Source organism: Rhodococcus kronopolitis (genome assembly GCF_042654025.1).
Taxonomy (GTDB): domain Bacteria; phylum Actinomycetota; class Actinomycetes; order Mycobacteriales; family Mycobacteriaceae; genus Rhodococcus_G; species Rhodococcus_G kronopolitis.
The window spans coordinates 170468-226439 of sequence record NZ_JBHSFO010000002.1 but is presented as its reverse complement, the minus strand read 5'-3'; the positions used below and the strand labels follow the sequence as shown (position 1 = coordinate 226439).

The window sequence follows — 55972 nt, the reverse complement described above, 5'->3', positions numbered from 1 at the left end:
GCGTCCTGGTGGTCGGCGACGGCGCCACCACGCTCACCGCCAAGGCGCCCGGCGCGTTCGACGACCGCGCGCCCGAGGTGCAGCGCGAACTGGATGCGGCGCTGACCGCGGGCAACCTCGAGTTCCTCCGGCAGCTGGACCCGGTGGCCTGCGCGGACCTCGGCATCGAGGGCCGCGCCGCCTGGCAGGTGCTCGCCGGGCTGTTCGGCGACGACGCCCCGCGCTGCCGCACCGACTACCAGGGCGCGCCCTACGGCGTCGGCTACCACGTCGGGACGTGGGAGCTGTGACGGTGCGTCCGATCGCGGTGGTCGGGCCGACCGCCACCGGCAAGTCCGACCTCGGCCTCGACCTGGCCGAGCGGCTCGGCGGCGAGATCGTCAACATCGACGCCATGCAGCAGTACCGCGGCATGGACATCGGCACCGCGAAGCTGCCGGTCGAGGAGCGTCGCGGCATCGTGCACCACCAGCTCGACGTGCTGGAGGTGACCGAGACGGCGACGGTGGCCAACTACCAGCGCGCCGCCCGCGCGGACGTCGAGGCCATCGCCGCCCGCGGCGCGGTGCCCGTCATCGTCGGCGGTTCGATGATGTACGTCCAGTCGCTGCTCGACGACTGGTCCTTCCCGGCCACCGATCCGCGGGTGCGGGCCAAGTGGGAGACGGTGCTCGCCGAACGCGGCGTCGCCGCGCTCCACGCCGAACTGACCCGCGCCGACCCGCAGGCCGCCGCGACGATCCTGCCGACCGACGGGCGCCGGATGGTGCGGGCGCTCGAGGTGGTCGAGCTGACCGGGCTGCCGTTCGCCGCGTCCGCACCCACCATCGGGGAGCCGCGCTGGGGCACGGTGATCCTGGGCGTCGACCGGGACACCGCCGAGCTCGACGAGCGGATCGCCCGCCGCACCAGGGCGATGTTCGACGGCGGCCTCGTCGAGGAGGTCCGCGCGCTGCTCGACGTCGGCCTGCGGGAGGGCGTCACCGCCTCCCGGGCCATCGGCTACGCGCAGGTGCTCGCGGCGCTGGACGGCGAGTACGACCTGGACGAGGCGCACGAGCGGACACTCATCGGCACCCGCCGGTACGTGCGCCGGCAGCGGTCCTGGTTCCGGCGCGACTCGCGGGTGCACTGGCTCGACGCCGCCGACGACAACCTGACCTCGCTGGCCCTGACGATTGTGGAGAACCCGTGACCAAGAAGACCACCCGCCCGACGCCGAGCAGCGACCCCAAGGTCACCGTGCGCAACGCCCGGTTCCAGCAGTGGCAGTCCTACCTGAGCACCCGGGCCAAGCGGACCAAGGCCGCACGGTTCCTGATCCAGGGTGTGCGCCCGCTGACCCTCGCCGTCGAACACGACTGGCCGGCCGAGACCCTGCTCTACCGGCTCGACGGCCCGCCGCTGTCGGCCTGGGCCCGCGGGGTGCTCGAGGAGTGGCGGCACGAGAAGGTCGGCGTCAGCGGCGAACTCATGCGGGAACTGGGGGAGAAGGCGGACAGCGACCCGGAGCTGATCGCGGTCGCCAAGACCCGCCAGCGCGGCCTCGGCGGGTTGACCCTGTCGCAGTCCGGGCCTGCCGCGCCGCTGCTGGTGGTATTCGACCGGCCCACCTCGCCCGGCAACCTGGGCACCCTGGTCCGCTCGGCGGACGCCTTCGGCGCGGACGCGGTGATCGTCACCGGGCACGCCGCGGACCCCTTCGACCCGCAGTGCGTGCGCGCCTCCACCGGGTCGCTGTTCGCGGTGCCCGTCTACGCCGCGGCCGACGCGAGCGAGGTGCTGGCCTTCCGGGACCGTCAGCGCGCCGCCGGGGTGGAGCTGCGCATCGTCGGGACCGACGAGCACGGCGACGTGCCGATCTTCGGGCACGACTTCACCGTCGGCACGATCCTGGTGGTGGGCAACGAGACCCGCGGCATGAGCGCCGGCTGGCGGCAGGCCTGCGACGCCACCGTCAGCATCCCGATCGGCGGGGCGGCCAGCTCGCTCGGCGCGCCGTCGGCCGGCGCCGTGTGCCTCTACGAGGTGGCCCGGCAGCGGATGTGACCGCCGCGCCGTGCTCGGTAGAGTGACCGACATGGATTTCAGCAAGGGCCACGGCACCGAGAACGACTTCGTGGTGCTGCCGGACCCGGACGTACGCCTGGACCTGCGGGCCGACCGGGTCGCCGCGCTGTGCGACCGCCGCGCCGGCATCGGCGGTGACGGGGTGCTGCGGGTGGCGCGCACCGGGGCGCTGGTCGCGGCCGGGGTGCTCGACGCCGCGCCGTCCGGGGTCGGCGACGACGACTGGTTCATGGACTACCGCAACGCCGACGGCTCGATCGCCGAGATGTGCGGCAACGGCGTCCGGGTGTTCGCGCACTACCTGCGCGCCTCCGGACTGGCGAGCACCGACGAGTTCGTGGTCGGCAGCCGGGCCGGTGCCCGACCGGTGACCGTGCACCACTGCGACGCTACGACCGGTGAGGTCACCGTCGGGATGGGCGAGGTGCGTGAGCTGGGCACCTCGACGGCCACCCTGGCCGGACTGGACTGGACCGGGCTGGGCATCGACGTCGGCAACCCGCACCTGGCGTGCGTGTCGGAGACGCTCACCGCGGCGCAGCTGGCCGCCCTGGACCTGACCGCGGCCCCCACGTTCGACCGGGACCTGTTCCCGCACGGAGTGAACGTGGAGGTCCTCACCCCGCTGGTGGACGGCGCGGTGGACATGCGGGTCTTCGAGCGGGGCGTCGGCGAGACCCGGTCGTGCGGTACCGGGACCGTCGCGGCCGCCGCGGCGGCCCTGCGCGCCGCCGACCGTGCCGACGGCGAGGTGCGGGTGCGGGTGCTCGGCGGTGAGGTGCGGGTGACGATCCGGGACGGCGTCGCGCAGCTGCGCGGACCGTCCGTACTGGTCGCGTCCGGGCAGGTCGACGACGCGTGGTGGGCGGCGCTGGACACGGCCCCGGCCCGGTAGCTTCGCCTCGCCTCCGACCCGGCCGGTCCCGGCGCGCAGTAATGCGGATGCGCCGAGTCGGTCGGTCGTGGGACCATGGTGCCTGTATGACAAACACAGACGAAGTGACGAACGCCTTCGACGGCGACGGCTACGGCCCTGACGACGCCGCGCACGAGACCGACACCGACACCGCGCACGAGGCAGACGGTGTGCACGACACCGACGGTGCGCACGAGACACCCCGTGCGCGCGAGCGTGCCGCGCACGGCCACGACACCGATTCGACCGGGCACGACCCGTCGGTGGGCGAGATGCAGCTCGACGACCGCGCCGCGCTGCGCCGCGTCCGCGGACTGTCCACCGAGCTCACCGACGTCACCGAGGTCGAGTACCGGCAGCTGCGCCTGGAACGGGTGGTGCTCGTCGGTGTCTGGACGAGCGGGACCGCCGCCCAGGCCGAGGCCAGCATGACCGAGCTGGCGGCACTCGCGGAGACTGCCGGCTCCGAGGTGCTCGAGGGGCTGGTGCAGCGCCGCGACAAGCCCGACGCCGCCACCTACATCGGCTCGGGCAAGGCCAACGAACTGCGCGAGGTGGTGCTGGCGACCGGCGCCGACACCGTCATCGCCGACGGCGAGTTGACGCCGGCCCAGCTCAACGCGCTGGAGAAGGTGGTGAAGGTCAAGGTCATCGACCGCACCGCACTGATCCTCGACATCTTCGCCCAGCACGCCACCTCCAGCGAGGGCAAGGCGCAGGTCGCGCTGGCCCAGATGCAGTACATGATGCCGCGGCTGCGCGGCTGGGGTGAGTCGATGTCCCGGCAGGCAGGCGGCCGCGCCGGCAAGGACGGCGGCGTGGGAACGCGCGGACCGGGTGAGACGAAGATCGAGACCGACCGGCGCCGGATCCGCGAGCGGATGGCCAAGCTGCGTCGCGAGATCAAGGAGATGAAGGGCGCCCGCGACACCAAGCGCACGCAGCGGCTGCGCAGCGAGGTGCCGTCGGTCGCGATCGTGGGCTACACCAACGCCGGCAAGTCCAGCCTGCTCAACTCGCTCACCGGGGCCGGCGTGCTGGTCGAGAACGCGCTGTTCGCCACCCTCGACCCGACCACCCGCAAGGCGGAGTTCGAGGACGGCCGGCAGTACGTGCTCACCGACACCGTCGGCTTCGTTCGGCACCTGCCCACCCAGCTGGTCGAGGCGTTCCGCTCGACCCTCGAGGAGGTCACCGACGCGGACCTGCTGGTGCACGTCGTCGACGGGTCCGACCCGTTGCCGACCGAGCAGATCAAGGCGGTGCGCGAGGTGATCACCGGGGTGCTGCGCGAGACCGACGCCCCGGCGCCGCCGGAACTGTTGGTGGTCAACAAGATCGACGCCGCGGACCCGGTCACGCTGACCCAGTTGCGGGCCCTGCTGCCCGGCGCGGTGTTCGTCTCCGCGCGCACCGGGGAGGGCATCGCGGAGCTGCGCGAGACGCTCGCGGAGAGCGTGAAGTCGCCGGAGGTGGAGCTGACCGCCCTGGTCCCGTACACCCGCGGCGACCTGATGGCCCGAATCCACGCCGATGGGCGCATTCTCGGGTCCTCGCACGAGCCGGAGGGCACACTGGTGCGCGCGAGGGTGCCGGAGGCGCTGGCCTCCGCACTCCAGGAGTACCGACACAGCGCCTGACCGGACGGGAATCGACATGACGGAACCGGGCGCTGTTGCCTGTCTCGACGCCGCGGGCACCGCGGCCGGATCAGCCGGGCGCGCCGATGCGTAGCCGGCTGGTGGTGCTCGCGCTGGCGGTGGTCGGGTCCGCCGTGGTGACCGCGGCCCCGGCCGGGGCCGCGCCGGGCTCCGGCGGTTCCACCGGCTCCGCCGGTTCCTCGACCGGCTCGCAGGTGTCCGATGCTCGTTTCGAGACGCTCTGCACCCCAACCGATCCCGGGCTGGCGGAGATCTCCGGACTCGTCTCCACCGGGGACAGGATGTACGCGATCGGGGACAGCGGCACCGACGACGAGGTGTGGGTGCTCGACGACGACTGCCGGGTCACCGGCACGGTGGCGGTGCCGCCGACCCCGTTCGACGTCGAGGACATGGCCATGTCCGGCGGCCGGCTCTGGCTCTCGGACACCGGCGACAACGGCAAGGTCCGCCAGCAGGTGTCGCTGACCGACCTGGACCCCGTCACAGGGTCCGGCTCGATGCACCTGCTCACCTACCCGGACGGCCCGCACGACGCGGAGACACTGCTGGTCGGACGCGACGGCCGACCGGTGATCGTCACCAAGGAGGTCCTCGCGGCCAGCGGCATCTACCGGCCGGCCGGCGGCGCGACGCTGGACCAGCTCGGCGCGGGCCCGGCGCCGCTGCAGCGCGTCGGGCAGGTCGCCTACGCGCCCACCGACACCCCCGGCAGCCCGATGCCGGTCGCGGGGTCGATCCTGGTCACCGGCGGCGCGGTCAGCGCCGACGGCCGGGTCGTCGCGGTGCGCACGTACACCGACGTCTACCTTTACCCGGCGCCGGACGGCGACATCGCGGCCGCGCTGACCGGCGCGACGCCGGTGCGGGTCCCGATGCCGAACCAGCCGCAGGGCGAGGCCATCGCCTTCACCCCGGACGGCGACCTGCTCAGCGCCTCCGAGGCGAACGGCGGCCCGCTGCCGCCGGTCCAGATCCTGCGCGGCGCGACCGGGCTGGTCGACCTCCCCGCGTCGCCGCCCCCGGTGGCGGTCGCGGCGCAGGCCGACTCGGGCGCGTCGGGGCCGGTGGTGGCGGTCGCGGCCGGTGTCGGCGCCGTCGCGCTCGGCGCCGGGGCGCTGTGGTTCCGGTCCCGCCGGGACGCGTAACCGCGCTGACCCGATGCAGCCCGCCCACCACCTGTTGTCCACGGCGTCGCACCTGTCGGTGACCGGCCGATGGGCGCTGCTCGCGATGCTGGCGGTGGGTGCGCTGGGCGTGCTCGGACTGCTGGCCGCACTCGGCCGGATGCGACCGCGGGCGCTGGCGGTGGTCGCGGCCGCCGCGGTCGTGGGCACCGCCGGGATCGCCGCCACGGTGTGGGCGGCCTACCGGCCGTTGCCGCTGCAGCTGTCGGCCCGGGACTGCGCCGCCGTCGCCGCCGCCGTGCTCGGGATCCTCGCGGCCGTCGCCGTGCTGGCCCGGGCCCCGCGCTCGCGGCGCGCGGCCGTGGCGGTGCTCGCCGCGGCCGCGGTGTGCCTGTCCGCCGTCGGCGTCGTCAACCGCGACCTCGGCCGATACCCGACGCTCGGCGCGGCCGCCGGGCACCGGCCGCAGCAGACCGCCCACGACGTCGACTTCGCCTCGGTGCCGGGCCCGCAGTTGCGGGTCCAGTCGGGGCGGCCGACGTCGCGGTTCTGGCAACCGCCGTTGCGGCGGACCGCGGACGGCGTCCTCACCCACGTGGTGATCCCGGGTCCGGCCTCCGGGTTCGTGGCGCGGCCGGCGCTGGTGTACCTGCCGCCGGCCTACCTGGACTCGCCGCGCGCCCTGCTGCCGGTGCTGGTGCTGGTCGCGGGGAACCCGGGCAGCCCGGACGACTGGCTCGGCAACGGGCTGGCCGACTCGTTGACGGCGTTCGCCGCCGCGCACGACGGCCTCGCGCCGGTGGTGGTGGTGCCCGACGCGCTCGGCGCCCAGGACGCCGAGCCGCTGTGCCTGGACTCGCGGCTCGGCAACGTCGACACCTACCTGGCCGCCGACGTGCCGGCCTGGATCGCACAGAACCTGCAGGTCGACACGGACCCGCGGTCCCGGGCGATCGGCGGCTACTCGTACGGCGGGACCTGCTCGGTCCAGCTGTCCGTCAACCATCCCGACGTGTACCCGACCTTCCTCGACATCTCCGGCCAGGACGAGCCGTCGCTGGGCGATCACCCCGGTACCGTCGCGGCCACCTTCGGCGGCAACGAGGAGGCGTTCGCCGCGGTCAACGCCCGGGACGTGCTGGCCCGGCGCGGGTCGCCGGACGTGGCGGGCGTGTTCGTGGCGGGTGCCGAGGACGAGGAGTACCGGCCCCAGCAGCAGCGCATGTTCGCCGCCGCGCGCGCGGCCGGTCTGGACGCGCGCTACTACGAGCTGCCCGGCGGGCACAGCGGTCAGGTCTGGGCGCCCGCCCTGGCCGGCGAGCTGGACTGGCTGGCCCGGCGCACCGGGCTGCTTGCGGCGTCCGACTGATCCGCGCCGCCGCGGGTTCAGAGGGCGGTCCACGCTTGCGCGGGGAGATCTAGAGCTTGTAACCGATCGTGCGGAGTAGCGCCTTGCGGTCGGCGACATCGGCGCTCGTCTCCACGCCGGTTGGTGGGCGCCCGTCGATCACACCGGCGATGCCCCGGCCGAGCTCCGTCTCGGCCACGATGATCTCGACGGGGTTGGCGGTGGCGCAGAAGATGCCGCACACCTCCGGCACCTGCTTCAGCGTGTTGAGGATGTTCACCGGAAACCCTTCCTCGACGAACACGATGAAGGAGTGGCCCGCGCCGACCGCGAGCGCGTTGCGGGTGGCCAACTCGACGAGGCGGTCGTCGTTGCCGGAGCAGCGCACGAGGCGAGGGCCGGAGGCTTCGCAGAACGCCACGCCGAACCGGAGGTGGGGACTCACGCCGGCCAGTGCTTCGTGCAGGTCCTCGACGGTCTTGATGAAGTGAGCCTGCCCCACGACGACGTTCATGTCGTCGGGCTTGTCGATCGCCACGGTGTGCAGTTCCACGATTGCCTCCTCGGATGCCTACTTACGGGCAGGGGCGTCGAAGACAGTCTGCACCTCGCTCGGCAACGACGGCAACGACTGCGCCACCTTGCTCGGCCGCACCATCACGGTCGATGCCGACCTCACCGGTCGGTCGAGGCCGTCACCCGCAGCACCTTGTCGTCGTCGCCGTTGTCGGTGGTCACCAGGAGCGATCCATCGGGTTGGGCGACGACCGTGCGGATCCGGCCGTACGCGTCGGCCAGTTCGGGTGGCGCGGTTTCGGCGATCACGCTGCGACCGTCGGGTGCGAGACGGAGGAACAGCACCTTGCGGCCCTTCAGGACGCCGACGGCCAGGGCCCCGTCCCATTCGCCCCACTCCGGGCCGGTGACGAACGTCCCGCTGGCGGTGGCGATGGTGGCCGGACCCGAACTCCACACCGCGGAGATCGCCCCGGGTACGCGGTCCGGGTCGGTCATCGGCACGGACTCGTCGTAGGAGCCGTCGCCTGCGTCCGGGTTCCATCCGTAATTGCCACCGGAGACCAGCCGGTTCACCTCGTCGTCGCGGTGCGTGCCGTGCTCGACGGAGTAGAACTCCCCGGTGCCCGGCCGGATCGTCAGCCCCTGGACGTTGCGGTGTCCGAGGGTGTAGACGGCGCTGTCCGGGAACGGGTTGCCCTCGGCTGGTGCCCCGGTCGCGGCGTCGACCCGCAGCACCTTGCCGCCGAGCGAGCCGGGATCCTGCGGTGACGTCGCTTGGGTGGCATCGCCGGTGCCGATCAGGAGCGTCCCGTCCGGGAGCGGGAGGAGACGGCAGCCGCCGTGCCGGCCGCGACTGCTCAGCGGCAGCCCGGACACCAGGACGCCGGTGGGGGTCAGTGCGGTCCAGTGCTCGTCCACAGTCCAGGACTGCACCCGGATGTCGGCGGCCTCGCCCGCCGCATGACTGCGACACGAGTACAGGGTGCGGGTGGCGTCGAAGTCGGGGGCGAGGGCAATCCCCATCAGGCCGAGTTCGTGGTCGACGACGAGGCCGGGCAGATCTGCCGCCACTTCGCGGGCCGAGCCGCCCGGTCGCTTGACGACGAAGCGTCCGGATCGCTCACCGGTCAGCAGGGTGCCGTCCGGGGCGGTCACCACGTCCCACGGATGGTCGAGACCGTCGATCTCGGTGACCACGTCCAATGCAGGAAAGGATGTCGTACCGTCCGGACGCGGCGCGCCGCAGGCCGTCATCGTGGCCGCACAGCAGAGGGCGATCACCGCCCGGCCCCGGTAACGGTGTCGGTACCGCCGGGCCCGGCCCGGGCCGGGATCCGGTCGGGTGAAGGGTGAATACGGTAGGTGCGGTCGGGCCACCTCTCGATCATGGCAGCCGCAGCCCCGTCGGAACCGCGGTTCTCGCCGACGAATCCAACAGTGCCTCGGGTTGATCGCTCTGGGCGCCGCGCCAGGTGCGCGACATCGAATGGGTTCAGCTGTGGATGCCTTGGAGTGGATTCGCGAGGGGTACTTGGCCGGTGATCCGCTGCCCCGCTGCGTGGCGTATCGGTCGATCCCATCGTTGGACAGCTCCAGCATCCGTGACCGGCGGCGCTCGACGCCGCCGACCCTCAGAGAGCGCGGGAGCGGGTGGCGCAGGTCCTGCAGGGGTGGCCGAGCCGGGGGAGATGGCCCAGGATGAGGTGATGGACCCGGTCGAGGCGCTGCGGGAGATCGCGTACTGGCTCGAACGCGGGCGGGCCGAGACGCACCGGGTCAAGGCCTACCGTCGGGCCGCGGACATCGTGTCGGAGCTGTCGGTGGAACAGCGAGAACGGTTGGGCCGCACCGAGACCTGGACGGCGCTGAGCGGGATCGGGCCGAAGACCGCCGCCGTGATCGCGGAGGCGTACGCGGGCCGGGTGCCGCGGTACCTGACGGAGGTCAAGGAGAAGGCCGGTCAGATCGGGGTCGGCGGCCGCCAGCTGCTGGCCGCCCTGCGCGGCGACCTGCACACCCACTCCGACTGGTCCGACGGCGGCAGCCCCATCGAGGAGATGATGCGCCGGGCCGCACTGATCGGGCACGAGTACTGCGCGCTCACCGACCACTCGCCCCGGCTCACCGTCGCCAACGGGCTGTCCGCGGACCGGTTGCGTCGCCAGCTCGAGGTGATCGCCGAACTCAACGCCGAGCTGGCTCCGTTCCGCATCCTCACCGGCATCGAGGTCGACATCCTCGACGACGGCACGCTGGACCAGGAGGAGGGGCTGCTCGCCGAGCTCGACGTGGTGGTCGCCAGCGTGCACTCCAAGCTGTCGATGGACCCCGAGGCGATGACCCGGCGGATGGTCCGCGCCGTCGCCAACCCGCACGTGGACGTGCTCGGGCACTGCACCGGCCGGCTCGTCGAGGGCGCCCGCGGCACCAGACCGGAGTCGAAGTTCAACGCGGAGGTGGTCTTCGAGGCCTGCCGGCGGTTCGGCACCGCGGTGGAGATCAACAGCCGGCCCGAGCGCCGCGACCCGCCGGCCCGGCTGATCGCGACGGCGCTCGAACGCGGCTGCCTGTTCGCCGTCGACACCGACGCGCACGCGCCCGGCCAGCTCGACTTCCAGGGCTACGGGTGCGAGCGGGCCCAGGCGAGCGGGGTGCCCGCCGAGCGGATCGTCAACACCTGGTCCGCGGCGGAGTTGCTGGCCTGGACCCGGGCGCCGGCGGCCTAGAATTTGTCACTGTGACCAAGACTGACGACGGTGCCGCGCGCGGGCCGGCCGGATTCGGGTGGCAGCTGCACGGCGACGGCAAGAACATCACCGACGGCGAGGTGGTGGCCCCGCACGAGCGGCTGACCTGGCCGCGCACCGTGGGTATCGGCATGCAGCACGTGATCGCCATGTTCGGTGCCACGCTGCTGGTCCCGACGATCACCGGCTTCCCCGTCACCACCACCCTGCTGTTCTCCGGCATCGGCACCGCGCTGTTCCTGCTGATCACCCGCGGCCGGGTGCCCAGCTACCTCGGGTCGTCGTTCGCGTTCATCGCGCCGCTGACGGCGTCGGCGGCGCAGGGACAGGCCGCGCAGCTCGGCGCGGTGCTCGCGGTGGGCGTGGTGCTGATGCTGGTCGGCGTGCTGGTCAAGCTGGCAGGCGCCCGGTTCCTCGACGCGCTGATGCCGCCGGTGGTCACCGGCGCGGTCGTCGCGCTGATCGGCCTGAACCTGGCACCGTCCGCGGTCGGCTCGTTCGAGGCGCAACCGCTGATCGCCTTCGTGACCCTGCTGGCGATCCTGGTGGTCACCGCGGTCGGGCCGGGGCTGCTCGGTCGCCTCGGCATCCTCGTCGGCGTGGTCGTCGGCTGGGTGTTCGCCGCGGTCACCGGCGGCCTCGCGGACGAGCGGGTCGACGCGCTGCGCGAGGCCGCCTGGTTCGGGGTGCCGCACCTGCGCGGGCCGTCGTTCGACTGGTCGGTCATCGCACTGGCGCTGCCGGTGGTGGTCGTGCTGATCGCCGAGAACGTCGGCCACGTCAAGGCCGTGTCCGCGATGACGGGCAAGTCGCTCGACGACATGGCCGGCAACGCGCTGATCGCCGACGGGCTGGCGACCACACTCGCCGGCGCCGGTGGCGGTTCCGGCACCACCACGTACGCGGAGAACATCGGCGTGATGGCCGCGACCCGGGTGTACTCGACGGCCGCGTACTGGGTCGCGGCGGCGACCGCGATCGTGCTGGCGTTCTCGCCGAAGTTTGGCGCGCTGGTCTTCACCGTCCCGGACGGGGTGATCGGTGGCGCCACGCTGGTGCTGTACGGCCTGATCGGCATCCTGGGGGTGCGGATCTGGATGGAGGCCGAGGTGGACTTCACCGACCCGGTGAACCTGACGGTGGTCGCCGCCGCGCTGGTGGCCGGCATCGGCAACCTCACGCTCAGCCTCGGCTCCGTCGAACTCGGCGGCATCGCGTGGGGTTCGATCGGCATCCTGGTCGGCTACCCGCTGATGCGCGGGCTGGCCCGGCTGCGGAAGTAGCCGACCGTCCGGAATGCCGTGTCGGGTCACAGATGTCGATCGTTCGGGTCATCGACCGTCTCCGCGGGGCGGGCCTACCCTGGCAGCCAGGTAAGCCCGATCACACAGGAGCCTTGATGGAACGCACGCTTTTCGAGCCCGAGCACGAACTCTTCCGTGAGTCCTACCAGAAGTTCCTCGCGCAGGAGGTTGCTCCCAACCACGACAAGTGGGAAGAGCAGAACATCGTCGACCGCGAGGTCTGGAAGAAGGCGGGGGAGCAGGGCTTCCTCGGTATGGCGGTGCCCGAGGAGTACGGCGGCGGTGGCGTCGAGGACTTCCGCTACAACGCGATCATCACCGAGGAGACGACCCGCGGCGGCTTCAGTGGCGTCGGCTTCATGCTCCACAACGACGTCGTGGCGCCGTACCTGATCAAGCTCGCGAACGAGGAGCAGAAGCGGCGCTGGCTGCCCGGCTTCTGCTCGGGCGAGATCATCACCGCGATCGCGATGACCGAGCCGGGCACCGGCAGCGACCTGCAGAACATCAAGACCCGCGCCGTCCGCGACGGTGACCACTGGGTGCTCAATGGCTCCAAGACCTTCATCACCAACGGCATCAACGCCGACCTGGTGATCGTGGTCGCCTGCACCGACCCGGACAAGGGCGCGCAGGGCTTCTCGCTGCTGGTCGTCGAGCGCGGTATGGACGGCTTCGAGCGGGGCCGCAACCTCGACAAGATCGGTCTCAAGGCGCAGGACACCGCGGAGCTGAGCTTCACCGACGTCCGGGTGCCTGCCGCCAACCTCCTCGGCGAGGAGGGCATGGGCTTCATCTACCTGATGCAGAACCTGCCGCAGGAACGGCTGTCGATCGCAGTGGTGGCGGCCGCCGCGATGGAGTCCTGCCTGGAGATGACCATCCAGTACTGCCGCGACCGCAAGGCGTTCGGCAAGTCGATCGGCAGCTTCCAGAACACCCGGTTCGTGCTGGCCGAGCTCGCCACCGAGACCACCGCGGTCCGGGTTCTGGTGGACAAGTTCATCGAGCAGCTCAACCTCGGCAAGCTCACCGTCCAGGAGGCCGCGATGGCCAAGTGGTGGACCACCGAGGCGCAGGTCAAGCTGATCGACCGGTGCCTGCAGCTGCACGGCGGCTACGGGTACATGCGCGAGTACCCGATTGCCAAGGCGTACATGGACTCCCGGGTCCAGACGATCTACGGCGGCACGACCGAGATCATGAAGGAGATCATCGGCCGGGGCCTGAACCTCTGACCGTGGGCTGATCGCCCGGCGTCGGACGGCGGCGGGGGAGACGACCGAGGGCCGCGACGGGTATCCGTCGCGGCCCTCGGTGTGCACGCGGGTGTCGGGCTCCGCGGTCAGAGCTTGCGCATCACCGTGACGACCTTGCCGAGGATCACGGCGTCGTTGCCGGGGATGGGATCGAAGAGCGGGTTGTGCGGAAGCAGCCACACCTCGCCCTTGGTCCGCTTGAACGTCTTGACGGTGGCCTCGCCGTCCAGCATGGCCGCGACGATGTCGCCGTTGTCGGCGACGGACTGCTGGCGCACCACCACCCAGTCGCCGTCGCAGATCGCGGCGTCACGCATCGACTCGCCGACGACCTTGAGCATGAACAGGGTTCCCTGTCCGACGAGCTCGCGCGGCATCGGGAAGACGTCCTCGATGGCCTGCTCGGCGAGGATCGGGCCGCCGGCGGCGATCCGACCGAGCACCGGCACGAAGGTCGGCTTGGGCTGCGCCGACTCGGGGCTCTCGCCGCCCTGTGCGGCGTGCTCGAAGCCCGCCTCGGTGTTGGTTGCGGCCACGCCGTCGTCCAGGCCGCGCACGTCCACTGCCCGGGGCCGGTTCGGGTCGCGACGCAGGTAGCCCTTCTTCTCCAGGGTGCGCAGCTGGTGCGCCACCGAGGACGTGGAGGTGAGGCCGACGGCGTCGCCGATCTCGCGGATGCTCGGCGGGTAGCCGCGTTCGCTGACCGACGCGCGGATCACCTCGAGGACCCGCCGCTGCCGGTCCGTGAGCCCCGCCGTTCGGCTGGCGCCGGTGGCGGTCGCCGAGCCGTTGGAGCTTTTCTGCTTCATGAGAGGGCCTCCTGCGTAGCGCGATTCGAGCGGACTGCGTGACGTGTGCCTCGAATCTAGCGCGTTGTCCTGGTGTTTCCAAACATCTGTTCGACATTTTCTTCGTCGGTGCGCGACTTTGCCGGAACCGCGTGGTAGAAATCGAACATGCGTTCTTTCGAACGCGTGAACGAGAACTTGATCGAACCCGATCGACCTACCGGCGACGGTTCCGACGAGCGTGGAGGTTCTGATGAGCGTGACAGTCGACGGCAGCGGAGCGTTTCGCGAGCATCGCGGTCTCGCGCAGCGGGGTCTGGACCGGCGCCGTGTCGAGCGGCGCGGCCGGGCGAGGATCGATTCGCGCAGTCGGCCCGCCGGATTCGTCTCGTACGGCCGCGCGCGGGTGCCGGTGTCGGCGGCGCCGCACCGGGCCGCTCGCGACGGGGCCGGTCTCTCGGCGATGCTGCTCGGGGTGCTGGGCTCCGCGTTCGCGGTCGTGGTCCTCGTCGGGCTCGGCTGGTCGGGTCCGCAGTCCCTGCCCACCGAGACGGCGGTGGTGCAGGTACGTGGCGGCGAGTCGCTCGGCCAGCTCGCGGCCCGGGTGGCGCCGGCGGCGCCGGTGGGCCGGATGGTCACCCGGATCGTCGAGCTCAACGGGTTGGCCGGGGTGGGCGTGCAGGCGGGGCAGTCCCTGGTCGTGCCGGTCGACTCGGTGGGCTGAGGTGGGGATCCGCGCGCACGTCATCCGCTCGGCGGTATCCTCGAGTCCTGTCGGCCCTGCCACATCCTGTGGTCGCATCGGGCTTCTCGGCTCTGACGAAGGATTCGCCATGCACTGCCCGTTCTGCCGGAATCCCGATTCCCGCGTCGTCGACTCTCGGGAAGCCGACGAGGGACAGGCAATTCGTCGTCGTCGGTCCTGCCCGGAATGCGGCCGCAGATTCACCACCGTCGAGACCGCGGTGCTCTCGGTCGTCAAGCGCAGCGGCGTCACCGAGCCGTTCAGCCGCGAGAAGGTGGTGCGCGGCGTCCGCAGCGCCTGCCAGGGCCGGCACGTGGACGACGACGCGCTCTACAAGTTGGCGCAGAAGGTCGAGGAGACCATCCGGGCCGGTGGCTCCGCGGAGGTGCCGAGCAACGAGGTCGGCCTGGCCATCCTCGGCCCGCTGCGCGACCTCGACGAGGTCGCCTACCTCCGGTTCGCCTCCGTGTACCGGTCGTTCAGCTCCGCGGAGGACTTCGAACGCGAGATCAAGGATCTCCGCACGCACCGCGAGAGCAGCGAGGGCGAGTAGCCTCCGCCCGCCGGCCGCCTCGGGCGCCCGACGGGGCGGGAGCTACTTGGTGATTGCCGCGATCGCCTTGCGAACCCGCTTGTCCGACACCGGCTGTGGCGTTCCCAGCGACTGCGCGAACAGGCTCACCCGCAGCTCCTCGATCAGCCAGCGGATCGCCTCGACGTCCGGGTCGGACTGGCGGCGCGGGTCCAGCCGGGCCAACAGTCGGGCGTAGTCCTCGTAGACGGCGTCGAGCGCAACCAGCGCCTGCCGGTCACGGGTGGCGGAGCCGGGTAGCGCCTCGAGCCGCTTGATCGCGCCCTCGAGGTACCGCGGCAGCTCGCGCAGCCGCACGGCGCCGGTGTCCGCGACGAACCCGGGGTACACCAGCGACTCCAGCTGCTCGCGGACGTCGTCGGCGGCCTCGCCGGAGGTGCGGTCGAGCAGCAGCCGAAGCTGGTGCGCCCGGTCGAGCACGGGCACCACCAGCCGGACCAGCGCGGCAACCTGTCGCGGCAGTTCGGGTCGCACCGCGGCCTCGAGCTTCTGGTATCCCTCGGGGGTGCGGGACGGCCCGCCGTGCGCGTCCATCAGCGCGTCCACCGCGCAGGCGCGGCAGTCCTCCACCAGCGCCTCGATGCTGCCGTGCGGGTTCTGCCCGAGGGCCAGCCGGTCCCGGGTGCCGAGCCCGCCGACGGCGGACTTCGTCGGCGTCGGGATCGCGCGCAGCAGCAGGGCCCGGGTGCCGTCCCGCATCGCCCGGCGCTGCTCGGCCGGTGTCGCGAACACCCGCACCGCGACGCCACTGGCCTCCGGGGCCAGCGCCGGGTACCCGACGACCTTCTGCCCGCCGAGGTTGCGGGAGACCGACTCCGGCAGCGACCCCAGCGTCTCCGACGTCCACACGGTGGCCGCGGGACGCTCGGTGGTCGCGGTCGCCCGGGAGACCTCCTTCGCCACCCGCGGGGCGAGCTGCTCGCGCAGCTGGCGCAGGCTCTTGCTGCGCCCGAGCACCTTGCCGCCGGGATCGACGGCGACGAAGGTCATCCGGAGGTGGTCCGGTATCGCGGTCAGGTCGAAGTCGGTGGGCGCGATGGGGGCGCCGGCCATCCGCGAGAGTTCCCGTGCGATCGCGACCGTCAGCGGCTCGGCGCGGGCCTTCACCGCGGACAGCGCCGCCCGGGCGTAGTCCGGCGCCGGGACCACGGTGCGCCGCAGCGACTTCGGCAGCGACTTGATCAGCGCGGTGACCAGTTCCTCGCGCATGCCGGGGACCAACCACTCGAAGCCGACGTCGCGCACCTGGGCCAGCAGGGCGACCGGGATGCGAGCGGTGACGCCGTCGTCCTCGGTGCCCGGCTCGAACTGGTAGGTCAGCGGGAACGAGATCTCGCCCTGGCGCCAGGTGTTCGGGTAGTCCCCGCCCAACACGCCGGCGGCGTCGGCGTTGACCACCGTCGAGGCAGTGAAGGTCAGCAGGTCCGGGTCGGTGCGGCGGGCCTGCTTCCACCACGTGTCGAAGTGCTTGGCGGACACCGCCTCCGGGCCGACGCGCTCGTCGTAGAACTCGTACAGCGTCTCGTCGTCGACCAGGATGTCGCGGCGTCGGGCCCGGGTCTCCATCTCCTCGACGTCGTCGAGCAGCGCGCGGTTCTGGTGGAAGAACTTGTGCTGGGTCTGCCACTCGCCCTGCACCAGCGCGTGCCGGATGAACAGCTCCCGCGAGGCCTCCGGGTCGATGGTGGCGTAGCCGACGGCGCGCTTGGCCACCAGCGGGATGCCGTAGAGCGTGACCCGCTCGTAGGCCATCGCGGCGGCCCGCTTGGTGGACCAGTGCGGCTCCGAGTAGGTGCGCTTGACCAGGTGCGGGGCCAGCTGCTCCGCCCACTCCGGTTCGATGCCGGCGGCCATCCGGCCCCACAGCCGGCTGGTCTCCACCAGTTCGGCGGCCATCACCCAGCGCGGCGGCTTCTTGAACAGCGACGAACCGGGGAACACCGCGAACCGGGCGCCGCGGGCGCCGAGGTAGTCCCGCTTCTCGCCCTCACGCAGGCCGATGTGCGAGAGCAGCCCGGACAGCAGCGCCTGGTGCACCGAGGCCTCGCTCGCGGGCTGGTCGTTGCCGGTCCAGCCCAGGCCACGAGTGATCTGGGCGAGCTGGCCGTGCAGGTCCTGCCACTCCCGGATCCGCAGCCAGTGCAGGAACTCGCTCTTGCACATCTTGCGGAACTGGTTCGAGGAGAGTTCCCGGCGCTGCTCGCGGAGGTAGTCCCAGAGCTTGAGGTAGGCGAGGAAGTCCGACCCGGGGACGTTGAACCGGGCGTGCTTCTCGTCGGAGGCCTGCTGGTGCTCGGCGGGCCGCTCGCGCACGTCCTGAATCGACAGCGCGGCGACGATGACCAGGGTCTCGCGCAGGCAGCCCGTGTTGTGGGCCTGGGCGAGCATCCGGGCCATCCGCGGGTCGACCGGCAGCTGGGCCAGCTCGCGGCCGACGGGGGTGAGCTCGGCGACCGCGTCCTTGCCCGCCGGCTTGATCGCGCCGAGCTCCTCGAGCAGCGCGATGCCGTCCCGGATGGCGCGCGGGTCCGGCGCCTCCACGAACGGGAACGCGGCGATGTCGCCGAGGCCGAGGGCGGTCATCTGCAGGACCACCGACGCCAGGTTGGTGCGCAGGATCTCGGGCTCGGTGAACTCGGGCCGGGACTCGAAGTCCTCCTCCGAGTACAGCCGGATGCAGATGCCGTCGGCGACGCGGCCGCAGCGGCCCGCGCGCTGGCGGGCCGAGGCCTGCGAGATCTCCTCGATGGGCAGCCGCTGGACCTTGGTGCGCACCGAGTAGCGGGAGATGCGGGCCGTGCCCGGGTCCACCACGTAGCGGATGCCGGGCACCGTCAGCGACGTCTCGGCGACGTTCGTCGAGAGCACCACCCGGCGGCCGGTGTGCCGCTCGAAGACCCGGTGCTGCTCGGCCGCGGACAGCCGGGCGTACAGCGGCAGGATCTCGGTGCCGCGCAGGTTGCGTTCGCGCAGCGCGTCCGCGGTGTCGCGGATCTCGCGTTCGCCGGACAGGAACACCAGGATGTCGCCGTCGCCCTCCGCCATCAGCTCCTCGACCGCCTCGCCGACGGCGTCGACGGGGTCGCGGTCGATGGTCTGCTCGCCCACGTCGACGCTCAGCGGGCGGTACCGCATCTCCACGGGGAAGGTGCGGCCGGACACCTCGACGATCGGCGCCGGGACGCCGTTCACGGTGAAGTGCTCGGCGAACCGCTCCGGGTCGATGGTCGCGGAGGTGATGATCACCTTCAGGTCGGGCCGCCGCGGCAGCAGCTCGCGGAGGTAGCCGAGGATGAAGTCGATGTTGAGGCTGCGCTCGTGGGCCTCGTCGATGATCAGGGTGTCGTAGCGGCGCAGCAGCCGGTCACGCTGGATCTCCGCGAGCAGGATGCCGTCGGTCATCAGCTTGACCAGGGTCCCGTCGGAGACCTGGTCGGTGAACCGGACGGTGTAGCCGACGGCCTCGCCGAGCTCGGTGTCGAGCTCCTCGGCGATCCGCTCCGCGACGGTGCGGGCGGCCAGCCGGCGCGGCTGGGTGTGCCCGATCAGCCCGCGCACGCCGCGGCCCAGGTCCAGGCAGATCTTCGGGATCTGCGTGGTCTTGCCGGAGCCGGTCTCGCCGGCGACGATCACCACCTGGTGGGCCTCGATCGCGGCGGCGATGTCGTCGCGCCGGGCGCTGACCGGCAGGCCCTCGGGGTAGCTCGTCCTCGGCACGCCGGCCCGGCGGGAGGCGATCCGGGCCTGCGCCTGGTTCACCTCGCGGGTCAGCGCGGCGAGTGCCTCGGGCGTGCGGGCGCGGTCGAGCTTGCGGCGGAGCCGGTGCTCGTCGCGGAGGGTGAGGTCGGTCAGGAGCCTCTTGAGCTCGCGGCGGTCGAGGCCGGGCTGTGCGGCGGGCGCGGGCGATGCGGCGGGCGGGGTGGTGGGCTCTGTGTTCGACATGCTCGTGCCAGCGTATCGAACGCCCCGCGCCGTCCGCGCAGCACGGAACGGTGCGCGTCGGTCCGGCCGCACGGCGGTTTGGCGTGCGAGCATTCGCTGGTGACTGCTGCCACCACCGATACGACGGTGTACCCCCACACGAGCCCGATCATGCGCGCGCTGCGACTGGCCTTCGCCGCCCTCGGCGTCGTCGCGCTGGCGTGGATTCCGATACGCGACATCGACAGCGGCTCGTTCTCCGTCGCCAACTACTTCAGCTACTTCACCATCCTGAGCAACGTGCTCACCGTCGTCGTGTTCACGGTCGGCGGGCTCACCGACCCGCAGTCCCGCCGCTGGCAGCTCTTCCGCGGCGCGACGACCCTCTACATGGTCATCACCGGGATCATCTACGCCGTCCTGCTCGCCGGCATCGACGTGAACCTCAACGACGACTGGATCAACAACTCCCTGCACCGGATCCTGCCGCTGGTGATCCTCCTCGACTGGCTCGTCAACCCGCCGCGGATGCGGATCAGCGACAAGCAGGCCGTGAGCTGGCTGTGGTTCCCGTTCGTCTACGGGGTGTACTCCCTGATCCGCGGGGAGATCGTCGACTGGTACCCCTACCCGTTCCTCAGCCCGATCAAGCAGGGCTACCTGCAGCTGTCGATCGGGCTGGTGGTGCTGCTGCTGGCCTTCGTGCTGATGGCGCTGGCGGTCAACGCCGCAGGTAGGCTGGCTCGGCGCTGGCGTTACGGCACGGACACCCGTCCGTTGACGACGGCGGAGATCGAGAGTGGCGAGATGGAGGTCGAGGCATGAGTTCACAGGGTTCCGCGCTGTGGCACGGGTTCGCGGACATGGGCGCGGTGCAGCAGGCCGGCGCGTTCGTCGTCAGTCGCGGTGAGGGCGCGTACATCTGGGACGACCAGGACAATCGCTACCTCGACGCGACGGCCGGACTGTGGTTCACCAACGTCGGGCACGGCCGCACGGAGATCGCCGACGCCGTCGCCACCCAGCTGTCGACGATCGCGCACTACTCGAACTTCGGCGACTTCGTCCCCGAGACGACCGCTGCGCTGGCCGAGCGGCTCGCGGCGATCGCGCCGGTGCCCGGGAGCAAGATCTTCTTCACCTCCGGCGGATCCGACTCCGTCGACACCGCGGCCAAGCTGGCCCGGCGTTACTGGCACGAGATGGGCAAGCCGGGCAAGCGGATCGTGGTCGGCCGCCAGAAGGCGTACCACGGCATGCATGTCGCCGGCACGGCGCTGGCCGGCATCCCGGTCAACCGGGAGGGCTACGGCGAGCTGATGGCCGACGCGCGCACCGTGGCGTGGGACGACGCGAAGGGCCTGCTCGAACTGATCGAGCGGGAGGGCGCCGACTCCATCGCCGCGTTCTTCTGCGAGCCGATCATCGGCGCCGGCGGGATCTACCTGCCGCCCGAGGGCTACCTGCGCGAGGTCCGCGAGATCTGCCGCGACCACGACATCCTCTTCGTCGTCGACGAGGTCGTCACCGGGTTCGGCCGCATCGGCGGATCCTGGTTTGCCTCCACCCGTTTCGACCTGCAGCCCGACATGGTGACCACCGCCAAGGGGCTGACCTCCGGGTACGTGCCGATGGGGGCGGTGTTCATCGCCCCGAAGGTCGCCGAGCCCTTCTTCGCGGGCGGGGTCTGGTGGCGGCACGGCTACACCTACGGCGGGCACGCCGGTGCGGCCGCCGCGGCGATGGCGACCCTGGACATCATGGAGCGGGAGAACCTGCTCGCCGAGTCCGCGCGGCTCGAGCGCACGCTGCACGAGCAGTTCGCGCCGCTGGCCGCGCACCCGCGGGTGCAGGAGGTGCGCAGCGGGCTCGGCGCGGTCGCGGCCGTGCAGCTCGCGGACCCGGCCGAGGCGCTGCCGTTCGTCAAGACGCTGCGCGAGTTCGGCATCTCCGGTCGCGCGGCCGGCGTCGGGGCGATGCAGTTCTCGCCGTCGTTCGTGATGACCGACGAGCAGGTCGCCGAGATGGCGGCAGGCGTCCTCGCGGCGCTGGGCTGAGTTCACGCCGTGGGTCCGGGCGCCGCCCGGACCCACGGCGTGCCGGTCCGACCGAGCCGAACCCGCCGGGCGCACAGCTAGACTCATGACCGTCGCAGGTGTCCACCGCCGACAGTCGTGAACCTGTGGAGGATCTCTGTGTTTGCCGCGATCGGCTATGCGCTCCCGATCGCGGTGGGGCTGCTCGCCGCCTCGATGCCCGTCGTCGGGATCACCCTCATGCTCGTCACCGGCGGCGACCGCCGGGTGGTCGGCGCGTTCCTGCTGGGGTGGTGCGCCGGGATCTTCACGGTTGCCGCGATCACGATCGCGGTCGTCGACGTGGCCCTGCCCGAATCGGAGACCGGACCCGCGCCGTGGGAGAGCGTGCTGCGCATCGGTCTCGGCGTCGCGCTGATGCTGCTCGCCGCCAGGAACTGGCGCGGGCGACCCCGGGGCGTGGACGAGCGGGAGGCCCCGAAGTGGATGTCCGCGTTCGACGCGATCACCCCGGCGAAGGCGCTGGGGCTGGCCTTCGTCGGCGGCGCGTTCAACCCCAAGAACACGGTGCTGATCGTCGCCGGTGCGTCCGCGATCGCCACCGCCACCGAAGTCGTCGCCGAGCAGGTGGTCGCCCTCGTGGTCTTCGTCGTGGTGGCCAGTCTCGGGGTGGCCGGCCCGATCGTGCTCGGGATTGCGCTCGGTGACCGGGCGACGGCGGTGTTCGAGGGCGCCCGGAACTGGATGATCAGGCACAACGCCGTGGTGATGACCGCGGTGCTGCTCGCGTTCGCCGTGGTGCTGCTCGCTGCCGGGATCGGCGGGCTCCGCGCCGGCTGACGCGTGCCGATCCCGCTCGGGGGCCGGAGGTCAGCGGCGGGTGGAGTCCCGCACCACGAGTTCGGGTGCGATCGCGATGCGCTGCGGCGGGCCGCCCCGCTGCGCGGCGTCGGGGTTGCGCAGCTGCGCGGACTCGGCATCGAGCAGCCGCACGACCTGGGCGGCGATCGAATCCTGCGGTTGGCGCACCGTGGTCAACGCCGGTCGAGACAGGGCGGCGTAGGGCGTGTCGTCGAACCCGGTGACCTGCACGTGGGCCGGGACCCGGAGTCCCGCCGCGGCGAGGCCGTCGAGCACGCCCAGCGCGATCATGTCGTTGCCGCAGACCACCGCGTCCGGCACGGACCCGGCGGCGACGATCTGCTGCGCGGCGCGGTGCCCCCATTCGGTGCTGAAGTCCCCGAGCAGGACGGCGCCCTCGGCCTCGCCGCGGCGCCGCACGGCCCGGTGGTACCCGTCCAGGCGTTCCTGGGCGGACGAGTCGGTGGGCGCGGCGCCGACGAAGGCCAGCCGGCGGGCTCCCCGGTCGAGCAGGTGGTCGACCACCTGCAGCATGCCGGACTCGTTGTCCACGCCGACCGAACTGCCTGCGTCGCCGTCGACCCGCAGGTCGAGCTGGACGGTGGGCACCCGGGTCGCGGCGTCGACCGTGGCGTCCCGGCTGAGGGTGCGCTCACAGGGAATCAGGACCAGCGAGTCGACGCGGCGGTCGAGCAGGGCCCGGATCTGGCGGCGCTCGACCTCCGGGTCGTAGCGGGAGGTGGCCAGCAGCAGGCTGCGATCCCCGTCCCGGAGCTGCTGCTCGACGGCCTCGACGAGGGTGGCGAAGAACGGGTTGGAGATGCTCGGCACCACCATCCCGACGGTGTGGCTGGTCCGGCCGCGCAGGGCCGCGGCCAGCATGTTCGGCTGGTAGGCGAGCTCGGTGGCGGCGGCGAGGACCCGCTCCCGGTTCTCCGGACGGACGCCGCGTTCACCGGACATCGCTCGTGAGGCGGTCGCCACCGACACGCCCGCGTGCTTCGCGACGTCGCGGATGGTGGCGCTCATGGTGGACCCCAGTCTGCCGTGCCGATCGTGGAACCCACACGGTAACCGGTTACCGCGAACGAGGCAAAGGGTCGAGGAACCGACCGGATTCGGCTTCTTGACTCGCGCGATGACTATGCGCGATGGTGGGTGCATGTCGCGGAAAACGGTTACCGGTCGTCGTGCCGAATTTTCCCGCCCTGATCGAGAGGCGAGTTCAGATGTCCACTGAGGCGAGTGCCGTGGAGGCCCCGGAGATCGTGGTCGTGGGGTCGGCCAACATCGACACCGTGATCCGCGTGCCGCGGCTGCCCACGCCCGGGGAGACGGTGCTCGGCACGTCGGTGACGGAGTTCGTCGGCGGCAAGGGCGCGAACCAGGCGGTGGCCGCGGCCCGACTCGGCCGGCGGGTGAGTCTGGTCGGTCTGGTCGGGGAGGACGCCGGCGGCGCCGTCGTCCGCGACGCCCTGCGGGCGGAGGGCGTCGACACCGCGAACCTGCGGCCGCGGGCCGGCACCAGCACCGGCATCGCGATGATCCAGGTCGACGACGAGGGTGAGAACACCGTCACCGTGGTCCCCGGGGCCAACGCAGAACTCGACGCCGAGCGGGTGCGCGCGTCGGAGCTCGCGCTGCGCGAGGCGCGAATCACCGTGCTGCAGTTCGAGATCTCCGACGAGGCCGTGGTCGAGGCGGTCCGGCTCGCCGGCGGCACGGTGATCCTCAACCCGTCGCCGGTCCGGCCGGTGCCGGGCGCGGTGATGGATCGGGTCGACGTGCTGATCGTCAACCGTTCCGAGTTGGCACTGCTGGCCGGGGCCCCCGAGCCGGCCACCACCGAGCTGGCCGCCGAGCTGGCCGCCGGAGTCGAGGGGCCCGCTGCGGTGGTGGTCACGCTCGGCGCCGACGGCGCCGTGCTGGTGCGCCCGGGCGGCGTCGTGGTGGTGCCCGCGGTGCCGGTCGAGGCGGTGGTCGATCCGACCGGTGCCGGGGACACCTTCTGCGGGGCGCTGGCCGATGCGCTGGTGCGCGGCGAGGACCTGGCGGCGGCGGTGCGATGGGCGGTGCGGGCGGCCGCCGTCGCGGTGACCGGACCCGGCGCGCAGTCGGCGATGCCCACCCGCGAGCGGGTGCTCGCCGGGGCTTCGGCATGACGGGCGACAGTGGCGTGAGCGCCGCGGCTGCCCCCGCGCGGCTCGAACTCGTCGGCGTCTCCAAGATCTACCCCGGGGTGAAGGCACTCGACTCGGTGGACTTCGACCTGCGCGGCGGCGAGGTGCACGTGCTGCTCGGCGAGAACGGGGCCGGCAAGAGCACGATGATCAAGATGATGGCCGGGGTGCACCACCCCGACACCGGAGAGATCCGGGTGGACGGGAACGTCGTGCGGCTGCGCGGCCCCGGCGACGCCGAGGACCTGGGTATCTCCACGATCCACCAGGAGATGGCGCTGGTGCCGCAGATGACCGTCGCCGAGAACATCTTCCTGGGCCGGCCGCCGCGCCGGTTCGGACTCGTCGACCCCCGCGCGATGCGTCGCAAGGCCGTCGAACTGCTCGAACGCACCGGGCTCGACCTCGACGTGGACGCGACCGTGGGTGACCTCGGCGTCGCGCACCGGCAGATGGTCGAGATCGCGAAGGCGCTGAGCATCGACACCCGCTTCCTGATCATGGACGAACCGACCGCCGTGCTCAGCCGCACGGAGGTCGGCGCGCTGTTCACGATCGTGCGCGAGCTGACCGCGCGCGGCGTCGGGGTGGTCTTCATCTCGCACCTGCTCGGCGAGGTCGCCGAGATCGGCGACCGGGTGACGGTGCTGCGCGACGGCGCCAAGGTCGGGGAGGTCCCGGCCGACACCGACACCGACGAACTGGTGCGGTTGATGGTCGGCCGGTCGGTGGAGCAGCAGTACCCCCCGCGGACGAACCCGATCGGCGACGTCGTCCTCGAGGTCCGCGGCCTGGGCCGCGACGGCGTCTACGAGGACGTCAGCTTCACCGCGCGTGCCGGGGAGGTCGTCGGGATCGGCGGACTTGTCGGGGCGGGGCGCACCGACGTGGTGCGGGCGGTATTCGGTGCCGACGGCTACGACCGGGGCGAGGTCTTGGTGGCGGGGCAGCCGATCCGGCGCGGCGACATCGTGGCCGCGCACGTGGCGGGGCTGGCGCTGGTGCCGGAGGACCGCGGCGGCCAGGGGCTGGTGCTCGGTGCCTCGGTGGAGGAGAACCTCGGCCTGGCCACCCTCGGCGAACGCACCCGCGGCGGGCTGGTGGACCTTGCCGACCAGCGCGAGCGGGCTCAGGAGTCGGTGCGCCGCATGGGAATCCGGGTGCACAGCCTCGACCAGCTCGCCGTGACCCTGTCCGGCGGCAACCAGCAGAAGATCGTGATCGGCAAGTGGCTGATGACCCGGCCACGGGTGCTGATCCTCGACGAACCGACCCGAGGCATCGACGTCGGTGCCCGGGCCGAGATCTACGAACTGATCAACGAACTGACCGCGGAGGGCACCACGGTGGTGGTGGTCTCCAGCGACCTGTCCGAGCTGCTCGGGCTCAGTGACCGGGTGTTCGTGATGGCGGACGGCAGGATCCGCGGCGAACTCGACCGCGCGCAGGCAACTCAGGAGAGCGTGATGGCGCTCGCAGTGACGGAAGGATGAGGGCAGTGCCCGAGAGGAACACAGACGTCGGGGCCGGCCCCGACGCGGCGCGGACACAGTCCAACGGGGCGTTGCGGCGGTGGGTCGCCTCGATCCGAGGGACCGGTGGCCCGCTGGCCGCGCTGGCCGCGCTGGTGCTGCTGCTGACGCTGCTGTCCCCGGACTTCCTGACCACGAACAACCTGCTCAATGTGGGTGTGCAGGCGTCGGTGACGGCGGTGCTCGCGTTCGGCATGACGTTCGTGATCGTCAGCGGCGGCATCGACCTGTCCGTGGGCTCGATCGCCGGCCTGGCCGGCATCGTGACCGGCTGGACGGCCACCACCGGCGGTGCCCCGCTGTGGCTGGCCGCGCTCGCGGGCCTGGCCTCCGGCGCGATCGCGGGACTGGTGTCCGGCGTCCTGATCACCGCCGGCCGGGTGCCGCCGTTCATCGCCACCCTGGCGATGCTCAGCGTGGCCCGCGGACTGGCGCTGGTGATCGCCGACGGACGCCCCATCCCCGTCGACGGCTGGCTGGGCACCCTCGGCAGCGGTGAGTTGTTCGGCTTCCTGCCGTACCCGGTGCTGGTGCTGGTGGGGGCCGCGCTGACCACCGGATTCCTTCTGCGCCGCACCTATTCCGGCCGCGCGATGTACGCGATCGGCGGCAACGCGGAGGCGGCCCGGCTCTCGGGCATCCGCGTCACCCGCCAGCAGTTGCTGGTCTACGCGCTGTCCGGGCTTTTCGCCGCACTCGCCGGCATCCTGCTGGCCGCGCGGCTTTCGTCGGCGCAGCCCGAGGCGGGCACCGGCTACGAGCTCGATGCGATCGCTGCCGTGGTGATCGGCGGGGCCAGCCTGGCCGGCGGCGTCGGCACCGCGACCGGCACGCTGATCGGTGCGCTGATCCTGGCGGTGCTGCGCAACGGGCTCAACCTGCTCGACGTCTCGGCGTTCTGGCAGCAGGTCGTCATCGGTGCGGTGATCGCCGCGGCGGTGCTGTTCGACACCCTGCGACGTCGACGCCGGTCCGGCGGCGGGGGCGGTGGGCTGATGAAGTCGCCGGCGGTGCGGCGCGGCGCCGCAGCGGTCCTGGTGCTGGTGGTCATGGCGGCCGGCTGGGCGATCGTCGACCGGCAACGCGACGGCGGCGCCAGTGGACCGCGGATCGCGCTCTCGCTGTCCACGCTGAACAACCCGTTCTTCGTCGACGTCCGCGACGGCGCGCAGGCCGAGGCGGACCGGCTCGGGGCCCGGCTGACCGTGACCGACGCGGGTTCGGATCCGTCCAGGCAGGCCAACGACCTGCAGAACGCGATCGCGCAGCGGGTCGACGCGATCGTCGTCAACCCGGTCGACTCCGACGCGATCGTGCCGTCGGTCAAGGCGGCGAACGCGGCGAACATTCCGGTGGTCGCGCTGGACCGCGGGCCCAGCGGCGGCGCGGTGGTCACCACGGTCGCCTCCGACAACGTCGAGGGCGGCCGGCTCGCGGCGCAGCAGCTCGCCGAGCTGGTCGGAGCAGGTCCCGTGGCGGTGCTCGAGGGCAAGCCCGGCACCTCGGCGGCCCGCGACCGGCAGGCCGGATTCGACGAGGAGATCGTCAAGTACCCGTCGATCACCGTCGTGGCCTCACAGCCGGCCGACTTCGACCGGACCAAGGCGCTCAACGTGATGTCGAACCTGATGCAGTCGAACCCGGACATCCGGGGCGTGTTCGCGGCCAACGACGAGATGGCCCTCGGCGCGATCAAGGCCCTGGGGTCACGCGCAGGCAACCAAGTGAAGATCGTCGGATTCGACGGCACCCCGGACGGGCTGGCCGCGGTGGAGGCGGGCACGCAGAACGCCGACATCGCGCAGCAGCCGCGGGAACTGGGTGCGGTCGCGGTGCGGCTCGCGGTCGAGTCGCTCGGGTCCGCCCCGGCAGGCGAACCCGGCACGGACGGCGTCGACTCGGGTGTGCACAGTGTGCCGGTCCGGGTGGTCACCCGGGGCAACTAGGACGTCGGAATTCCGGTTCGTAGGGGCTCCGCGACGCCGCGGAAGTCCCTGGCCGTCAACCACAGTCGGAGCAGGTGCCGGCGGCGGTCGAGGTCGGGGTGGTCGCGGTAGGCGTTGCGGGCGTGCAGGATGCGTCCGTTGTGCAGGATCTGGACGTCGCCGGGTTCGAAGACCATCTCGACGTGGAAGCGTGGCTCGTTGGCGATGGTCTCGACGAGCTCGAGGGCCTCGAGTTGCTCGGCGGTCAGCCGTGGCGCCTGCGGATGTCGTTGGGAGTCACGGATGTACCAGCTGATGTAGAACAGGCGCGGCGCCCCGTCGACGTCGTTGAGGGGCGCGAGTTCGAAGTAGGGCGGCTGCCCGGGCGGCTCCTCGCCGTTGCGATCCCACGGCATGGGGGAGTAAAGCACCTCGAGCAGGTCCGGGCGTCGCCGCAACACCTCGTTGTAGATCGCCGCGGAACTGGCGATCAGGCTCTCCCCACCCGCCTGCGCCTGGTTCAGGCACAGCAGCGAGACCAGGTCGGAACCGTCGGTGTGGAAGTCCTGACGCTCCCTGGTCCGGTAGAGCCGGACGGTGGGATCGGTCCGGGTGACCCGTTCGTCGCGAATGTGGGTGAGTGCGGACCCGTCCCGGTCCTGGCCCACCGGCGTCCCGAGCATGGCACCGAGGGCGAGGTACGCCCGTTCGGTCTGCTCGGCGTCGAGCTCGTCGACGGGGAACCCGCGCAGGAGCACGAATCCGCACCCGGCGACCAGCGTGTCCGCCCACTCCGCGCAGCGGGACCGCAGGGTGGGGAACAGCCGCGACGGGTCCTGCCCGTCGGTCCGGCCCGCGTCGACGATCTCCGCCCGCTCGGCCTCCGCGAGCACCACGGTCCACGTCGAGCTGTCGGGGAAGTCCGGTCTCGTCCAGACCGCGTCGGATACCTGTGGTGTGCGATCGGCCACGTCGTCTCCCGGTGTGAGTGCGTCATGCAGCGTCGCTGCCCCTGAGTCCTCATCGTCCCACCCGGACTCACGGGCGCAGGGCGGCGCTACAACCCGACCGCCACCTCGAGGGCGCCGAGTTCGGCGTCGAGGCATCCGAGCAGCGGCGCCAGCGGCGGCACGCTGCGTCGGCATCCGGTGATGCCGAACGCGATCTCGTCGTCGGTGCTGGTGATGGTGATGTTCAGGGCCTGCCCGTCGACGGCGATGGACAGGGGGTACAGCGCGGTCAGCCGCGCGCCGTTCCAGTACAGCGGCATGCCCGGGCCCGGCACGTTGGAGATCATCACGTTCGGGGGCCGGATGGGCGCCAGCTCGCCCAAGAGCACACCGAGCACCAGCGGGACGGCGCCGAGCGCGCTCATGGCCAGGATCTCGCCCGAGCTTCTGGTGCTCATCTCCTCCTTGCCCTCACCCATCGTCTTGCGGACCGCCTCGAACCGTTCCGCGGGCTCCTCGAGATCGGTGGCCAGATTGCACGAGAGAAGCCCGAAGTCGTTGCCGGACTTGCTCTCCTTGCCTTCCCGTCGTAGCGAGACCGGCACCAGTGCCACAAGGGGGTCGACGGGGAGAACCTCTCGCTCGGCCAGGTAGCTCCGCAGCGCACCGGAGCACATCGCGAGCACCACGTCGTTGACGGTGGCGTCGCCCGCCTTCGCGACCAGCCGGAGCCGTTCGATCGGCCAGGACCTGGCCGCGAATCGGCGGGCTCCGCCGATCGGCACGTTGAGAATGCTCTTCGGGGCGGCGAGCGAGAGGGAGCCGCCGCGGCTCTTCCGCGCCCGGTCGACAGTGGTCGCGAGCGTCGGGATCAGGCCGATCGCGCCGCGAACCGCGCTCACGGCCGCGCCGGGCAGGTCGAGCAGATTCAGGCCGTCGGTCGCGGCGGCCGGGACCGGCGCCGGACGATCGCGCACCAGTGGCTCCCACGGCGCCGGCATCCCGCGCTCACCCGAGTCCTCGCTGAGCGTGCTGCGCAACAGCCGCATCGCGGAGACGCCGTCGGTCACGGCGTGGTGGATCTTCGTGTACACGGCGAAGCGTCCGTCCGCGAGGCCCTCGATCAGGTGCATCTCCCACAGCGGCCGGTTGCGGTCCAGCAGGTGCGCGTGCAGGCGTGAGACCAGTTCGAGCAGTTCCTTGATGCCGCCGGGCTGCGGCAGCGCGCTGTGGCGAATGTGGTGACCGAGGTCGACGTCGACGCCCTCCTCCCAGCCCCACTGCCCGAGCGTGGTGAGCGATCGCCGCGGGCGCTTGCGCAGCACCGGTGACACCGCCCCGCCTGCCAACGCGGCGTCGAGCATGGCTCGCACATCGTCGGCATCGCCGCCTTCCGGCGGGGCGAAGAGCGCGAGGCCTCCGACATGCATCGGATGCTCGCGGGACTCGCCGAGCAGGAACATCGAATCGGCCGGTGACATCGGTAACAACATGAATTCGCCTGTCTAGTCAGCTCGTGCCGCGCCCTGTGGTCCGGCCGGCGGACCTCGACACAGGCCGCGTCCTGTGCATGTTTCCCGCAAAATCGCCACTGAATCCAGATCGCGTACCTGAATCAGTTGCGATCTGTTCTACATGATTTGTGAGCGACCACCAACCGGACGGGTCACTCGGTGCCGCGGGGTCCGGGTGGCAGGCGATCGGCTCGGCCCGGCACCTCAGGAATCGGGGTGTCGACCCGGGATTCGACGCCTGAACTGGTCTGACGGTGCAAAAGTCAGGTCGGGGCGGGGTTCGGCAACGGGGCCGTGGGGCTCGATCGGCTGGGGAGCAGGGAGGGCCTCGCGCACTGCGTTCGATCAGAATTCATTCATTTGATCGACCAGGAAATGAGGTGCTCGATCGATTACGGCGAGCGAAGTCCGAATTGTGTCCTCGTCCAATGTCCTGGTCGATTCATGGTCAAGGTTTCACATTTTGGTTGAGGATTAATTCAATTGAATTCCGTCGGAGTGCATCGGCGGCACGGTGCCGACGAATCACCGGTGCCGGCGGCGCGTGAGGCGTTGCCGGAGGCTCGGTCGGACGGGGGTGAGATCCACCGTCGGGGGTTCGGACGCGGCGGCCGCGGTGGCCTGGGCGAACCGAGCGTGCAGTTGGGAACGCACCTCGTCGGGGGAGTAGGCGCGACGCTTGCGCTCGGCGCGGACCGTCAGGGCCCCGGTCGCGGCGACGCCGACCACGCCCGCGAGACCGACGAGCTTCCACAGGTGCCTGCCTTCGATTCCCATCGCTCTAGGCTAGGTGGATGAGTAGGCGGATGCACGAATCGGAGGTGAGCCTGGACGTCGCGGTGGAGGCCACCCGGACCGGCGACATCTGGATCTTCCGTGGACATTCCGGCGCGGACCGGGCCATCCAGACGCTGACCAACAGCCCCGTCAACCACGTCGGGATGTCGGTGGTGCTCGACGACATGCCACCGCTGATGTGGCATGCCGAGCTCGGACACTCGTTGCAGGACATGTGGACCGGGCGGTTCCAGCGCGGCGTCCAGCTGCACGACCTGCGGTCGGCTGTGCAGGTGTGGGGCGCGCGGTACGGCCAGCGTGGCTGGCTGCGGCAGCTGGACCGGCCCGTCGCCCGGGAGCAGGAGGACGAGCTGCTGCGGACAATCGCCCGGCTCGACGGCACTCCATTCCCGTCGACGGCGAAGCTGGCCTCGCGTTGGTTCGGCGGCCGGATTCCGTCGTTGCGCAGGCGATCCGGGGAGGGGCAGGCCGCCGGGCTCGAGAGTGCGTACTGCGCCGAGGTGGTCGCGCAGACCTACGAGTCGATGGGCCTGCTCACCGAGCGGAGGAAAGCGAACTGGTACGACCCGGGACGGTTCTGGAGCGGTGACCGGCTGCCGCTCGCCCCGGGGGTGACGCTGGGCGGGGAGATCGAGGTGCTGCTCAGCGATGCCGATCTCGAGGCGGGCCGGTCGTCGGAGAGCTGACGGCGACCGGCCCCGCGTCGGATCAGGCCGCCGGGGTCCGGGAGAACCAGGTGACCGAGGCGCCGCTGTCGAACGACTCGGTGCGGGTCGGGGTGAACCGCGTCGGCAGGAACGCCCCGTCGAACGCCGGGATGCCTGCCCCCGCGACCACCGGGTACCGCTTGATGACCAGCTCGTCGATCTCGGGCAGCAGGGTGCCCGCCAGCTTTCCGCCGCCTGCGAGCCAGATGTCCATCCCCTCCTGTGCCTTGAGCTCGCGGACGAGGCCGAGGGGGTCGCCGGTGACCAGCTCGACCGCCGGATCGGCGATCTCGCCGAGGGTGGTCGAGACCACGTACTGCCGCAGGTGGGCGTAGGGGCTGGTGACGCCGACGTCGAGGCCGGGCTGATAGGTCCCGAGGCCCATGACCACGGTGTCGAACGCCTGGCGGGCTTCGCCCTCGAGGCCGACGTGTGGGCGGATATGGGTGGGGACGGTGTCCGGGTATCGCTGGGTGATCCATGTCGTCACGTCGTCCGAGACCATGAAATCCCATTCGCCGCCGGGGCCGGCGATGTAGCCGTCGAGCGAGATACCCACGTAGTAGACAAGCTTTCGCATACGTACCGCTCCGTCCGTAGTACTCTATTTGGCGTGGTCTGAAAGTAGTACTACAGATGGAGTGGTGTCAAGTGCGGAGCAATCCGGAGAGACGAGCGGCGTTGGTCGACGCCGCGATCGAGGTCCTGGCAGAACTGGGTGCGCGCGGGCTGACCTTCCGTGCCGTCGATTCGCGAGCGGGGGTGCCGCCGGGTACGGCGTCGAACTACTTCGCCAATCGCGACGACCTGTTGGCGCAGGCGGGCGGCCGGTTCTACGAGCGGCTGACCCCCGATGGCGAGTCCTTGGCGCAGAGCCTCGGCGGTCCGCACGACCGTGATCATCTGGTCGGGCTGATGCGCGAGGTGGTCGGCAGGATCACCGAGTTCCGCACGGGCTTCCTCGCCCTGCTCGAGCTCAGGCTCGAGGCGACCCGGCGACCCGAGTTGCGCGCGGTGCTGACCGAACGGATCCGGGCCGACCTGGACTTCAACGTCACCAATCACCTGCAGGCGGGCATGCCGGGCGACGCCACCACGGTCCGCATGCTCTACCTCGCGCTGAACTGGCTGATCGTCGATCGGCTGACGCTGCCGGAGTTGTTCTCGGAGAGCGAGATCGACGAACTCATCGAGGCGGCGGTCGATCGCGCGTTGTCCGGGTAGCCGGTCGGTCTACACGCTCAGGGTGCGGTCCGCGTGTACCCGTCCGGCGACGTCGACCCATCCGTCGCGTGAGTAGACGGCCGCCGGGCTCGAGAGCGCGTACTGCGCGGAGGTGGTCGCGCAGACCTACGAGTCGATGGGCATGCTCACCGAGCGGAAGAAGACGAACTGGTACGACCCGGGCCGGTTCTGGAGCGGTGACCGGCCGCCGCTGGCCCCGGGCGTCGAGCTGGGCCGGGAGATTGCCGTCCTGCTCAGCGAGGAGGACCTGGCGGCGGGTCGGCCACCGGAGCCGCATCGCTGAGTGCGCCGAGCAGGGCACCGTTCAGTTCCGCGGCGGGGAGCATGGGCATGGTGTGGTGCGTGGCGCCGTCGAGGATGACGGTGCGCAGCCGCGGGTTCGACTCCGCGAGGACGGATTTCAGCTTCCTGCTGTCGTGCACCTTGCTGCCGGCGGCGAGCAGCACCGTGGTGGCCGGGGTCAAGGTGGCGAGCACGTCCCGGCTCGGGCGCTTGGGCACGAAGGTCTTCGATTTCGGGAAGTACGCCGCGCCGAGCGAGACCAGTTCGAGCCAGTCCTCGTCCACACCCCGGCCGTCGCTCTCCCATCGGATGAAGTCGCGCTGGCGACTTTCGGTGGGCCGCATCAGGAGGGGGAGCGCGTGGGCGAGGTACTGCGCGCGCATGCGGGCGAAACACGAATTGGGGTCGAGCAGCACGAGGTTCTGCACGCGGCCCGGTTCACGCAGCGCGTAGGCGAGCGCGATCATCGCCCCGTAGGAGTGGCCGACGAGACCGAACTCGTCCAGGCCTGCCTGCGTGACGACGGTGTCGAGCCAGGTGGTGAGGTCCGCGGTGGTCCGCGGCGGCGTGGCCCCGACGGCGCTGCGGCCCGCGTCGCCCAGCAGGTCGACGGCGAACACCCGGTGCCGCTCGGCGAGGGCGGCGACGTTGGCGAACCACACTGTCGAGGTGGACCCGCCGCCCGGCAGCAGCACCACCGGCGGGGCGTCGGCCGGCCCGCACACGTTGACCCGGGTGGTGCCGTGCGCCGACTCGAGGTCGATGCCGGTGACCTCGACCGGCCACTTCGCCAGCACGCGGTCGTAGGCGCGGTAGAAGGCTGATCCCGCGGGGGTGGCGGCGAAGGCTGCCGTGGACATCGGGGGCATTCGGGTCTCCTCGTCTCAAACTACTTAGATTGATCGAGATAATCGGTCTGTCGAGATAGTAGGTTGGTCGGATGATGCTGTCGAGCAGGAGGCCGTGATGGATGCCGGACGCGAACCGGACGGGGATTCCCTCGCCACCGTGCATCGGCTGCGGGAGCTGACGGTCGAGCTGCACCTGCTGGGTGCGGAGTTCGCACGCGTGCACGGCCTGCACCCGACCGACGTCCGGGCGTTGATCTGCCTGCTCGACGCGGACCGTGGCGGCCGACCGGCGACCCCGGGGTGGTTGGCGCGGGAGCTCCACCTGAACTCGGCGTCGGTGACCGCGCTGGTCGACCGGATGGAGAAGGCGGGGCACGTGCGGCGCGCGCGCGACCCGCGCGACCGCAGGCGGGTCCTGCTGGCCGTCACGCCCGCGGCGATGGAGCTCGGCTGGTCGTTCTTCGGGCCGGTGATCGCGAACGCGTCCGCGGCCCTCGACGGCTACACCGAGGCGGAGCGGGCGACGGTGGTCAAGTTCCTGGGGGACATGCGATCCGCGGTCGAGGCGGCCCGGCCGGTCGGGGGCGTCGACCGGTAGGCGCCGCGGGTCCCGCGGTGTGACCGGCGTCACGAATTGGCTGTGTCGGTCGTCACCTTACGGCCGTGTAACTACCGCTGTGTAACTTTTTGGGATCGCCGAGCGGGCCTGCGGGAACTGTGAACCGCGAGGTCAGGAGCGGGACGGCCGTGCCAGAAACGTTCGTCGTGATGCATCCGTGACCATCCCCTACGGTCAGAACCAGCCCGAAACAGCCGGGCAAACGCCGGTCCGCCACCGCTCGATCTCGCCCCGCGGACCGGAATCGCCGAAATCCCATCAGGGGCGGGAGCGGGACGGACACAGCACCGTGGGCGACGACGGAAGTCGTTGCCGGTGGTCCGCCTCGCAGACGGGAGCGGAGAGGATCCACTTCAATGACCGATTTCACCTTCAAGCGTGCCCTCGGCGCCGTCGTCGCCACCGGCGCCCTCGTCGCCGTCCCGATGGCACTGGCCACCGGCACCGCCTCCGCACAGGGCCACGACTGGTCCGGCGTCGCGCAGTGCGAGAGCGGCGGCAACTGGAACACCAACACCGGCAACGGCTTCTCCGGTGGCCTGCAGTTCACCCCCAGCACCTGGGCGGCCTACGGCGGCACCGGCAATGCGGCCGACGCCAGCCAGTCCGAGCAGATCCGCGTCGCGGAGAACGTGCTCGCGGGCCAGGGCGCAGGCGCGTGGCCCGTGTGCGGTCAGTACCTGACCGCAGGCGCCACCGAGGTCAGCTACTCCGAGCCCGTCTCGTACGCCGAGCCGGTCGCCTACGACGAGCCCGTCGCCTACCAGGCGCCGGTGTCCGACGTGGCGGAGCCGGTCCTGACCTCTGTGCAGGTCGCCGCCGACGGCAAGTACGTCGTGGTGGTCGGGGACACACTCTCGGGGATTGCCGCCGCGCACGGCATCGACCTGCAGGCGCTGGCCGCCCAGGTGCCGAACGTGGACCTGATCTTCCCGGGCCAGACCCTCGAGGTCTAGATCGCGAGGCGTTCCCGCCTGTGAGCGATCGAGCGGGCGGACCGAGTCGACGACTCGGCCCGCCCGCTCGGCCCGCCCGCTCGGCTCGTCGCGGCCAGGCGGCGTGAGGGCGGTCAGACGGTGCGGGTTCGGTCGGGGTGCACCCGGCCGCCGACCTCGATCCAGCCGTCGGGGGAGTAGTTGGTGAACAGCTGCGAGCCTCGACCCTGGGTGATGTGCAGGCTGCGTCGCAGGTGGTCGGTGATCCGGACCGCCGCGGCGCCGGTCGCCTCGTCCTCGGGAACTCCCAACTCGGGGGCGAACATCCGGCTGCGGATCACGCCCTCGCCGGCCCAGGCCCAGACGTAGTGGTGGCCGACGGTGTCGGTGTAGCGGTCGGCGCGGGTGGCCCGCACGGCATCGGCGTCGGGGACCGGGTGCAGGGTGAACTCCGGCGCCCAGTCGGCCTTCGCGCGAACCCAGGTCAGTGCGTCCGTGACGCGGGTGGTGACCGGTCCGGCCGGCACCTCCAGTGTCTCGACGGGGTGGCCGCGGTCGCGCAGCCACCAGGACAGTCCGACGGTGGGGTGGCCGGCGAAGGGCAGCTCCGCGGCCGGCGTGAAGATCTGTGCACGCGCGGAACTTGCGCCCTGCGTGGGCATCTCGACGAAGACGGTCTCGCTGAAGCCGAGTTCGGCGGCCAGCTCCTGGCGCCGCGGCGGCGGGACCAGTGCCGCGTCCACGATGCCGAGCGGATTGCCGTGGCGGCCGTCGGCGTCGGTGAAGACCCGGACTACCTCAACCTCGATTCCCATCGTTGAACGATACCGCTCCGGGCAAGGTTCGGCCTGCAAACGACTGTGCGCGAGTCCCGCCCGGTGGGGTGGGACTCGCGCACAGTCGAAGCGGTGCCGAAGCTACTTGAGGATCTCGCTGGCCTCGATGGCCTGGGCGACGCCCTGCACGGTCGCGGCGACCTTGACGGCCTCCCAGACCTGCTCCTTGGTCAGCCCCTCCTTGCGCACGACGGCGTCGTGCGCGGCGGTGCAGTCGTGGCAGCCGTTGATGGTGGACACGGCGAGCGACCACAGCTCGAAGTCGACCTTCTCGACGCCGGGGTTGCCGATGATGTTCATCCGCAGACCCATTCGCACCTGGGTGAAGTCGTCACCGAGGAAGCTCTTGGCCCGGTAGGCGACGTTGTTCATGCCCATGATCGACGCGGCGCCGAGCGCTGCGTTGTAGGCCTCCGCGGACAGGTTGTCCGCGGCCTCGGACGCGATCTCCTTGAGCACGGTCGCCGACTTGCTGGCGGCCGCGCACGCGAGGAAGGTGCCCCAGAGCTGCTGCTCGGTGAGCTCCGTCGAGCGGGCGAGCGAACCGAGGTTGAGCTTGAGGTCCTTGGCGTACTCGGGAAGCGAGTTCTTCAGGTTCTCGACGCTCACGGTCAGACGCTCTCGGAGAGCAGCTCGCCGACGTTGATGGTCGGGTCGCCCTTCTTCCAGTTGCAGGCGCACAGCTCGTCGGACTGCAGTGCGTCGAGAACGCGCAGCACCTCGTCGACGTTGCGGCCCACGGAGCCGGCGGTGACGGACACGAACTGGATCTCGTTGTTCGGGTCGACGATGAAGGTGGCGCGGTCCGCGACGCCGTCGGCGTTCAGGACGCCGGTGGCCGCGGCCAGCTCACGCTTGAGGTCCGAGAGCATCGGGAAGGGGAGCGTCTTGAGCTCGTCGTGCTGCGCGCGCCACTGGAAGTGCACGAACTCGTTGTCGACGGAGGCGCCGAGCACCTGCGCGTCGCGGTCCGCGAACTCCTCGTTGAGCTTGCCGAAGGCGGCGATCTCGGTGGGGCACACGAAGGTGAAGTCCTTGGGCCAGAAGAACACGATCCGCCACTTGCCGGCGTAGTCGTCGCTGGTGACGGTGGTGAAGTAGTCGTCGGGCTGCTGGGCGTCGACCTTGGAGAGGTCACCGCCGATGACGGCCTTGAGGTTGTACGCCGGGAACTGGTCGCCGATGGTCAGCAGAGCCATGTGTGGTCCTCCTACTTGTGCGGGTCCACGGCGCGGTCGGCGCCGTGACTTCTCTCGGACATGGGGCAGTACACCGGGTTGCGCCGGAGTCGGCGCACTGGTGCGGTCGGTGTACTGGTGGTTTCACCCGGGTGAGCCGCGGTGTTCTGCGCTCAACTCGGTATGAGTCCATAGTGCCCGAAGCTATGCAAAAGGTAAAGGCGATAGGTGCCACTACACTGATAGGTATGGCTGATCAGACTTATCAACCCACACTGTCGCAGCTGCGTGCCTTCGTCGCGGTCGCCGAGTATCGCCACTTCGGTACGGCCGCAGCGCGATTGGGTGTGAGTCAGCCCACACTCTCGCAGGCGCTGGCGGCGCTGGAGAACGGTCTGGGAGTGCAGCTGATCGAGCGCAGCACCCGCCGCGTGCTGGTGACCCCAGCCGGCGCGCAGCTGCTGACCCAGGCGAAGGTCATCCTCGAGGCCGCCGACGGTTTCGTGGCCACCGCGGCCGGGGTGGGCGACGCGCTCGCAGGCGCGCTGCGGATCGGCCTGATCCCGACCATCGCCCCCTACCTGCTGCCGACGTTGCTGCCGGCGTTGCGCACGGAGATGCCGGCGGTGGCCCCGCAGGTGGTCGAGGACCAGACCGCGCGGCTGCTGGACTCGCTGCGCAGCGGCGTGCTCGACGTGGCGCTCCTCGCGCTGCCGTCCGAGGCGCCCGGCATGACCGAGATACCGCTCTACAAGGAGGATTTCGTGTTGGTGGTGCCCCGGGGGCACGAGCTGGCCGGCCGCGGCGACCTGTCGCTCGACGTGCTCGACGAGTTGCCGCTGCTGCTGCTCGACGAGGGACACTGCCTGCGGGACCAGACGCTGGACCTGTGCCGTTCGGTGGATGCGCGACCGGTCTCGGGGGACACCCGGGCGACCTCGCTGACCACCGTGGTCCAGTGCGTGGCAGGCGGTCTCGGCGTCACCCTGGTGCCGGAGTCGGCGGTGGCGGTGGAGACCGGGCGCAGCGACCTCGAGGCCGCGCGGTTCGCCGCACCCGTGCCGGGCCGGACCGTCGGGCTGGTGTTCCGGGCGTCGAGTGGCCGGGCCGAGAAGTTCGGCAGGCTGGCGGATCTGGTGAAGTCGTTGGTACCGAACGGGACTCGGTAGCGCGACGCGACCGGGGTGGGTCCGCTCACGAACGGGCGGATACCGGGACTGTCACGCGGCCGTTGTCCCGGCACCGCCCGTTCGGCGGGGCTGATTGCGTCGTGGTGAGGTCAGCGGCGGCCGCGGCCGCCGGAGCCCTTCCCGCCGCGCTTGCTGGTGGCCTTGCCTGCCGTGCCCTTCGCCTGCGGCTTGCCCGCACCGCCCTTGCCCGACGAGCCGGTGACCAGCATGGCCTTGCCGGACGGCGTCTTGCCCGCGGCCGCGCGGGCCGCGGCCTTGTCTCGGGTCTTCTGCGCCGCCGTGCGCTTCGGCGCCGGGCCGGCGTCGGTGGCGGTGCCGCGCGAGCTGTGCACGGTGCGTCCGCGCACGATGCCGATCAACTCCTCGACCAGCTCGGTGGTCGTGTCCTCGGGCCAGACCAGCGCGATCGGCGACTCCGGCGCGTCGGTCACCGTCCGGTAGGTGAGGTCCTTGCGGTGGTGCAGCCGGGCCAGCGACTGGGGGACCACGAGCACCCCGATGCCTGCGGCCACCAGTTCGACGGCGTCGGCCGTGGTCTCCGGGCGCTGCGCGGCCGGCTCGCCGGGCAGCTCGGACCACTCGAGCATGTCGTCGAGGGGGTGCAGAACCACCTCGCCGGCCAGGTCCGCCACGGCGAGCTCGTCGACGGAGGTGACGACGTGCTCCTTCGGGATCACCACCACCGGGGTCTCGGCGTAGAGCGTGATTGCGCTCAGCGGTCGCGGGCCCTCGCGGTCGATCGGCAGCCGGGCCAGGGCGGCGTCGACGGTGCCCTCGCGCAGCGCGTCGGCCACCTCCAGGGCGGGCAGCGACACCAGTTCGAGCCGGATGTCGGGGAGGCGTTCGATCCAGGTCCGCACCCACTTGGTGGGCGTGACACCGGCGACGTACGCGAGCCGGAAGGTGGGCGACGGCGCCGAATCGGTCATCGGGTCAGGTTACGCGGCCGGGGAGATGTCGACGACCGGCGCACCGCCCAGGCTCCCGGGTCGGATGCTCGTTACCCTTAGTCCATGACGTCGCACAAGAGCACCCAGACAATGAAGCCCGCAACCGCGGCAAAGAAGCTGGGTGTGTACCTCGAGGCCACCCCCGCAGAGTTCCAGGCGGGCCCGATCTCCCGTGACGACCTCGCCGCCATGCAGGCCGACGCCCCCGCCTGGCTGGTCGAACTGCGCGCCAACGGTCCGCATCCGCGTCCGGTGGTCGCGGCCAAGCTCGGCGTGTCCATCGCGGGTCTGTCCCGCGGCGGTATCGAGGAGGCGCTGACCACTGCACAGATCGAGGAGCTGCTCGCGGACCAGCCCGACTGGCTGCAGGCCGAGCGTGCCTCGCTGGTCGCGGTCCGCAAGGACGAGCAGCGGATCAAGGAGCAGCAGGCGGCCCGCCGGGAGCAGTCCAACCGCCGCGAGCGGCACGCCAAGCCGATCCTGCACCGCGGACAGGACTGAGTCCGCCGGCCGGACGGCCCCGACGCACTACGGCGGTCCGGCCGCATTTCCCCGCGTGCCGGGCCCTCGACGGTCGGCGAGGCGACGCCCGAGCTGCACGAATTGCACCCGACCGACTCGACTAGGGTGTCCGGGGCTCGGTCGGCGAGTCCGAGCGGATCCGCGATCAGGAGGCCCACGCGTGACGAACCCGGGTGACATCAGCACCGAACCCACCGTCGAGCTCCCCCGGGTGAGCGTCAGCGCCGAGACCACCGCGTGGACCGCCGCTCCGGCCCCCGCGCCGATCCCGCGACCGGTTCCCGCGCCTGACCCGCGGCGAGTCGCCGAGCCGGTCGCGAGCCCGGCGCCGGAGCCGACCCCCGAGCCCCCGCGACGCGGGCCCGCATTCGTGGCGGGGGCGTCCGTGGCGGCGCTGGTGATCGGCGCGTTCGGCGGCTACCTGTACGGATCGTCGGGTTCGGAGTCGGGGAGAACCGATACCGCCGCCGTCTCCGGCACCGATCCCGGCGCGGCACCGGTGCCCGGACCGGGCCAGTTCCTGTCCACGGTCGGCACGGTCGACTCCGTCGCCGGCGATTCCTTCGTCCTGGTGATCGGGGACGGCACGCGCGCGCCGGTGCGGACGACGAGGACCACCAGCGTGATCACCCTGCGGGGCAGCGCGCCCACCGACCTGTGGGTCGGGGACTCTGTGGTGGTCGCGGGGGTCCAGATGGGGCGGGAGATCGCCGCGAACCTGGTGATCGCGGGCAACCTGCCGGGGCTGGTGCCCACCACCGCACCGGATCCGGGCATGGCCGCGGAGCCGGACACGGCCGAGTCGGACGCGGACGAGTCGGACGCGGCCGAGGATTCCCAGTCGGACGACGCCGGGTCGCAGGGCGCGGCCGAGTCGGACGCCGACACTACGAACTGAGCCCGGACCGCCGTCGGCCCGGCCGGACCGGTGCCGGGGGCGGCCTCAGCCCTCGAGCACCTCGAACTCGTCGAAGATCACCTCGCCGGCCGCGTCGGACTCGGCCAGGTTCACCTCGCCGACCAGCGCCCAGCCGTGGTCCCCGTTCGGGTCGGCCAGGGTCTGACGCACCCGCCACAGCTCCGGCTCCCGCGAGATGCTGATCAGGTGCGGGCCGCGGGCGTCGGGGCCGGTACCGATCTCGTCGTACTCCTCGAAGTACAGCTCCGTCAGGTCGGCCCAGTCCTCGGCGTCGAGGCCGTCGCCGAGCTCGGCGAGCAGGTCCCAGCGCTTGCGGGCGGCCAGCGCCACCCGCTTGAACATCGCGTTCCGGATCATCACCGTGAAGGCGCGGGTGTTGGCGGAGACCGGTCGGGGGATGTCCGCGCCGTACGCGATCTGCTGGTCGTCGGCCTCGACGCCCGGGTTGGTCAGCTGCTCCCACTCGTCGAGCAGCGACGAGTCCACCTGACGGATCAGCTCGCCCAGCCACTCGGTGATGTCCTCGAGCTCCTCGGTGCGCGCGGCGTCCGGAACCGTCTGGCGCAGCGCGCGGTACGCGTCCGCGAGGTACCGCAGCACCAGACCCTCGGAACGGGTCAGGCCGTAGTGGCTGACCAGTTCCGCGAAGGTCATGGTCTTCTCCACCATGTCCCGGACGACGGACTTGGGGGAGAGCGCGAACTCGGAGACCCAGGGATGCCCGCCGCGGTACATCTCGAACGCCGGGAAGAGCAGCTCCGCCAACGGCTTCGGCCAGGTGACCTCCTCGAGCAGTTCCATCCGCTCGTCGTACTCGATGCCGTCGGCCTTCATCTGCTGGACGGCCTCGCCCCGGGCCTGGTGCTGCTGGCCCATCAGGATCTGACGCGGGTCGTCGAGCGTCGACTCGATCACCGAGACCACGTCGAGGGCGTAGGTCGGCGCCTCGACGTCCAGCAGTTCGATCGCGGCGAGGGCGAAGGGCGAGAGCGGCTGGTTGAGCGCGAAGTCGCGCTGCAGGTCCACCGTCAGCCGCGCCATCGAGCCGTCGGCGTCCGGGGTGTCGAGCTGCTCGACGATGCCGGCCTGCAGCAGGCCGCGGTAGAGCGCGATGGCCCGCAGGATGTGCTTGCGCTGCTGAGCGCGCGTCTCGTGGCTGTCCTCGAGCAGGTGCCGCATCGCGTCGAAGCAGTTGCCGGGGCGCGCGATCACGTTGAGCAGCATCGAGTTCGACACCTGGAAGCGCGAGGTCAGCTGTTCCGGCGACGCGGACACGAGCCGCTCGAACGTCGGCTCGCCCCAGGAGACGAAGCCCTCGGGCGCCTTCTTGCGCTGGATCTTCTTGAGCTTCTTCGGGTCGTCGCCGGCCTTGGCGACCATCCGGTAGTTCTCGATGTCGTGCTCGGGTGCCTGCACCACCACAGTGCCCATGGTGTCGTACCCGGCGCGGCCTGCGCGGCCGGCGATCTGGTGGAACTCGCGGGCCCGCAGGTGCCGGGTGCGGGTGCCGTCGTACTTGGTGAGCCCGGTCAGCAGCACCGTGCGGATCGGCACGTTGATGCCGACGCCGAGGGTGTCGGTGCCGCAGATGACCTTGAGCAGGCCGTCCTGCGCCAGCTTCTCGACCAGTCGGCGGTACTTCGGCAGCATGCCCGCGTGGTGGACGCCGATGCCGTGACGGACCAAGCGGGACAACGTCTTACCGAACCCGGTGGTGAACCGGAAGGAGCCGAGGGCCTCCGCGATGGCGTCCTTCTCGGCGCGGCTGCTGAAGTTCACGCTGGTGAGCGCCTGCGCCCGCTCGAGCGCCGCGGCCTGGGTGAAGTGCACCACGTACACCGGCGCCTGGTTGGTGGTGGCGAGCTCCTCGATGGTCTCGCCGACGGGGGTCTTCGCGTACGAGAAGGTAAGCGGCACGGGACGTTCGGTGCCGCCGACCACGGTCGTGGGCCGGCCGGTCCGGCGGGTGATGTCCTCCTGGAAGAAGGAGACGTCGCCGAGGGTCGCGGACATCAGCAGGAACTGCGCATTCGGCAGCTCGATCAGCGGGACCTGCCAGGCCCAGCCGCGGTCCGGCTCCGAGTAGTAGTGGAACTCGTCCATCACCACCTGGCCGATGTCGGCCCCGGCGCCCTGGCGCAGCGCCAGGTTCGCGACGATCTCCGCGGTCGCGCAGATGATCGGCGCCGACGAGTTCACCGCCGCGTCGCCGGTCATCATGCCGACGTTCTCCGCGCCGAACACCTCGCAGAGGGCGAAGAACTTCTCGCTGACCAGTGCCTTGATCGGCGCGGTGTAGAAGGTGCGCCGCCCCTCGGCGAGCGCGGCGAAGTGCGCGCCGATCGCGACCATCGACTTCCCGGACCCGGTGGGGGTGGACAGGATGACGTTGGCGCCGGAGAACACCTCGATCAGCGACTCCTCCTGCGCCGGGTACAGGGTCAGTCCCTTCTCGCCCGCCCACTCCGAGAAGGCGTCGAAGAGCGAGTCGGCATCGGGACTGTCGGGGAGGAGGTCGGTGAGGAGCACCGATACAGGCTATCGGTCCCCGGCGGGCCCGGTGCACCGTCAGCGCGGGAGCGTCGCGTTGCGGTCCCGCCACCACAGCGGCGCGTCGACGAAGTGGTTGTCGTACTCGTCCTGCGCTGCGGCGAGCTCGTCGAGTGTCGCCTCGCCGGCCTGGATCCGGGCGAGCAGCCGGAAGTACTCGAACCGCTCGACGCCGGGAGTGAGCACGATCAGCACCCGCGCCGCCGAGTCGGGCGTGGCGCCGAAGGCGTGCGGCATCAAGCGGGGCACCACCAGTGACCCACCGGCTCCCACGGTCTCGATCCGGTCGCCCGCCAGCACCCGCAGTTCGCCCTCGACGACGTAGAACAGTTCGGATGACCTGGTGTGGAAGTGCGGCGCGGCGCCGTTCGCGCCCGCGCGCAGCCGGACCTCGAGGGTGCTCAGTGCGCCGCCGGTGGCGGCGGAGTCGAAGAGCAGGTGCATCGACGCCTCGTCGTTCCCGATCACCTCGGCCGCTCCCTCCGGTAGGGGGAGTGCCTGGTCGGTGGGATTCGTCCTGTCGGACATCGCAGTCTCCTTCGGTTCCGGTGGTCGTGGTGTCACGCGGCGAGCAGCGCGCCGGCGAGGAGCAGTGCCAGTGCGGTGGCTCCGTGGATTGCGAACGCGGCCTTACGGTTTCCCTTGTTGGCGAGGACGATGAGCATGTCGCCGATCGGGATCACCGCGAGCACCAGGACCAGCAGGGCAAGTTGGTCGCGCGCGGCGATGCTGAAGACGATCACCAGCAGTCCGGTGGCGATGTCGCGGATCCCCTTGACCTGCCACCAGCCGCGGGCGTCGGGCGCGGGGAGGGCCGGCAGACCGAACGCCGCGGCGTTGCCCTCGTTCCTGGCGAGGTAGGCGACGCCGATCGCGATGATCCCGAGCGCGCCGATCCAGCTGATGACGAGTCCGATCGAGGAGAGCATGTGACTTCCTTCCGGTCGTTGGATATCTATCAACGATAGAATATTGATGGATGGAAATCTACCAGTGATAGGATCTCGTCTTGTGGGAACTCGAGAACGCAAGGACCGTGAGCGACAGGACCGCGAGCGCAGGATCGTCGAATGCGCTCGGCGCATCGCCGAGGACGACGGGTGGCCCGCGGTGACCACCCGGCGGCTGGCCGACGCGATCGAGTACAGCCCGCCCGTGCTGTACGGGCACTTTCCGGAAGGTCGGGACGGCATCGTCAACGCGGTTGCGCTCGACGGGTTTCGGGACTTCGTGCGAGCGATGACGCAGGCGACGGAGGGTGTCGCGGAGTCAGATCGCCTGACGGTGTTCGTCCGGGCCTATCTGCGCTTCGCCGCGGAGCACCCGGCGACCTACGAGGCGATGTTCTCGATGCGGCTGGCGGTGCGCTTCGCGGACGCGTCGACGCCGCCGGAACTGCGGGAGGCCTTCGCGGTGCTCGCGTCAGCGGTCGGCGCCACGTCCACCCAGGACGCCGGAACCAGGGCCGAGGTCTTCTGGAGCGCGCTGCACGGGATGTGTGTGCTGGCCCGCGGCCAGCGGCTCGCCCCCGAGAACGAGGCACTGCGCGTCGCGGTGCTTGCGGAGCTGTTCGGCTGATTCAGGTGGCGCTGCGCTCGTCCGCACCCATGGCGCCGAGCACGGCCTCGCGCGTCGACGTCGAGCCGGTGATCTGCTCCTCGCCGACGCCGGCGATCAGCTTCTGCCGCCAGGTCTCGGCGTCGTACTCCATGGGTCGGGTGGACTCGATGAACTCCTCGACCACCCGCAGGAACCGGATCGGGTCGTCGTGGAACGGGAAGTGTCCGCTGCCGGCGAAGATCTCCAGGCGGGACTCCGGCAGGGCCGAGTGGGCCAGGTGTGCGTGCGAGACCGGGATGACGGCGTCGACGTCGCCCCAGATGATCTGGACGGGCAGCGTGCCGGTGAGATAACAGCGGTCGAGCATGGTGACCACCTGGCCGCGGTAGTCCACGACCGCACGCAGGGTGCGCAGGAAGGCCTCGCGGGCGGTGGGGTCGGGCAGGTCGCTGAGTACCCGGACCAGGTCGGGGGCGTCGTGGAAGACCGTGACGGACTTGAAGGGGCCGCGGTAGAGCTGGTCGGCGACCACGGCCAGGACCTTCAGTGCCGTCCGGCAGCCCGGCACCTGCAGCAGCCGCAGGGCCGAACCGGCGACCGGGACGGCGGCGAACCGCAGCGCCGGGTTGACGTCCTTGGTGACCCCGCCCGGGGCCACGACCACGAGCCGCTCGACCATCTGCGGGAACTGGTAGGCGAACTGCAGGGCGACGCCGCCGCCGAGCGAGTGGCCGATCACCGTGGCCCGCTCGATGCCGAGCACGGTCAGCAGGTCCCGCATGCCGTTGGCGTATGCGGCGATGGAGTAGTCGGCGCGCGGCTTGTCGGAGCGGCCGTGGCCGAGCAGGTCCGGGGCGATGACCGTGAAGTTCTTCGCCAGGTGCGGGATCACCTCGTTCCAGGTGGCCGAGTTGTCGCCGATCCCGTGGATCAGCAGCAGGGCGGGCCCCGAGCCCGCGATCCGGAACGCCCGCCGGTACCCGTGGACGGTCCGGAACGCCAGGCGCGGTTCGGTGTCCGGCACGGTTCGCAGCGCCCGGTCTCGTCGTGGGCTCATGTCGTCTCCTGTCGCCGGTCCGTCCCGGAGTGCTCCGGGAACTGTCCGCTGATCAACTGGACGATCGTACGATTCCCGCCCCCGACGCGCGCGACAACTGGCGAATGACGCTACCGATCGTCGCCGTCCGGGTCGGGGTTGTCGCCGAGTCCCGCCTGTTCGGCGAGGAATCGCTCGAACTCCGCGCCGAGCTCGTCGCCGCTCGGCAGGTCGCCGCTGGTGGCCAGCAGGCTGGACTGCTGCTCCTGGGCGGCCACGTAGGTGTCGTACTGACGCTCCAGCGCATGCACCACCGACTGGACCTCCTCGTTGCCGGTGATCTGGGCGTCGACCTGTTCCCGGACCCGCGCGGCGGCCTCGCCCAGTGCGGCCAACGGCAGCTCCAGGTCGGAGATCTCGCAGAGGTTCTCGAGCAGGGTCTCGGCGGCCGCCGGGTACTCGGTCTGCGCCAGGTAGTGCGGCACGTGCACCGAGTAGCCCAACGACTCGTGTCCGTGCTGGGCCATCCGCATCTCGAGCAGCGAGGAGGCGCTGCCGGGGATCTGCAGCTCGCCGGCCCAGCTCTGGTTCTCGCCGATCAGCTCCTTGTTGGGGGAGTGCGCGGTCACCGTCAGCGGACGGGTGTGCGGGATGGCCATCGGGATGGCGCCGAGCCCGACGGTCCGGCGGACCCCGAGTTCCTCGGCGAGCAGCCGGACGGCGGTGGTGAACCGCTCCCACTTCAGGTCCGGCTCCAGGCCGGCGAGGAGCAGGAACGGGGTCCCGGCGGTGTCCTTGAGTGCGTACAGGTTCAGCTGCGGCTCGTCGTAGTCGGCGAAGTGGTCCGCCTTGAACGTCATGGTGGGCCGCCGCGACCGGTAGTCGATCAGCTCGTCCACCGCGAACGAGGCGACCAACTCCGATTCCAGGCTCTCGCGCAGGTGCGTGGTGGCGAGCTTCACCGCGTGCCCGGCGTCGGAGAACCCCTCGAGTCCGTGGACCAGTACCGGGCCGCGGCCGTCGCCGGGCATGACCTGTGGCGCCGGGAATTCGAGCTCGTACATTCTCGACTGATCGTCCATCGTGACCCCTTCGCTTCTTGTTCTCCACCAGTGTCCCTCACGGAGTGGGCAATCGCCCAGTCCCGCCCGTTGGTTGGAGAGCGTCCGGGGACCGGAAATCATTCCCGATGACGAGGGGATTGCGCTGACAGCGAACCGGATCGCCGCGGGGAGGTCCGCGAGCCCGACACCGGCGTCCGCCTGGGTGCCCGACGGGGGCCGGGGTGGCAGAGTGGGCACCGACGGCACGGGTGTGCCGGTCGTCCGCAGAGCTTGGAGGGTCGAAGTTGAACCGCCGCATCCTTGTCGCAGGTCTCGCCGCCGCGTCGCTGGCCCTCGCCGGGTGCTCGTCCACCGTGGCCGGGGTGGCCGCGCCGGACTCGTCGGCGGCGCTGGTCGGCACGACGGCCCCGATCGAGGCCCCGCTCAGCTCGATGCTGCTGACGCCCGCCGACTTCCCCGCGCCCTACGAGGCGATCGTGCTGCCCGCGCAGGCGGTGTCGCAGGCGGCGGGGGACCTCAGCGGGTTCCCGGCCGGGGCGAAGGTGGACCCGGCCGGCTGCAAGCCGCCGAGCCAGGACTACGGCGAGAACGGCACCGCGATGATCGTCGGCACCGACAACGCCCAGCGCGCCACCATCTCGGTCGAGCTGATGCGCACGGCCACCCCGCTGTCCGTCCGCGCCCAGGAGATCGGCAGGTGTTCCGAGGTGGTCACCACCAAGAACGGGGCCCAGGCCACCGTGAAGACCACCGTCGTGCCTGCACCGCCGCTCAACGCCGACGACACGCTCGCCCTGCGGCAGACGGTCACCTCGGGCGAGGGCGCGGAGACGGTCACCCAGTCGACGCTGACGCTGCTCGCCCAGGTGCGGGACGTGCGGGTGTCGGCCACTTACATGTCGTTCGGAACCGGGGCGCCGGATTCGGCGGCCCTGGACCAGGTCTTCACCGAGGCCGTGCAGCGGGTGAACGCCGCGGCCTGACCGGCGTGGACGGTCCCTGTGGATGGCCCCAGAGTTCTCCACAGGACAGCTGAAGTCGCAGGTCGCGAGCCGGGCGGCGGCGGTCCGGGGGAGCAGTGTTGCCGGGCATGGCAACCAGCTACCCGAACCCCCGCCCCTCCGTCCCCGGCACGGTCCGGATCACCGACCCCGGTGACCTGATCGCGTCCGTCCCCGCACTCCTCGGCTTCCGGCCGGGCCGCTCGCTGGTGTTGATCTGTCTCGGCTTCGCCGCCGATGCCGTCCCCGGTGCCGCGCCGTGCACCGTGCGGGCGGTGCTTCGCAGCGACCTCCCCGAGACCGCCTGTGGGCCGTTCGATCTCGAACCCCTGCGCCGGGTGGCACAGGCCTGCGAGCGGGAGCGGATCGAGTCGGTGACGGCGGTGTTCGTCGACCCGGACGACTCCGCCTGCGCCCGCCTCATGCACGAGAACCTGCTCGACGAGCTCCGGGAGTGCCTGGACGGGTACGGCGTGGAGCTCGAGGACGTCTACGAACTGGCCGCGCTCACGGCAGGCGAGACCTGGCGCGGACTGCGCGGCGCAGGGAGCCGCGGGGTGCTGCCCGACCCCGGGGCGACGCAGGTCGCCGCCGCCCGGGTGCTCGCGGGCCGCGTCATGCACGGATCGCGGGAGGAACTCGAGGCCCACGTGCGCCCGGCAGGCGGGACGGACCGGGGCGCGATGACGGAACTGCTGACGCAGGCCCGTGCGCGGGCGGCGGGCGGGTCCGCGGGCCGGGACGCCGGCGCCCGCGACCGCGAACTGGTCGAACGGGTCCTGGTCGCGGTGGCGCGCAACGACTCCGGCGACGAGCACACCGCCGACGAGCTCGTCGAGATCGCGCTGGCGCTGGCGGTGCCACGGGTCCGCGACTGCCTGCTCGGGCTCACACTCACCGACGAGGCCGACGCCGCCGAGCGGATGTGGCTGCTGCTGGCCCGCACCCTGCCGCCGCCGGACTGCGCGCAGGCAGCCACGATGTACGGCTTCAGCGTCTACTGCCGCGGCGAGGGGCCGATGGCCGGCATCGCCCTGGTGGCGGCGCTGGAGGCGGACCCCCGCCACCGCCTGGCCGGGCTGCTGGACCGGGCGCTGCAGCGCGCCGTGCACCCGGACGTCGTCGCGGACCTGGCGGCGACCGGGCTGGAGCTGGCCGCGGGTATCGGGGTGGCGATGCCGCCGGTCAGCGGAAGTTGTGCGAGATGACCGTCTCGACGAGCTCCGCGGTCGGGAAGTCGGCCATCACGACGCCGGTGCGGCCGACGGTCTCCGGCAGCAGGTACTGCGTCGCCCGCGCGTTCATCCCGGGCATCTCCGGGGTCCCGCGGGCAATCGTGACCGGCAGCGCGCCGGACGCCATCGCGACCGGGTCGGGGACGCCCGTGGCGCTGAGGTGGTTGACGAACAGGACCTTCGACGGGCCGGAGTCGGTGCGTTCGAAGTGGATCCGGGCCTTGTCCCACTTCTGTGGCAGGTCGGCGAGGTTGCCGAGTTCGAAGTCGTCCTGGATGTCGGTGTGCGAGCCCTCCCAGACCGGTCCGTACGGCTTGGTGGCGGCGAAGTCCTGCAGGACGACGATCTTGCCGCGGGTCTCGCCCAGGGTGGGGATCCGACCGTCGTACCGGGCCGGTGGGGTCCACAGGTGCGCGGCCAACAACGGTGCGGTGTCGGGGTTGTCGTGGATGTACCAGTCGAGGGTCTGCTCGTAGCTGCGGGTGTTCTCGACCTCGGTGTGCTCGGTCTTGAGCCGCATCAACACCGTCTCGGTGGGGTTGGCCCGGAGGAAGTCGGTGGTCTGGCGGACCACGTCGGTGAAGTTGGCGTTCAGGTACTCGAGGCCGTGGTGGATCGTGAACGCGTCCCGGAAGTGCCGGGTGCGGATGTCCAGGGCGCGGACCCCCGCCTCCAGCTGTTCCGGGAGGGTGTGGTCCTGGGTCTGCGCGACGATCGAGGCGCCCGCGGTCATGGTGTCGTGCGTGGCGGGGACGGACAGCGAGGCCAGGCTCGCGCGCCCCGGCAGTCGACCCATCCAGTCCGGGTCGTGGGCGCTGCCGAGCCCACTGTCGGCGACCGATCCCGACGACCCGGCGGAGCCCGCCGACCCGACCGGCGCGGCCACCGCCGCCGGGGACAGGAACATCGTCGTGGCCAGGACGGCCGCGGCGGCGATCGGGATCAGGCGTGGGACGCGTCGGACGGGCAGCTCGGGGGAGGACACCATGGCGGGCAGCATGGCACGCCGCGTCCGACCCCCGAGCGCCTTTTCGTCGAGGATCAGTCGCGGTGGGCCGCGTGCGAGCGGTCCCCGAGCGCCTGCAGGAAGGTCCAGGCGTCGGCGACGATCTCGTCGAGATCGGTGTGCGCCGGCCGCCATCCGAGCTCCGCGATTGCGCGCTCGCTGGACGCCACCAGCACCGCCGGGTCACCGGCCCGACGCGGCGCGTCGGCCGCCTCGATCGGCAGTCCCGTCACCCGGCGGCACGCCTCGATCACCTCGCGCACACTGAAACCGGCGCCGCTGCCGAGGTTGTAGATCGTGTGCGTGCCCGCGCTTGCCTTCTCCAGTGCCAGCAGGTGCGCCTCGGCGAGGTCCAGGACGTGGATGTAGTCGCGGACGGCGGTGCCGTCCGGCGTCGGCCAGTCGGTCCCGAACACCGAGATCTTCTCCCGCTGCCCCAGCGCCACCTGCAGCACCAGCGGGATGAGATGTGTTTCCACGACCCGGTTCTCGCCCGCGCCGCGGTAGGCGCCGGCGACGTTGAAGTAGCGCAGGCTGGTGGCGGCCAGGCCGTACGCCTGGGAGTAGGAGGTGATCGCGTGGTCGATCGCCAGCTTGGTCGCGCCGTACGGATTGGTCGGCCGGGTCGGGTCCGACTCGGTGATCGGAGAGCTCTCGGGCTCCCCGTAGGTCGCCGCGGTCGAGGAGAAGACCAACCGCGGCGTGCCGGAGACCCGGATCGCCTCGAGCAGCGAGAGGGTGGTGACAACGTTTCCGCGCCAGTACTTTTCGGGCTCGAGCACCGACTCGCCGACCAGCGACTGCGCCGCGAAGTGCAGGACGCCGTCGAACCGCGGCCCGGCCGAGCCGTCGCCGAGGACGGAGGCGGCAAGCTCACCGATGTCGCCCTCGACGAACTGCGCGCCCTCGGGCACCGCATCGGCGTTGCCGGTCGACAGGTCGTCGACCACCACCACCTCGTGGCCGCGCTCGATCAGCACTGTCGCGCACACACTGCCCACATAACCGGCTCCGCCGGTGACAAGAAGTCGCACGGGCCGCTAGACCGCCTTGACCTGGACGGCGTGCGCCATCTCTTCGGGCAGCTCGACGCTGTCGTGGCCGGGCACGGTGATCAGCACGAACCCCGGCGTGCGCTCCACCGTCACCCGGGCGTCCGGCACCACGCCTGCGGCCCGCAACGCGTTGATCACCTCGGGGTCGGACTGCACGTGCTCGGCGAGTCGGCGCACCACCACGGCGGTCGCCTTGCCCGGCGCCACGTCGGTGAGCCGCACCAGCGTCTCGCCGTCCTCGACCGGCCGGTCCAGTCCGAGCTGGTCCAGCCCGGGGATCGGGTTCCCGTAGGGCGAGGTGGTGGGGTTCTTGAGAACCTTCACCAGCCGCCGCTCGACCTCTTCGCTCATCACGTGCTCCCAGCGGCACGCCTCGGCGTGGACCTGGTCCCAGTCGAGTCCGATCACGTCCACGAGCAGCCGCTCGGCCAGTCGGTGCTTACGCATCACCGACACCGCGAGCTCGCGTCCCCGGTCGGTCAGTTCGAGATGGCGGTCGCCCGCGACGCGCAGCAGGCCGTCCCGCTCCATCCGGGCCACCGTCTGGCTCACGGTCGGACCGCTCTGCTCGAGCCGTTCGGCGATCCGGGCCCGCAGTGGCACCACGCCTTCCTCTTCAAGGTCGTAGATCGTCCGGAGGTACATCTCCGTTGTGTCGACAAGATCCTTCACGCTCACGCCCCTTCGTCTGCGCCGATTCTACCTGGCTGGACTGCACTTTCGGATTGGCGTCGACACAGCGGGCCGGACCCGGCGCAATACCCCGCCCGGTGTGGCCTCGAAGGTCGAGGACGGCCCGCGCTGTACCGGCCCGTCGGGTGCGCACGTAGCGTGGATCCATGGCAGTGACTTCCTCGCACTCTCCAGCCGGCGCCCGACCGACCAGCGGCGGCGCCGTGGTGTGGAGTCCGGACTACCTGGACTACCGGTGGAGTGCCGAGCACCCGATGAATCCGACCCGGTTGGATCTGACGATGGCGCTGACCAGGGAGCTCGGACTGGTCGAGGGCGTGGAGCTGGTGCGCCCGGTCGCGGCGTCCGACGAGGACCTGCTGCGGATCCACACCCCGGCCTACATTGCGGCGGTCAAGGCCGCCGGTCACGGCCCGGTCCAGGGGCTCGCCGACGCCCGCGCCGACGGTGACGCCGCCCCGCACGGTCTCGGCACGGAGGACAACCCGATCTTCCCGCGCATGCACGAGGCCAGCGCGATCCTCGCAGGCGGCTCGCTGACCGCGGCCCGGGAGATCGCGTCCGGCCGGGCCCGCCGGGCGGTGAGCATCGGCGGGGGAATGCACCACGCGATGCCGAACTACGCCTCCGGGTTCTGTGTGTACAACGACGCCGCCATCGCCGTCTCGTGGCTGCTGGAGAACGGGTTCGACCGGATCGCCTACATCGACGTCGACGCCCACCACGGCGACGGTGTGCAGCATGCCTTCCTCGGCGACCCGCGGGTGCTGACCGTCTCGATCCACCAGCACCCGGCGACGCTGTGGCCCAACACCGGCTGGTCGAGCGAGGTGGGATCCGGTGCCGCGGAGGGCACCTCGGTGAACGTCCCGGTGCTGCCCGGAACCGTGGACTCGGTGTGGCTGAGGGCATTTCACGCGGTGGTACCGGCCGCAGTGGCGGCCTTCCGGCCGCAGATCGTGATCAGCCAGTGCGGCGTCGACAGCCATCGCGAGGATCCGCTCGCCGACCTGTCGTTGACCGTCGACGGTCAGCGCGCGGCCTTCCGGGCGATGCGAGACCTGGCCGACCGCTACGCCGAGGGGCGCTGGCTCGCCGTCGGCGGCGGCGGGTACGGCCTGATCCGGGTGGTGCCCCGGGCCTGGACGCACCTGATCGCGGCCGCCCTCGATCGGGACCTCGACCCGCGGACGCCGGTGCCGCCGACCTGGCGGGACCGGGTCCGGGCGCTGGCCCCGGGCACCCCGTTCCCCGAAACCATGAGCGACGGCAGCTCCGGCGGCTACCTGCCCTGGGACGGACCCGGAGGAACCCCCGTGACCGGCGACGAGGCCGTCGACCGGGCGCTGGTGCGGGTGGACTCCGCGATCATCGCCACCCGCCGCGCGACCTTCCCGCTGCTCGGACTCGACCCGGAGGACCCCCGTGACTGATCACGACAACACCGCAGCCCCCGTCCCGGTCCCGCAGTTCCCGGCGCACTGGGTGGTGGACGTGCTGGCCACCGACGGCGGTGCCGTGCACCTGCGCCCGATCACCCCGGACGACGCCGAGCGGTTGGTCGCCTTCCACGCCAAGCTCTCCGAGCGCACCCGCTACCTGCGCTACTTCGGTCCGTACCCGACGATGTCGAACCGCGACCTCGTCAACTTCACCACGATCGACTACCGCAACCGGGTCGCCTTCGTCGCGGTGCTCGGCGACGAGATCATCGCGGTAGGCAGGTACGAGCGGCTGCTCGACGTCGGCGACGGGAACTCGGCCGAGGTCGCCTTCGTGGTCGCCGACGCGCACCAGGGCCGGGGGATCGGCTCGATCCTGCTCGAGCACCTCGCGGCCGCCGCCGCGGAGATCGGCCTGACCATGTTCGTGGCCGAGGTGCTCTCCGAGAACCGGAGCATGGTCAGCGTGTTCCGGGAGGCGGGCTACCAGGTCAGCCGCAGTTTCGACGGTGGCGTGCTGCGTCTCGAGTTCGCCATCGACCCCACCGAGGCGCTGGTGACGGTGCGCAACTCGCGGGAGCGGTCGGCCGAGGCCCGCAGCGTCCGGAACCTGCTCAGCCCGCAGTCGGTGGCGGTGATCGGCGCGTCCACCGACGACGCCAAGGTCGGCAACGCGGTGCTGCGAAACCTGCTGGGCGCCAGCTTCTCCGGGCCGGTGTACCCGGTCAACGCCGAGAACCGCTCGGTGCGTGGGGTGCGGGCGTACCCGTCGGTGCGGGAGATCCCGGACGACGTCGACCTGGCCGTCGTGGCGGTGCCTGCCGAGGCGATCGACTCGGTGCTCGACGACTGCCTGGCCAAGGGCGTCAAGGCGCTGGTGGTGGTCTCCGGGGGATTCAGCGAGACCGGACCCGACGGCCGCCACTCCGAGCGACGACTGGTGCACGCGGCCCGCGCACACGGGATGCGACTGGTCGGGCCCAACGCGCTGGGCGTCGCCAACACCAACCCGGCGGTGGGCCTGAACGCGACGCTCGCGCCGGTGCTGCCGCCCGCGGGCCGGGTGGGCTTCTTCTGTCAGTCCGGCGCGCTGGGCATCGCCATCCTCGACGAGGCCGCCCGCCGCCGCCTGGGGCTGTCCACCTTCGTCTCCGCAGGCAACCGGGCCGACGTCTCGGGCAACGACCTGCTGCAGTACTGGGACTCCGACCCGGAGACCGAGGTGGTGCTGCTGTACCTGGAGAGCTTCGGCAACCCCCGCAAGTTCTCGCGGATCGCGCGCCGGGTGGGTCGGAACAAGCCGATCGTCGCGATGAAGTCCGGCAGGCACGCGGTGCCGCCGGAGCTGGCCGCGACCGGCGTGGAGATCGACGACTCCATCGTCGCGGCGCTGTTCGAGCAGGCCGGCGTGGTGCAGGTCGGTTCGATCACCCAGCTCTTCGACTGCGCGGTCCTCTTCGGGTACCAGCCGCTGCCAGCCGGGCCGCGGGTCGCGGTGGTCGGCAACTCCACGGCGCTCGGGGTGCTCGCCGCGGACTCCGCGCACGGGCAGGGGCTGGACGTGTGCGATCCGGTGCACCTCGGTGCGCAGGCGAGTCCCGAGGAGTTCGCGGGCGCGGTCGCCGCGGCGGTCGCGTCGCAGGACGTGGACTCGGTGATCGCGGTGTTCGTGCCGCCGGTGGCCATGGACGCGGAGCCGTACGCGAAGGCGCTGCGCGACGCCGCGCGCGACACCAGCAAGCCGATCGTGTCGACTTTCCTTGCCGCGGAGGGCATCCCGGAGGTGCTGGCGGTGCACGGCCCGGACGGCAACCCGATCCGGGGCTCCGTGCCGTCGTACCCCGGGCCGGAGCGGGCCGCCCTCGCGCTGGCCCGCGCGTGGCGCTACGCGGAGTGGAAGTCGCGTCCGGTCTCGAAGGTGGTGCGCCCGGACGGGATCGACGCCGAGCGGGCCGCGACGCTGGTGCGGGGCTGGCTCGGCGACGGCGAGGGCCGGTGGCTCACCGACTTCGAGGCCGCGGAACTACTGGCCTGCTACGGGATCCGGATCGCGGAGTTCGCCTCCGCGAGTACGGCGGACGAGGCGGTCGCGGCGGCCGAGGCGCTCGGGTTCCCGGTCGTGGTCAAGGCGACGCGGGAGCAGTGGCGGCACCGGCCGGACCTGGCCGGGGTGCGACTGGACCTGGACACGGCCGAGGCGGTACGCGGAGCCTACGAGCACCTCGCCCAGGCGTCGGGCGATCCGCTGCTGTACGTGCAGAAGATGGCCCCCAAGGGCATCGGCTGCGTGATCGGAGTCCAGG

Annotated in this window: 52 protein-coding genes and 2 pseudogenes (2 of these 54 cut by a window edge); 32 read left to right on the top strand and 22 right to left on the bottom strand. The window is 71.4% G+C overall.

Going from position 1 to position 55972, the window contains the following annotated elements:
• From ACFO6S_RS04215 to ACFO6S_RS04185, 7 genes are all read left to right on the top strand, one after another.
• Positions 1-290 carry the 3' end of a class III extradiol ring-cleavage dioxygenase family protein gene (locus tag ACFO6S_RS04215; RefSeq protein ID WP_378414436.1) on the top strand. Its footprint begins 430 nt before the window's first position, so only the last 290 of its 720 coding nucleotides appear in the window; its start codon lies beyond the left edge, outside the window; it ends in the stop codon at positions 288-290.
• Positions 278-1195, top strand: coding sequence for a tRNA (adenosine(37)-N6)-dimethylallyltransferase MiaA (miaA, locus tag ACFO6S_RS04210; RefSeq protein WP_378414434.1), 918 nt, complete (start codon positions 278-280; stop codon positions 1193-1195). The genes ACFO6S_RS04215 and miaA overlap by 13 nt, the downstream gene beginning before the upstream one ends.
• Positions 1192-2049 (top strand): TrmH family RNA methyltransferase, encoded by an 858-nt coding sequence (locus ACFO6S_RS04205; protein WP_378414433.1) that lies wholly within the window; start codon positions 1192-1194, stop codon positions 2047-2049. The genes miaA and ACFO6S_RS04205 overlap by 4 nt, the downstream gene beginning before the upstream one ends.
• 31 nt (positions 2050-2080) lie before the next feature.
• Positions 2081-2965: a diaminopimelate epimerase gene (gene dapF, locus ACFO6S_RS04200; protein WP_378414431.1), complete on the top strand. Its 885-nt coding sequence runs from the start codon at positions 2081-2083 to the stop codon at positions 2963-2965.
• Between the two features lie 86 nt (positions 2966-3051).
• On the top strand, positions 3052-4626 hold the full coding sequence (gene hflX / locus ACFO6S_RS04195; protein ID WP_378414429.1) for a GTPase HflX: 1575 nt from the start codon (positions 3052-3054) through the stop codon (positions 4624-4626).
• A gap of 86 nt (positions 4627-4712) precedes the next feature.
• Entirely contained in the window at positions 4713-5795 is a 1083-nt protein-coding gene (locus tag ACFO6S_RS04190) for a hypothetical protein (protein WP_378414427.1), read from the top strand.
• A gap of 13 nt (positions 5796-5808) precedes the next feature.
• On the top strand, positions 5809-7143 hold the full coding sequence (locus tag ACFO6S_RS04185) for an alpha/beta hydrolase (protein ID WP_378414426.1): 1335 nt from the start codon (positions 5809-5811) through the stop codon (positions 7141-7143).
• Between the two features lie 49 nt (positions 7144-7192).
• Here ACFO6S_RS04185 and ACFO6S_RS04180 read toward each other — a convergent pair whose 3' ends face one another.
• Both ACFO6S_RS04180 and ACFO6S_RS04175 read right to left on the bottom strand, forming a co-directional pair.
• On the bottom strand, positions 7193-7675 hold the full coding sequence (locus ACFO6S_RS04180; protein ID WP_378414425.1) for an adenosine-specific kinase: 483 nt from the start codon (positions 7673-7675) through the stop codon (positions 7193-7195).
• 122 nt (positions 7676-7797) lie between these two features.
• On the bottom strand, positions 7798-8895 hold the full coding sequence (locus tag ACFO6S_RS04175; protein WP_378415215.1) for a PQQ-dependent sugar dehydrogenase: 1098 nt from the start codon (positions 8893-8895) through the stop codon (positions 7798-7800).
• 452 nt (positions 8896-9347) lie between these two features.
• Here ACFO6S_RS04175 and ACFO6S_RS04170 point away from each other — a divergent pair, with 452 nt between their 5' ends.
• The 3 genes from ACFO6S_RS04170 to ACFO6S_RS04160 all read left to right on the top strand — a co-directional run bounded on the left by ACFO6S_RS04170 (position 9348) and on the right by ACFO6S_RS04160 (position 12930).
• On the top strand, positions 9348-10367 hold the full coding sequence (locus ACFO6S_RS04170) for a PHP domain-containing protein (RefSeq protein ID WP_378415213.1): 1020 nt from the start codon (positions 9348-9350) through the stop codon (positions 10365-10367).
• 11 nt (positions 10368-10378) lie between these two features.
• The gene (locus ACFO6S_RS04165) at positions 10379-11671 is read left to right on the top strand and encodes a uracil-xanthine permease family protein (RefSeq protein WP_378414424.1); all 1293 of its coding nucleotides are present in this window, start codon (positions 10379-10381) and stop codon (positions 11669-11671) included.
• Between the two features lie 116 nt (positions 11672-11787).
• Positions 11788-12930, top strand: coding sequence for an acyl-CoA dehydrogenase family protein (locus ACFO6S_RS04160; RefSeq protein WP_378414423.1), 1143 nt, complete (start codon positions 11788-11790; stop codon positions 12928-12930).
• Positions 12931-13037: 107 nt separating this feature from the next.
• Here ACFO6S_RS04160 and lexA read toward each other — a convergent pair whose 3' ends face one another.
• A complete protein-coding gene (gene lexA, locus ACFO6S_RS04155) occupies positions 13038-13760 on the bottom strand; it encodes a transcriptional repressor LexA (protein WP_378414421.1) in 723 nt (240 codons plus the stop codon).
• Between the two features lie 232 nt (positions 13761-13992).
• Between lexA and ACFO6S_RS04150 the strand changes: the two genes are divergently transcribed.
• Both ACFO6S_RS04150 and nrdR read left to right on the top strand, forming a co-directional pair.
• Positions 13993-14463 carry a LysM peptidoglycan-binding domain-containing protein gene (locus ACFO6S_RS04150; RefSeq protein ID WP_378414419.1) on the top strand — a complete coding sequence of 157 codons (471 nt, stop codon included), beginning with the start codon at positions 13993-13995 and terminating at the stop codon, positions 14461-14463.
• A gap of 109 nt (positions 14464-14572) precedes the next feature.
• Positions 14573-15037, top strand: a complete 465-nt coding sequence (gene nrdR, locus ACFO6S_RS04145) for a transcriptional regulator NrdR (RefSeq protein ID WP_378414417.1) — start codon at positions 14573-14575, stop codon at positions 15035-15037.
• Positions 15038-15079: 42 nt separating this feature from the next.
• Here nrdR and hrpA read toward each other — a convergent pair whose 3' ends face one another.
• On the bottom strand, positions 15080-19018 hold the full coding sequence (gene hrpA / locus ACFO6S_RS04140; protein ID WP_378414414.1) for an ATP-dependent RNA helicase HrpA: 3939 nt from the start codon (positions 19016-19018) through the stop codon (positions 15080-15082).
• 150 nt (positions 19019-19168) lie between these two features.
• On the opposite strand from hrpA, the gene ACFO6S_RS04135 reads away from it, so the two are divergent.
• The 3 genes from ACFO6S_RS04135 (at position 19169) to ACFO6S_RS04125 (ending at position 21873) form a co-directional block, all read left to right on the top strand.
• Entirely contained in the window at positions 19169-19822 is a 654-nt protein-coding gene (locus tag ACFO6S_RS04135; protein WP_378415211.1) for a Pr6Pr family membrane protein, read from the top strand.
• Positions 19819-21054: an aminotransferase family protein gene (locus ACFO6S_RS04130; protein WP_378414412.1), complete on the top strand. Its 1236-nt coding sequence runs from the start codon at positions 19819-19821 to the stop codon at positions 21052-21054. Before ACFO6S_RS04135 ends, ACFO6S_RS04130 begins: the two co-directional genes overlap by 4 nt.
• Positions 21055-21192: 138 nt before the next feature.
• Positions 21193-21873, top strand: coding sequence for a GAP family protein (locus ACFO6S_RS04125; RefSeq protein ID WP_378414410.1), 681 nt, complete (start codon positions 21193-21195; stop codon positions 21871-21873).
• A 30-nt stretch (positions 21874-21903) separates the two neighbouring features.
• On the opposite strand, the gene ACFO6S_RS04120 is transcribed toward ACFO6S_RS04125, so the two are convergent.
• On the bottom strand, positions 21904-22923 hold the full coding sequence (locus ACFO6S_RS04120) for a LacI family DNA-binding transcriptional regulator (RefSeq protein ID WP_378414409.1): 1020 nt from the start codon (positions 22921-22923) through the stop codon (positions 21904-21906).
• 200 nt (positions 22924-23123) lie between these two features.
• Between ACFO6S_RS04120 and ACFO6S_RS04115 the strand changes: the two genes are divergently transcribed.
• From ACFO6S_RS04115 to ACFO6S_RS21245, 4 genes and pseudogenes are all read left to right on the top strand, one after another.
• A complete protein-coding gene (locus ACFO6S_RS04115) occupies positions 23124-24056 on the top strand; it encodes a ribokinase (protein WP_378414408.1) in 933 nt (310 codons plus the stop codon).
• Positions 24053-25567 (top strand): sugar ABC transporter ATP-binding protein, encoded by a 1515-nt coding sequence (locus ACFO6S_RS04110; protein WP_378414406.1) that lies wholly within the window; start codon positions 24053-24055, stop codon positions 25565-25567. Before ACFO6S_RS04115 ends, ACFO6S_RS04110 begins: the two co-directional genes overlap by 4 nt.
• Positions 25564-26571, top strand: a pseudogene (locus ACFO6S_RS21250) (ABC transporter permease); the annotation flags it as partial. The gene ACFO6S_RS04110 and the pseudogene ACFO6S_RS21250, both read left to right, overlap by 4 nt.
• A gap of 30 nt (positions 26572-26601) precedes the next feature.
• Complete coding sequence (locus ACFO6S_RS21245) at positions 26602-27552, top strand: substrate-binding domain-containing protein (RefSeq protein ID WP_417714998.1); 951 nt, start codon at positions 26602-26604, stop codon at positions 27550-27552.
• Here the strand turns inward: ACFO6S_RS21245 and ACFO6S_RS04100 are convergent.
• The 3 genes from ACFO6S_RS04100 to ACFO6S_RS04090 form a co-directional block, all read right to left on the bottom strand.
• The gene (locus tag ACFO6S_RS04100; RefSeq protein WP_378414402.1) at positions 27549-28502 is read right to left on the bottom strand and encodes a TauD/TfdA family dioxygenase; all 954 of its coding nucleotides are present in this window, start codon (positions 28500-28502) and stop codon (positions 27549-27551) included. The two genes, ACFO6S_RS21245 and ACFO6S_RS04100, sit on opposite strands and share 4 nt — an antisense overlap.
• Positions 28503-28588: 86 nt before the next feature.
• Complete coding sequence (locus tag ACFO6S_RS04095) at positions 28589-29974, bottom strand: WS/DGAT/MGAT family O-acyltransferase (RefSeq protein ID WP_378414400.1); 1386 nt, start codon at positions 29972-29974, stop codon at positions 28589-28591.
• 546 nt (positions 29975-30520) lie between these two features.
• Positions 30521-30772, bottom strand: coding sequence for a hypothetical protein (locus ACFO6S_RS04090; protein ID WP_378414398.1), 252 nt, complete (start codon positions 30770-30772; stop codon positions 30521-30523).
• 17 nt (positions 30773-30789) lie between these two features.
• Between ACFO6S_RS04090 and ACFO6S_RS04085 the strand changes: the two genes are divergently transcribed.
• A complete protein-coding gene (locus ACFO6S_RS04085; protein ID WP_378414396.1) occupies positions 30790-31479 on the top strand; it encodes a hypothetical protein in 690 nt (229 codons plus the stop codon).
• A 22-nt stretch (positions 31480-31501) separates the two neighbouring features.
• On the opposite strand, the gene ACFO6S_RS04080 is transcribed toward ACFO6S_RS04085, so the two are convergent.
• Entirely contained in the window at positions 31502-32080 is a 579-nt protein-coding gene (locus ACFO6S_RS04080) for a dihydrofolate reductase family protein (RefSeq protein WP_378414394.1), read from the bottom strand.
• A gap of 71 nt (positions 32081-32151) precedes the next feature.
• Between ACFO6S_RS04080 and ACFO6S_RS04075 the strand changes: the two genes are divergently transcribed.
• Both ACFO6S_RS04075 and ACFO6S_RS04070 read left to right on the top strand, forming a co-directional pair.
• Complete coding sequence (locus tag ACFO6S_RS04075) at positions 32152-32724, top strand: TetR/AcrR family transcriptional regulator (RefSeq protein ID WP_378414392.1); 573 nt, start codon at positions 32152-32154, stop codon at positions 32722-32724.
• A gap of 79 nt (positions 32725-32803) precedes the next feature.
• Positions 32804-33028, top strand: a pseudogene (locus ACFO6S_RS04070) (hypothetical protein); the annotation flags it as partial.
• Here the strand turns inward: ACFO6S_RS04070 and ACFO6S_RS04065 are convergent.
• Positions 32979-33896, bottom strand: coding sequence for an alpha/beta fold hydrolase (locus ACFO6S_RS04065; RefSeq protein WP_378414390.1), 918 nt, complete (start codon positions 33894-33896; stop codon positions 32979-32981). The pseudogene ACFO6S_RS04070 and the gene ACFO6S_RS04065 sit on opposite strands and share 50 nt — an antisense overlap.
• A 97-nt stretch (positions 33897-33993) precedes the next feature.
• On the opposite strand from ACFO6S_RS04065, the gene ACFO6S_RS04060 reads away from it, so the two are divergent.
• Both ACFO6S_RS04060 and ACFO6S_RS04055 read left to right on the top strand, forming a co-directional pair.
• Positions 33994-34476, top strand: a complete 483-nt coding sequence (locus ACFO6S_RS04060; RefSeq protein WP_378414388.1) for a MarR family winged helix-turn-helix transcriptional regulator — start codon at positions 33994-33996, stop codon at positions 34474-34476.
• A gap of 377 nt (positions 34477-34853) precedes the next feature.
• Entirely contained in the window at positions 34854-35453 is a 600-nt protein-coding gene (locus tag ACFO6S_RS04055) for a transglycosylase family protein (protein WP_378414386.1), read from the top strand.
• 113 nt (positions 35454-35566) lie between these two features.
• Here the strand turns inward: ACFO6S_RS04055 and ACFO6S_RS04050 are convergent, their stop codons facing one another.
• The 3 genes from ACFO6S_RS04050 to ACFO6S_RS04040 form a co-directional block, all read right to left on the bottom strand.
• Positions 35567-36247: a PhzF family phenazine biosynthesis protein gene (locus tag ACFO6S_RS04050; RefSeq protein ID WP_378414384.1), complete on the bottom strand. Its 681-nt coding sequence runs from the start codon at positions 36245-36247 to the stop codon at positions 35567-35569.
• Positions 36248-36349: 102 nt separating this feature from the next.
• The gene (gene ahpD / locus ACFO6S_RS04045; RefSeq protein WP_378414382.1) at positions 36350-36877 is read right to left on the bottom strand and encodes an alkylhydroperoxidase, AhpD family; all 528 of its coding nucleotides are present in this window, start codon (positions 36875-36877) and stop codon (positions 36350-36352) included.
• A gap of 2 nt (positions 36878-36879) precedes the next feature.
• Positions 36880-37467: a peroxiredoxin gene (locus ACFO6S_RS04040; RefSeq protein WP_378414381.1), complete on the bottom strand. Its 588-nt coding sequence runs from the start codon at positions 37465-37467 to the stop codon at positions 36880-36882.
• 227 nt (positions 37468-37694) lie between these two features.
• Here ACFO6S_RS04040 and ACFO6S_RS04035 point away from each other — a divergent pair, with 227 nt between their 5' ends.
• Positions 37695-38615, top strand: coding sequence for a hydrogen peroxide-inducible genes activator (locus ACFO6S_RS04035; RefSeq protein WP_378414378.1), 921 nt, complete (start codon positions 37695-37697; stop codon positions 38613-38615).
• Positions 38616-38725: 110 nt separating this feature from the next.
• Here the strand turns inward: ACFO6S_RS04035 and ACFO6S_RS04030 are convergent, their stop codons facing one another.
• Complete coding sequence (locus ACFO6S_RS04030; RefSeq protein WP_378414377.1) at positions 38726-39565, bottom strand: LysR family substrate-binding domain-containing protein; 840 nt, start codon at positions 39563-39565, stop codon at positions 38726-38728.
• Between the two features lie 84 nt (positions 39566-39649).
• Between ACFO6S_RS04030 and ACFO6S_RS04025 the strand changes: the two genes are divergently transcribed.
• Positions 39650-40087 carry a DUF5997 family protein gene (locus ACFO6S_RS04025; protein ID WP_378414375.1) on the top strand — a complete coding sequence of 146 codons (438 nt, stop codon included), beginning with the start codon at positions 39650-39652 and terminating at the stop codon, positions 40085-40087.
• A gap of 181 nt (positions 40088-40268) precedes the next feature.
• Positions 40269-41006, top strand: coding sequence for a hypothetical protein (locus ACFO6S_RS04020; protein ID WP_378414374.1), 738 nt, complete (start codon positions 40269-40271; stop codon positions 41004-41006).
• A gap of 45 nt (positions 41007-41051) precedes the next feature.
• Here the strand turns inward: ACFO6S_RS04020 and ACFO6S_RS04015 are convergent, their stop codons facing one another.
• From ACFO6S_RS04015 to ACFO6S_RS04005, 3 genes are all read right to left on the bottom strand, one after another.
• On the bottom strand, positions 41052-43556 hold the full coding sequence (locus tag ACFO6S_RS04015) for a DEAD/DEAH box helicase (protein WP_378414372.1): 2505 nt from the start codon (positions 43554-43556) through the stop codon (positions 41052-41054).
• Between the two features lie 39 nt (positions 43557-43595).
• Entirely contained in the window at positions 43596-44021 is a 426-nt protein-coding gene (locus ACFO6S_RS04010; protein WP_378415210.1) for a cupin domain-containing protein, read from the bottom strand.
• Between the two features lie 116 nt (positions 44022-44137).
• On the bottom strand, positions 44138-44506 hold the full coding sequence (locus ACFO6S_RS04005; RefSeq protein ID WP_378414370.1) for a DUF4267 domain-containing protein: 369 nt from the start codon (positions 44504-44506) through the stop codon (positions 44138-44140).
• Between the two features lie 82 nt (positions 44507-44588).
• Between ACFO6S_RS04005 and ACFO6S_RS04000 the strand changes: the two genes are divergently transcribed.
• Positions 44589-45155, top strand: a complete 567-nt coding sequence (locus ACFO6S_RS04000; protein WP_378414368.1) for a TetR/AcrR family transcriptional regulator — start codon at positions 44589-44591, stop codon at positions 45153-45155.
• Position 45156: 1 nt separating this feature from the next.
• On the opposite strand, the gene ACFO6S_RS03995 is transcribed toward ACFO6S_RS04000, so the two are convergent.
• Both ACFO6S_RS03995 and ACFO6S_RS03990 read right to left on the bottom strand, forming a co-directional pair.
• On the bottom strand, positions 45157-46194 hold the full coding sequence (locus tag ACFO6S_RS03995) for an alpha/beta fold hydrolase (protein ID WP_378414366.1): 1038 nt from the start codon (positions 46192-46194) through the stop codon (positions 45157-45159).
• A gap of 110 nt (positions 46195-46304) precedes the next feature.
• Complete coding sequence (locus ACFO6S_RS03990; protein ID WP_378414365.1) at positions 46305-47255, bottom strand: PAC2 family protein; 951 nt, start codon at positions 47253-47255, stop codon at positions 46305-46307.
• Positions 47256-47521: 266 nt separating this feature from the next.
• Here ACFO6S_RS03990 and ACFO6S_RS03985 point away from each other — a divergent pair, with 266 nt between their 5' ends.
• Together ACFO6S_RS03985 and ACFO6S_RS03980 are read left to right on the top strand one after the other, a co-directional pair.
• Positions 47522-48220, top strand: a complete 699-nt coding sequence (locus tag ACFO6S_RS03985; protein WP_378414363.1) for a sensor domain-containing protein — start codon at positions 47522-47524, stop codon at positions 48218-48220.
• 107 nt (positions 48221-48327) lie between these two features.
• Entirely contained in the window at positions 48328-49446 is a 1119-nt protein-coding gene (locus ACFO6S_RS03980; RefSeq protein ID WP_378414361.1) for a DUF4192 domain-containing protein, read from the top strand.
• Here the strand turns inward: ACFO6S_RS03980 and ACFO6S_RS03975 are convergent.
• Genes ACFO6S_RS03975 through ACFO6S_RS03965 form a run of 3 tightly spaced genes read right to left on the bottom strand, consistent with a single transcriptional unit; the run spans position 49424 to position 52206 of the window.
• The gene (locus ACFO6S_RS03975) at positions 49424-50461 is read right to left on the bottom strand and encodes a phosphatidylinositol-specific phospholipase C (RefSeq protein ID WP_378414360.1); all 1038 of its coding nucleotides are present in this window, start codon (positions 50459-50461) and stop codon (positions 49424-49426) included. The genes ACFO6S_RS03980 and ACFO6S_RS03975 overlap by 23 nt on opposite strands.
• A 53-nt stretch (positions 50462-50514) precedes the next feature.
• Positions 50515-51513 carry a UDP-glucose 4-epimerase GalE gene (gene galE / locus ACFO6S_RS03970; RefSeq protein WP_378414358.1) on the bottom strand — a complete coding sequence of 333 codons (999 nt, stop codon included), beginning with the start codon at positions 51511-51513 and terminating at the stop codon, positions 50515-50517.
• Between the two features lie 6 nt (positions 51514-51519).
• Positions 51520-52206 (bottom strand): metal-dependent transcriptional regulator, encoded by a 687-nt coding sequence (locus tag ACFO6S_RS03965; RefSeq protein ID WP_378414357.1) that lies wholly within the window; start codon positions 52204-52206, stop codon positions 51520-51522.
• A gap of 167 nt (positions 52207-52373) precedes the next feature.
• Here ACFO6S_RS03965 and ACFO6S_RS03960 point away from each other — a divergent pair, with 167 nt between their 5' ends.
• Both ACFO6S_RS03960 and ACFO6S_RS03955 read left to right on the top strand, forming a co-directional pair.
• On the top strand, positions 52374-53660 hold the full coding sequence (locus ACFO6S_RS03960; protein WP_378414355.1) for an acetoin utilization protein AcuC: 1287 nt from the start codon (positions 52374-52376) through the stop codon (positions 53658-53660).
• Positions 53653-55972 carry the 5' portion of a bifunctional acetate--CoA ligase family protein/GNAT family N-acetyltransferase gene (locus tag ACFO6S_RS03955; protein ID WP_378414354.1) on the top strand. It continues 362 nt past the right edge of the window, so the window shows 2320 of its 2682 coding nt (coding positions 1-2320); it begins with the start codon at positions 53653-53655; the stop codon falls past the right edge of the window. The genes ACFO6S_RS03960 and ACFO6S_RS03955 overlap by 8 nt, the downstream gene beginning before the upstream one ends.

Bases quoted from the DNA above. Each gene is read 5' to 3' on its own strand.
- dapF (WP_378414431.1), top strand. From the start codon at position 2,081: ATGGATTTCAGCAAGGGCCACGGCACCGAGAACGACTTCGTGGTGCTG.
- hflX (WP_378414429.1), top strand. From the start codon at position 3,052: ATGACAAACACAGACGAAGTGACGAACGCCTTCGACGGCGACGGCTAC.
- ACFO6S_RS04190 (WP_378414427.1), top strand. From the start codon at position 4,713: ATGCGTAGCCGGCTGGTGGTGCTCGCGCTGGCGGTGGTCGGGTCCGCC.
- ACFO6S_RS04185 (WP_378414426.1), top strand. From the start codon at position 5,809: ATGCAGCCCGCCCACCACCTGTTGTCCACGGCGTCGCACCTGTCGGTG.
- ACFO6S_RS04175 (WP_378415215.1), bottom strand. From the start codon at position 8,895: ATGACGGCCTGCGGCGCGCCGCGTCCGGACGGTACGACATCCTTTCCT.
- ACFO6S_RS04170 (WP_378415213.1), top strand. From the start codon at position 9,348: ATGGACCCGGTCGAGGCGCTGCGGGAGATCGCGTACTGGCTCGAACGC.
- ACFO6S_RS04160 (WP_378414423.1), top strand. From the start codon at position 11,788: ATGGAACGCACGCTTTTCGAGCCCGAGCACGAACTCTTCCGTGAGTCC.
- lexA (WP_378414421.1), bottom strand. From the start codon at position 13,760: ATGAAGCAGAAAAGCTCCAACGGCTCGGCGACCGCCACCGGCGCCAGC.
- ACFO6S_RS04150 (WP_378414419.1), top strand. From the start codon at position 13,993: ATGAGCGTGACAGTCGACGGCAGCGGAGCGTTTCGCGAGCATCGCGGT.
- nrdR (WP_378414417.1), top strand. From the start codon at position 14,573: ATGCACTGCCCGTTCTGCCGGAATCCCGATTCCCGCGTCGTCGACTCT.
- hrpA (WP_378414414.1), bottom strand. From the start codon at position 19,018: ATGTCGAACACAGAGCCCACCACCCCGCCCGCCGCATCGCCCGCGCCC.
- ACFO6S_RS04135 (WP_378415211.1), top strand. From the start codon at position 19,169: ATGCGCGCGCTGCGACTGGCCTTCGCCGCCCTCGGCGTCGTCGCGCTG.
- ACFO6S_RS04130 (WP_378414412.1), top strand. From the start codon at position 19,819: ATGAGTTCACAGGGTTCCGCGCTGTGGCACGGGTTCGCGGACATGGGC.
- ACFO6S_RS04120 (WP_378414409.1), bottom strand. From the start codon at position 22,923: ATGAGCGCCACCATCCGCGACGTCGCGAAGCACGCGGGCGTGTCGGTG.
- ACFO6S_RS04115 (WP_378414408.1), top strand. From the start codon at position 23,124: ATGTCCACTGAGGCGAGTGCCGTGGAGGCCCCGGAGATCGTGGTCGTG.
- ACFO6S_RS04110 (WP_378414406.1), top strand. From the start codon at position 24,053: ATGACGGGCGACAGTGGCGTGAGCGCCGCGGCTGCCCCCGCGCGGCTC.
- ACFO6S_RS21245 (WP_417714998.1), top strand. From the start codon at position 26,602: ATGAAGTCGCCGGCGGTGCGGCGCGGCGCCGCAGCGGTCCTGGTGCTG.
- ACFO6S_RS04095 (WP_378414400.1), bottom strand. From the start codon at position 29,974: ATGTTGTTACCGATGTCACCGGCCGATTCGATGTTCCTGCTCGGCGAG.
- ACFO6S_RS04090 (WP_378414398.1), bottom strand. From the start codon at position 30,772: ATGGGAATCGAAGGCAGGCACCTGTGGAAGCTCGTCGGTCTCGCGGGC.
- ACFO6S_RS04085 (WP_378414396.1), top strand. From the start codon at position 30,790: ATGAGTAGGCGGATGCACGAATCGGAGGTGAGCCTGGACGTCGCGGTG.
- ACFO6S_RS04080 (WP_378414394.1), bottom strand. From the start codon at position 32,080: ATGCGAAAGCTTGTCTACTACGTGGGTATCTCGCTCGACGGCTACATC.
- ACFO6S_RS04065 (WP_378414390.1), bottom strand. From the start codon at position 33,896: ATGCCCCCGATGTCCACGGCAGCCTTCGCCGCCACCCCCGCGGGATCA.
- ACFO6S_RS04060 (WP_378414388.1), top strand. From the start codon at position 33,994: ATGGATGCCGGACGCGAACCGGACGGGGATTCCCTCGCCACCGTGCAT.
- ACFO6S_RS04055 (WP_378414386.1), top strand. From the start codon at position 34,854: ATGACCGATTTCACCTTCAAGCGTGCCCTCGGCGCCGTCGTCGCCACC.
- ACFO6S_RS04050 (WP_378414384.1), bottom strand. From the start codon at position 36,247: ATGGGAATCGAGGTTGAGGTAGTCCGGGTCTTCACCGACGCCGACGGC.
- ACFO6S_RS04040 (WP_378414381.1), bottom strand. From the start codon at position 37,467: ATGGCTCTGCTGACCATCGGCGACCAGTTCCCGGCGTACAACCTCAAG.
- ACFO6S_RS04035 (WP_378414378.1), top strand. From the start codon at position 37,695: ATGGCTGATCAGACTTATCAACCCACACTGTCGCAGCTGCGTGCCTTC.
- ACFO6S_RS04030 (WP_378414377.1), bottom strand. From the start codon at position 39,565: ATGACCGATTCGGCGCCGTCGCCCACCTTCCGGCTCGCGTACGTCGCC.
- ACFO6S_RS04025 (WP_378414375.1), top strand. From the start codon at position 39,650: ATGACGTCGCACAAGAGCACCCAGACAATGAAGCCCGCAACCGCGGCA.
- ACFO6S_RS04010 (WP_378415210.1), bottom strand. From the start codon at position 44,021: ATGCACCTGCTCTTCGACTCCGCCGCCACCGGCGGCGCACTGAGCACC.
- ACFO6S_RS04005 (WP_378414370.1), bottom strand. From the start codon at position 44,506: ATGCTCTCCTCGATCGGACTCGTCATCAGCTGGATCGGCGCGCTCGGG.
- ACFO6S_RS03995 (WP_378414366.1), bottom strand. From the start codon at position 46,194: ATGAGCCCACGACGAGACCGGGCGCTGCGAACCGTGCCGGACACCGAA.
- ACFO6S_RS03990 (WP_378414365.1), bottom strand. From the start codon at position 47,255: ATGGACGATCAGTCGAGAATGTACGAGCTCGAATTCCCGGCGCCACAG.
- ACFO6S_RS03980 (WP_378414361.1), top strand. From the start codon at position 48,328: ATGGCAACCAGCTACCCGAACCCCCGCCCCTCCGTCCCCGGCACGGTC.
- ACFO6S_RS03975 (WP_378414360.1), bottom strand. From the start codon at position 50,461: ATGGTGTCCTCCCCCGAGCTGCCCGTCCGACGCGTCCCACGCCTGATC.
- ACFO6S_RS03960 (WP_378414355.1), top strand. From the start codon at position 52,374: ATGGCAGTGACTTCCTCGCACTCTCCAGCCGGCGCCCGACCGACCAGC.